At 68.8% G+C, this 56,603-nt stretch carries 53 protein-coding genes and 2 pseudogenes (1 of these 55 only partly in view); 28 read left to right on the plus strand and 27 right to left on the minus strand.

All coding sequences use genetic code 11. From position 1 onward, the window contains the following. Positions 1 to 134: 134 nt before the first annotated feature. The 6 genes from LR393_RS13100 to LR393_RS13125 all read left to right on the plus strand — a co-directional run bounded on the left by LR393_RS13100 (position 135) and on the right by LR393_RS13125 (position 6,039). Positions 135 to 1,082 (plus strand): ABC transporter substrate-binding protein, encoded by a 948-nt coding sequence (locus tag LR393_RS13100; RefSeq protein WP_231484145.1) that lies wholly within the window; start codon positions 135 to 137, stop codon positions 1,080 to 1,082. A gap of 82 nt (positions 1,083 to 1,164) precedes the next feature. Further along, positions 1,165 to 2,025 (plus strand): amino acid ABC transporter permease, encoded by an 861-nt coding sequence (locus tag LR393_RS13105; RefSeq protein WP_231484146.1) that lies wholly within the window; start codon positions 1,165 to 1,167, stop codon positions 2,023 to 2,025. A gap of 20 nt (positions 2,026 to 2,045) precedes the next feature. After that, positions 2,046 to 2,798, plus strand: coding sequence for an amino acid ABC transporter ATP-binding protein (locus LR393_RS13110; protein WP_231484354.1), 753 nt, complete (start codon positions 2,046 to 2,048; stop codon positions 2,796 to 2,798). 24 nt (positions 2,799 to 2,822) lie between these two features. Next, a complete protein-coding gene (solA, locus tag LR393_RS13115) occupies positions 2,823 to 3,959 on the plus strand; it encodes an N-methyl-L-tryptophan oxidase (protein ID WP_231484147.1) in 1,137 nt (378 codons plus the stop codon). Further along, a complete protein-coding gene (locus LR393_RS13120; protein ID WP_231484148.1) occupies positions 3,956 to 5,425 on the plus strand; it encodes an amidohydrolase in 1,470 nt (489 codons plus the stop codon). Before solA ends, LR393_RS13120 begins: the two co-directional genes overlap by 4 nt. Then, on the plus strand, positions 5,425 to 6,039 hold the full coding sequence (locus LR393_RS13125) for an FMN-binding negative transcriptional regulator (RefSeq protein WP_231484149.1): 615 nt from the start codon (positions 5,425 to 5,427) through the stop codon (positions 6,037 to 6,039). The genes LR393_RS13120 and LR393_RS13125 overlap by 1 nt, the downstream gene beginning before the upstream one ends. Here LR393_RS13125 and LR393_RS13130 read toward each other — a convergent pair whose 3' ends face one another. The 6 genes and pseudogenes from LR393_RS13130 to LR393_RS13145 all read right to left on the minus strand — a co-directional run bounded on the left by LR393_RS13130 (position 6,040) and on the right by LR393_RS13145 (position 9,730). Then, positions 6,040 to 7,299: a polysaccharide deacetylase family protein gene (locus tag LR393_RS13130; protein WP_231484150.1), complete on the minus strand. Its 1,260-nt coding sequence runs from the start codon at positions 7,297 to 7,299 to the stop codon at positions 6,040 to 6,042. Positions 7,300 to 7,420: 121 nt separating this feature from the next. Then, positions 7,421 to 7,951: a Rossmann-fold NAD(P)-binding domain-containing protein gene (locus LR393_RS13135; protein WP_231484151.1), complete on the minus strand. Its 531-nt coding sequence runs from the start codon at positions 7,949 to 7,951 to the stop codon at positions 7,421 to 7,423. 382 nt (positions 7,952 to 8,333) lie between these two features. Further along, positions 8,334 to 8,642: pseudogene (locus LR393_RS37005) on the minus strand (HipA domain-containing protein); the annotation flags it as partial. Beyond that, positions 8,603 to 8,857, minus strand: coding sequence for a hypothetical protein (locus tag LR393_RS37010; RefSeq protein WP_407937314.1), 255 nt, complete (start codon positions 8,855 to 8,857; stop codon positions 8,603 to 8,605). The gene LR393_RS37010 and the pseudogene LR393_RS37005, both read right to left, overlap by 40 nt. Continuing rightward, a complete protein-coding gene (locus LR393_RS13140) occupies positions 8,764 to 9,414 on the minus strand; it encodes a HipA N-terminal domain-containing protein (RefSeq protein WP_231484152.1) in 651 nt (216 codons plus the stop codon). The genes LR393_RS37010 and LR393_RS13140 overlap by 94 nt, the downstream gene beginning before the upstream one ends. Beyond that, a complete protein-coding gene (locus LR393_RS13145) occupies positions 9,407 to 9,730 on the minus strand; it encodes a helix-turn-helix transcriptional regulator (RefSeq protein ID WP_231484153.1) in 324 nt (107 codons plus the stop codon). Before LR393_RS13145 ends, LR393_RS13140 begins: the two co-directional genes overlap by 8 nt. A 148-nt stretch (positions 9,731 to 9,878) precedes the next feature. Here LR393_RS13145 and LR393_RS13150 point away from each other — a divergent pair, with 148 nt between their 5' ends. The 3 genes from LR393_RS13150 (at position 9,879) to LR393_RS13160 (ending at position 13,001) form a co-directional block, all read left to right on the plus strand. Continuing rightward, positions 9,879 to 10,346 (plus strand): AAA family ATPase, encoded by a 468-nt coding sequence (locus LR393_RS13150; protein ID WP_231484154.1) that lies wholly within the window; start codon positions 9,879 to 9,881, stop codon positions 10,344 to 10,346. A gap of 94 nt (positions 10,347 to 10,440) precedes the next feature. Further along, complete coding sequence (locus tag LR393_RS36375) at positions 10,441 to 12,402, plus strand: alpha/beta hydrolase (protein ID WP_231484155.1); 1,962 nt, start codon at positions 10,441 to 10,443, stop codon at positions 12,400 to 12,402. A gap of 116 nt (positions 12,403 to 12,518) precedes the next feature. Next, on the plus strand, positions 12,519 to 13,001 hold the full coding sequence (locus LR393_RS13160; RefSeq protein ID WP_231484156.1) for an LppA family lipoprotein: 483 nt from the start codon (positions 12,519 to 12,521) through the stop codon (positions 12,999 to 13,001). A 130-nt stretch (positions 13,002 to 13,131) separates the two neighbouring features. Here LR393_RS13160 and LR393_RS13165 read toward each other — a convergent pair whose 3' ends face one another. After that, positions 13,132 to 14,064, minus strand: a complete 933-nt coding sequence (locus LR393_RS13165; RefSeq protein WP_231484157.1) for an NAD-dependent epimerase/dehydratase family protein — start codon at positions 14,062 to 14,064, stop codon at positions 13,132 to 13,134. 90 nt (positions 14,065 to 14,154) lie between these two features. Between LR393_RS13165 and LR393_RS13170 the strand changes: the two genes are divergently transcribed. Beyond that, positions 14,155 to 14,784 carry a TetR/AcrR family transcriptional regulator gene (locus LR393_RS13170; RefSeq protein WP_231484158.1) on the plus strand — a complete coding sequence of 210 codons (630 nt, stop codon included), beginning with the start codon at positions 14,155 to 14,157 and terminating at the stop codon, positions 14,782 to 14,784. Here the strand turns inward: LR393_RS13170 and LR393_RS13175 are convergent. Beyond that, positions 14,760 to 15,746, minus strand: a complete 987-nt coding sequence (locus LR393_RS13175; protein ID WP_231484159.1) for an SDR family NAD(P)-dependent oxidoreductase — start codon at positions 15,744 to 15,746, stop codon at positions 14,760 to 14,762. The two genes, LR393_RS13170 and LR393_RS13175, sit on opposite strands and share 25 nt — an antisense overlap. 64 nt (positions 15,747 to 15,810) lie before the next feature. On the opposite strand from LR393_RS13175, the gene LR393_RS13180 reads away from it, so the two are divergent. Further along, the gene (locus tag LR393_RS13180) at positions 15,811 to 16,383 is read left to right on the plus strand and encodes a TetR/AcrR family transcriptional regulator (RefSeq protein WP_231484160.1); all 573 of its coding nucleotides are present in this window, start codon (positions 15,811 to 15,813) and stop codon (positions 16,381 to 16,383) included. Here LR393_RS13180 and LR393_RS13185 read toward each other — a convergent pair. Beyond that, positions 16,367 to 17,227: an enoyl-CoA hydratase/isomerase family protein gene (locus LR393_RS13185; RefSeq protein ID WP_231484161.1), complete on the minus strand. Its 861-nt coding sequence runs from the start codon at positions 17,225 to 17,227 to the stop codon at positions 16,367 to 16,369. The genes LR393_RS13180 and LR393_RS13185 overlap by 17 nt on opposite strands. Before the next feature lie 132 nt (positions 17,228 to 17,359). Here LR393_RS13185 and LR393_RS13190 point away from each other — a divergent pair, with 132 nt between their 5' ends. Both LR393_RS13190 and LR393_RS13195 read left to right on the plus strand, forming a co-directional pair. Next, positions 17,360 to 18,364, plus strand: a complete 1,005-nt coding sequence (locus LR393_RS13190) for an AraC family transcriptional regulator (RefSeq protein ID WP_231484162.1) — start codon at positions 17,360 to 17,362, stop codon at positions 18,362 to 18,364. An 878-nt stretch (positions 18,365 to 19,242) separates the two neighbouring features. Beyond that, positions 19,243 to 20,730 (plus strand): sodium:solute symporter family transporter, encoded by a 1,488-nt coding sequence (locus tag LR393_RS13195; RefSeq protein WP_231484163.1) that lies wholly within the window; start codon positions 19,243 to 19,245, stop codon positions 20,728 to 20,730. A 16-nt stretch (positions 20,731 to 20,746) separates the two neighbouring features. Here the strand turns inward: LR393_RS13195 and LR393_RS13200 are convergent, their stop codons facing one another. Both LR393_RS13200 and LR393_RS13205 read right to left on the minus strand, forming a co-directional pair. Continuing rightward, positions 20,747 to 22,006: an ATP-binding protein gene (locus LR393_RS13200; RefSeq protein ID WP_231484164.1), complete on the minus strand. Its 1,260-nt coding sequence runs from the start codon at positions 22,004 to 22,006 to the stop codon at positions 20,747 to 20,749. Between the two features lie 138 nt (positions 22,007 to 22,144). Then, positions 22,145 to 23,314, minus strand: a complete 1,170-nt coding sequence (locus LR393_RS13205; RefSeq protein WP_231484165.1) for an FAD-dependent monooxygenase — start codon at positions 23,312 to 23,314, stop codon at positions 22,145 to 22,147. A gap of 330 nt (positions 23,315 to 23,644) precedes the next feature. Here LR393_RS13205 and LR393_RS13210 point away from each other — a divergent pair, with 330 nt between their 5' ends. Continuing rightward, a complete protein-coding gene (locus LR393_RS13210; protein ID WP_231484166.1) occupies positions 23,645 to 24,196 on the plus strand; it encodes a QsdR family transcriptional regulator in 552 nt (183 codons plus the stop codon). Here LR393_RS13210 and LR393_RS13215 read toward each other — a convergent pair. From LR393_RS13215 to LR393_RS13225, 3 genes are all read right to left on the minus strand, one after another. After that, positions 24,186 to 25,031 carry an alpha/beta hydrolase family protein gene (locus tag LR393_RS13215; protein ID WP_231484167.1) on the minus strand — a complete coding sequence of 282 codons (846 nt, stop codon included), beginning with the start codon at positions 25,029 to 25,031 and terminating at the stop codon, positions 24,186 to 24,188. The genes LR393_RS13210 and LR393_RS13215 overlap by 11 nt on opposite strands. 67 nt (positions 25,032 to 25,098) lie before the next feature. Beyond that, complete coding sequence (locus LR393_RS13220) at positions 25,099 to 25,857, minus strand: hypothetical protein (protein ID WP_231484168.1); 759 nt, start codon at positions 25,855 to 25,857, stop codon at positions 25,099 to 25,101. A 121-nt stretch (positions 25,858 to 25,978) separates the two neighbouring features. Continuing rightward, complete coding sequence (locus LR393_RS13225) at positions 25,979 to 26,566, minus strand: hypothetical protein (protein ID WP_231484169.1); 588 nt, start codon at positions 26,564 to 26,566, stop codon at positions 25,979 to 25,981. A gap of 229 nt (positions 26,567 to 26,795) precedes the next feature. Here LR393_RS13225 and LR393_RS13230 point away from each other — a divergent pair, with 229 nt between their 5' ends. Next, complete coding sequence (locus tag LR393_RS13230; RefSeq protein WP_407937315.1) at positions 26,796 to 27,554, plus strand: SAM-dependent methyltransferase; 759 nt, start codon at positions 26,796 to 26,798, stop codon at positions 27,552 to 27,554. Positions 27,555 to 27,629: 75 nt separating this feature from the next. Here the strand turns inward: LR393_RS13230 and LR393_RS13235 are convergent, their stop codons facing one another. The 4 genes from LR393_RS13235 to LR393_RS13250 form a co-directional block, all read right to left on the minus strand. Continuing rightward, positions 27,630 to 29,729, minus strand: a complete 2,100-nt coding sequence (locus LR393_RS13235) for an acyltransferase family protein (protein WP_331282941.1) — start codon at positions 29,727 to 29,729, stop codon at positions 27,630 to 27,632. Between the two features lie 301 nt (positions 29,730 to 30,030). Then, complete coding sequence (locus tag LR393_RS13240; RefSeq protein ID WP_231484172.1) at positions 30,031 to 30,942, minus strand: ricin-type beta-trefoil lectin domain protein; 912 nt, start codon at positions 30,940 to 30,942, stop codon at positions 30,031 to 30,033. A 66-nt stretch (positions 30,943 to 31,008) separates the two neighbouring features. Further along, the gene (locus LR393_RS13245) at positions 31,009 to 31,461 is read right to left on the minus strand and encodes a hypothetical protein (RefSeq protein WP_231484173.1); all 453 of its coding nucleotides are present in this window, start codon (positions 31,459 to 31,461) and stop codon (positions 31,009 to 31,011) included. 170 nt (positions 31,462 to 31,631) lie between these two features. Beyond that, positions 31,632 to 32,609 (minus strand): alpha/beta hydrolase, encoded by a 978-nt coding sequence (locus tag LR393_RS13250; protein ID WP_231484174.1) that lies wholly within the window; start codon positions 32,607 to 32,609, stop codon positions 31,632 to 31,634. A 34-nt stretch (positions 32,610 to 32,643) separates the two neighbouring features. Here LR393_RS13250 and LR393_RS13255 point away from each other — a divergent pair, with 34 nt between their 5' ends. From LR393_RS13255 to LR393_RS13265, 3 genes are all read left to right on the plus strand, one after another. Beyond that, entirely contained in the window at positions 32,644 to 34,275 is a 1,632-nt protein-coding gene (locus tag LR393_RS13255) for a sensor histidine kinase (protein WP_231484175.1), read from the plus strand. 218 nt (positions 34,276 to 34,493) lie between these two features. Further along, entirely contained in the window at positions 34,494 to 35,570 is a 1,077-nt protein-coding gene (locus LR393_RS13260) for a Fic family protein (protein WP_331282942.1), read from the plus strand. Next, positions 35,567 to 35,920, plus strand: coding sequence for a DNA alkylation repair protein (locus LR393_RS13265; protein ID WP_231484176.1), 354 nt, complete (start codon positions 35,567 to 35,569; stop codon positions 35,918 to 35,920). Before LR393_RS13260 ends, LR393_RS13265 begins: the two co-directional genes overlap by 4 nt. 4 nt (positions 35,921 to 35,924) lie before the next feature. Here the strand turns inward: LR393_RS13265 and LR393_RS13270 are convergent, their stop codons facing one another. Next, complete coding sequence (locus LR393_RS13270) at positions 35,925 to 36,881, minus strand: AraC family transcriptional regulator (RefSeq protein ID WP_231484177.1); 957 nt, start codon at positions 36,879 to 36,881, stop codon at positions 35,925 to 35,927. Positions 36,882 to 36,996: 115 nt separating this feature from the next. Here LR393_RS13270 and LR393_RS13275 point away from each other — a divergent pair, with 115 nt between their 5' ends. Next, positions 36,997 to 37,812, plus strand: coding sequence for an alpha/beta fold hydrolase (locus tag LR393_RS13275; protein WP_231484178.1), 816 nt, complete (start codon positions 36,997 to 36,999; stop codon positions 37,810 to 37,812). A 414-nt stretch (positions 37,813 to 38,226) separates the two neighbouring features. Here LR393_RS13275 and LR393_RS37015 read toward each other — a convergent pair. Next, positions 38,227 to 38,514, minus strand: a pseudogene (locus LR393_RS37015) (SbtR family transcriptional regulator); the annotation flags it as partial. Here LR393_RS37015 and LR393_RS13280 point away from each other — a divergent pair. Continuing rightward, positions 38,399 to 38,674 carry a hypothetical protein gene (locus LR393_RS13280; RefSeq protein WP_231484179.1) on the plus strand — a complete coding sequence of 92 codons (276 nt, stop codon included), beginning with the start codon at positions 38,399 to 38,401 and terminating at the stop codon, positions 38,672 to 38,674. The pseudogene LR393_RS37015 and the gene LR393_RS13280 overlap by 116 nt on opposite strands. 52 nt (positions 38,675 to 38,726) lie before the next feature. Here LR393_RS13280 and LR393_RS13285 read toward each other — a convergent pair whose 3' ends face one another. Further along, positions 38,727 to 41,585 (minus strand): methyl-accepting chemotaxis protein, encoded by a 2,859-nt coding sequence (locus tag LR393_RS13285; RefSeq protein ID WP_231484180.1) that lies wholly within the window; start codon positions 41,583 to 41,585, stop codon positions 38,727 to 38,729. Positions 41,586 to 41,715: 130 nt separating this feature from the next. Between LR393_RS13285 and LR393_RS13290 the strand changes: the two genes are divergently transcribed. After that, entirely contained in the window at positions 41,716 to 42,264 is a 549-nt protein-coding gene (locus LR393_RS13290) for a flavin reductase family protein (RefSeq protein WP_231484181.1), read from the plus strand. Between the two features lie 30 nt (positions 42,265 to 42,294). Here LR393_RS13290 and LR393_RS13295 read toward each other — a convergent pair whose 3' ends face one another. Continuing rightward, positions 42,295 to 43,287 carry a Clp protease N-terminal domain-containing protein gene (locus LR393_RS13295; protein WP_231484182.1) on the minus strand — a complete coding sequence of 331 codons (993 nt, stop codon included), beginning with the start codon at positions 43,285 to 43,287 and terminating at the stop codon, positions 42,295 to 42,297. Between the two features lie 219 nt (positions 43,288 to 43,506). Continuing rightward, entirely contained in the window at positions 43,507 to 45,333 is a 1,827-nt protein-coding gene (locus LR393_RS13300; protein ID WP_231484183.1) for a glycosyl hydrolase family 28-related protein, read from the minus strand. A 223-nt stretch (positions 45,334 to 45,556) separates the two neighbouring features. Between LR393_RS13300 and LR393_RS13305 the strand changes: the two genes are divergently transcribed. Then, positions 45,557 to 46,207 (plus strand): Atu4866 domain-containing protein, encoded by a 651-nt coding sequence (locus LR393_RS13305; protein ID WP_231484184.1) that lies wholly within the window; start codon positions 45,557 to 45,559, stop codon positions 46,205 to 46,207. Between the two features lie 86 nt (positions 46,208 to 46,293). Further along, positions 46,294 to 47,430, plus strand: coding sequence for a thioredoxin domain-containing protein (locus LR393_RS13310; RefSeq protein WP_231484185.1), 1,137 nt, complete (start codon positions 46,294 to 46,296; stop codon positions 47,428 to 47,430). 14 nt (positions 47,431 to 47,444) lie between these two features. On the opposite strand, the gene LR393_RS13315 is transcribed toward LR393_RS13310, so the two are convergent. Continuing rightward, positions 47,445 to 48,410, minus strand: a complete 966-nt coding sequence (locus tag LR393_RS13315; protein ID WP_231484186.1) for a TerC family protein — start codon at positions 48,408 to 48,410, stop codon at positions 47,445 to 47,447. A gap of 124 nt (positions 48,411 to 48,534) precedes the next feature. Here LR393_RS13315 and LR393_RS13320 point away from each other — a divergent pair, with 124 nt between their 5' ends. Then, entirely contained in the window at positions 48,535 to 49,521 is a 987-nt protein-coding gene (locus LR393_RS13320; RefSeq protein ID WP_231484187.1) for a Clp protease N-terminal domain-containing protein, read from the plus strand. Here the strand turns inward: LR393_RS13320 and LR393_RS13325 are convergent. The 3 genes from LR393_RS13325 to LR393_RS13335 all read right to left on the minus strand — a co-directional run bounded on the left by LR393_RS13325 (position 49,486) and on the right by LR393_RS13335 (position 52,935). Beyond that, a complete protein-coding gene (locus LR393_RS13325) occupies positions 49,486 to 50,187 on the minus strand; it encodes a response regulator (protein ID WP_231484188.1) in 702 nt (233 codons plus the stop codon). The genes LR393_RS13320 and LR393_RS13325 overlap by 36 nt on opposite strands. After that, positions 50,187 to 51,797 carry a sensor histidine kinase gene (locus LR393_RS13330; RefSeq protein ID WP_231484189.1) on the minus strand — a complete coding sequence of 537 codons (1,611 nt, stop codon included), beginning with the start codon at positions 51,795 to 51,797 and terminating at the stop codon, positions 50,187 to 50,189. The genes LR393_RS13325 and LR393_RS13330 overlap by 1 nt, the downstream gene beginning before the upstream one ends. A gap of 337 nt (positions 51,798 to 52,134) precedes the next feature. Continuing rightward, positions 52,135 to 52,935 (minus strand): YhjD/YihY/BrkB family envelope integrity protein, encoded by an 801-nt coding sequence (locus tag LR393_RS13335; RefSeq protein ID WP_231484190.1) that lies wholly within the window; start codon positions 52,933 to 52,935, stop codon positions 52,135 to 52,137. Positions 52,936 to 53,281: 346 nt separating this feature from the next. Here LR393_RS13335 and LR393_RS13340 point away from each other — a divergent pair, with 346 nt between their 5' ends. From LR393_RS13340 to LR393_RS13355, 4 genes are all read left to right on the plus strand, one after another. Further along, on the plus strand, positions 53,282 to 53,977 hold the full coding sequence (locus LR393_RS13340) for a hypothetical protein (RefSeq protein ID WP_231484191.1): 696 nt from the start codon (positions 53,282 to 53,284) through the stop codon (positions 53,975 to 53,977). A gap of 544 nt (positions 53,978 to 54,521) precedes the next feature. Beyond that, positions 54,522 to 55,424 (plus strand): pectate lyase, encoded by a 903-nt coding sequence (locus LR393_RS13345; RefSeq protein WP_269327160.1) that lies wholly within the window; start codon positions 54,522 to 54,524, stop codon positions 55,422 to 55,424. A gap of 183 nt (positions 55,425 to 55,607) precedes the next feature. Continuing rightward, complete coding sequence (locus LR393_RS13350; RefSeq protein WP_231484192.1) at positions 55,608 to 56,177, plus strand: DinB family protein; 570 nt, start codon at positions 55,608 to 55,610, stop codon at positions 56,175 to 56,177. A gap of 128 nt (positions 56,178 to 56,305) precedes the next feature. Beyond that, a protein-coding gene (locus LR393_RS13355) for a hypothetical protein (protein ID WP_231484193.1) crosses the window boundary here: on the plus strand, positions 56,306 to 56,603 show its beginning. 968 nt of this gene lie beyond the right edge of the window; only the first 298 of its 1,266 coding nucleotides appear in the window; its start codon is at positions 56,306 to 56,308; its stop codon lies off the right edge, out of view.

Consider the following 56,603-nt stretch of genomic DNA (forward strand, 5'->3'; position numbering starts at 1 on the left):
CCGTGACCACAAGGGTTTCGGCTGCTCCTATAGCGTCCCCAGACATCCGCAGGGCCCACCGAAGGGCTCGCGCGGAAGGTCCCCGCAGCACACCACATCTCCACGCCCGCTTCCCCGGCCCGCCAGGAGTTGCCATGAGCACGAACGTCTTTCACCATCGCCGCAGAGTTTTCGCCACGGCCGCAGCAGCCCTCGGAGCGATGGCTCTCCTGAGTGCCTGCGCCGACGACTCCGCCGGTTCCTCCGCGACCTCGGGATCGGCCCCCGACGCCATCACGGCCGAGTCGATTCCCGGCACGTTCGACGAGTCCATCGCCGCGCTGGTGCCTTCCGACGTCGCCGACGCCGGGAAGATCACCGTCGCGGCCGGCCCCGGCTACCCGCCCTTCTATCTGCTCGCCGACGACCAGAAGACCCTTGTCGGGGCGGACATCGAGGAGGTCCGGGCCATCGGTGACGTGCTCGGCCTGGAGATCAGTTTCCAGGACATCAAGTTCGACGCCATGATCCCGGCCCTGCAGACGAACCGTGTGGACATGGCGGCGGGCGGTTTCAGCATCACGCAGGAGCGGCTCAAGGCCGTCGACTTCGTCAGCAACTTCTCCGGCGGCACCTCGCTGATCGTGCCCGCCGGCAACCCGAAGAACATCGGCCTGGACTCGATGTGCGGGAACAAGATCGCCGTCCAGAAGGGCACGGTCTACGCGGACAACTACATGCCGGTCTTTACCAAGGCCTGTACCGACGCCGGTCAGAAGGCCATCGACGTGGCTGTTTTCCCGACCCAGGCCGACGCCGCGCTCGCCCTCACCTCCGGTCGCGCGGACGCCAACATGTCCGACTACGGGCCCCTGGCCTACCAGGCCCAGCGCTCCGCCGGGCAGTTCGAGGTGCTCAAGGAGAACTATGACCCGAGCACCTGGGGTTTCGCGTTCCCGCAGGGTTCGGACCTGGAGAAGGCCGTGACCGCGGCGATGAACCAGATCATCACCGACGGCACCTACGGCAAGATTCTCGACAAGTGGGGGGTCAGCGACGGCGCCATCACCGAGTCGGAAGTCCACACCGATGAAGCGAAGTGATCCGGGCGTCCTCGGGACGCACACCGCCGCAGATGTCCCGGAACCCCCGAAAGTCGTTCCCGTCCGCCGGTACGGCCAATGGGTGACGACAGTCGTCCTGCTCGTGATCACGGTCCTGGTGATCCGCTCCCTACTGACGAATCCCCGCTTCCAGTGGGACATCGTCTTCAGTTACTTCCTCAACGGCCAGGTGCTCGACGGACTGGTGACCACCATCGTCCTCACGGTGGTCGCCATGGCCGTCGGGGTCGTGATGGGCGTGCTGATGGCGCTCGGTCGCGAGTCGAGGAACCCGGTCGTCTCCGGGGCGGCTGCCCTGTACATCGGGTTCTTCCGCGGCACACCGCTTCTCGTGCAGCTGATCTTCTGGTTCAATCTGGCCGCGCTGTACCCGGTGCTCTCGGTCGGCATCCCGTTCGGCCCGACCCTGGCCTCGGGCAGCGCGAACACGCTGATCACGCCGATGGTCGCGGCGATCCTGGGGCTCGGGCTCAACGAGGGCGCCTACATGTCCGAGATCGTGCGGGCCGGCTTGCAATCGGTCGATCCCGGGCAGACCCAGGCCGCGCACGCGCTGGGAATGCGCAAGGGTCAGGTCTTCCGCCGGATCGTGCTCCCGCAGGCGATGCGGGTGATCATCCCGCCGACCGGCAACGAGACCATCGCGATGCTGAAGACCACCTCGCTGGTGAGCGTCATCGCGATCCCGGAGCTGCTCTTCCAGGTGCAGGCGATCTACTCGCGCACATACCAGGTGATCCCGCTCCTGATCACCGTGAGCCTCTGGTACCTGCTCCTGACCGCGGTCCTGAGCACCGGGCAGTTCTACCTGGAGCGGCATTTCCGGCGGGGCGATCTCCGGCCGGCCGAGAAGCCCTTCCTGGCGCGCCTGCTGGCCCGTCGTGACCCTCTGGCCCAACCAGCAGAACGGAAGCAGGTATGACGGCCACCGCGACGCCTCCCATGGTCGAGGCCATCGGAGTGCACAAGTACTACGGCAGCAACCTGGTCGTGAAGGGCATCGACCTGAGCGTCACCCAGGGCGAGGTGATGTGCCTGCTCGGTCCGTCCGGATCGGGCAAGAGCACCTTCCTGCGCTGCATCAACCACCTCGAGAAGATCAACGCCGGAACGATCCGCGTGGCCGGTGAACTGGTCGGCTACCGTCAGCACAACGATCGTCTGCACGAGCTGCGTGACGCCGAGATCGCCACCCGGCGCAGCGAGATCGGGATGGTGTTCCAGCAGTTCAACCTCTTCCCGCACATGACCGTTCTGCAGAACCTGATCGAGGCCCCGGTGCTGGTGCGGCGGGAGAAAGCCGCAGAAGCCCGGGCCCGGGCCCGCACGCTGCTCGAACGGGTCGGGCTCGCCGACAAGGCCGATGCCTACCCGCGGTCCCTGTCCGGCGGCCAGCAGCAGCGGGTCGCCATCGCCCGAGCGCTCAACATGCGGCCGAAACTCATGCTGTTCGACGAGCCGACGTCCGCGCTCGACCCCGAGCTGGTCGGTGAGGTTCTCGACGTGATGCGGGATCTGGCCGCCGACGGCATGACGATGATCGTGGTCACGCACGAGATCGCCTTCGCCCGTGAGGTCGCCGACACGGTCACCTTCATGGACGACGGTGTCGTCGTCGAGAGCGGCACGCCGGCGGAGGTTCTCGGTAACCCCCGACATCCCCGCACGCAGTCCTTCCTCGCCAAAGTGCTCTGAACCCCGACAACCGGAAGGTGAACCATGGAGACGTTCGACGTAGCCGTCGTCGGCATGGGTGCTCTCGGGAGCGCCGCCACGTACCACGCTGCCCGAAAGGGCGCGAGCATCGTGGCCTTCGAGCAGTTCGAGCTCGGTCACGTGCGGGGAGCCTCGCACGACACCTCACGCATCATCCGCACGTCGTACGGGGCGGAGGCCTACGTGCGGCTCGCCGAATCGGCCTACCGCGACTGGGCCGACTTCGAGGAGACGTCCGGTGAGCGGCTGGTCACGGTCACCGGCGGGCTGGTGTTCATCCCGAAGGACGGTCCCTACTCCGCGGCCGACTTCGTGTCGAGCCTCACCGCGGTCGGGATCCCGTTCGAGTTGCTCTCCCCGGACGAGGTGAAGGAGCGCTGGCCCCAGTTCAGCCTGGCCGAAGGCGTCGAGACGGTCTACACGGCCGACTCGGGCATCGTCCATGCTTCCCGTTCGGTCGCCGCCTTCCAGATGCATGCGCGGATGAAGGGGGCCGTCATCCGTGACCGCACCCCGGTCGAGCGCCTGACTCCGGTCGAGGGTGGCGTCATTGTGCACACCGCCGACGGAGATGTGCTCGCCCGCAAGGTGATCCTGGCCGCGGACGCCTGGACGAACACCTTGCTGGAGCCGCTCGGCGCGCAGCTGCCGCTGATCACGATGCAGGAGCAGGTCACGTACTTCGGCCCGGCCGAGCCGGAATCCTTCGACCGGGACAGGTTCCCGGTCTGGATCTGGGAGGACACCGAGTGCTTCTACGGATTCCCGACCTACGGGGAGCCGACCATCAAGGCGGCGCGCGACCTGTCGAACAACGTGATGACGCCGGGGGAGCGCACGTTCGTGCCCTCGCCGGAGCTCCTGGAAGAGCTGACGGGCTTCATGCGGAAGACGATTCCCGGCAGCGGGCAGGTGCTCCGGACCGTCACCTGTCAGTACGCGATCACCCCGGACCGGAACTTCGTGCTCAGCCCGCTCGAGGAGCACCCGGACATCATCGTGGCGCTGGGTGCGGGCCACGCGTTCAAGTTCGCGCCGGCGATCGGCCGGATTCTCGCGGAACTGGCGATCGACGGCGAGACCACGGACGACATCTCGACGTTCGTGGCCCCGTCCCGGCTCGAGGGCTCGGTCTCGTGAGCACACTCGAATTCCGGAACACCCGGTTCCTCGGCGATGACGGCCTGTTCGATGTGATGGTGGACGCGGGTCACGTCGCACGGATCAGCCCGGCGGGAACGTCGGTGGGCACCTCGGCGAGCATCGATCTGGACGGCCGGATTCTGGTACCCGGCCTCTGGGACGAGCATGTGCACTTCACCCAGTGGACCATCCAGCAGTCGCGGCTGGACCTGGGTGGGACGACCGGCCCGGACGACGTCCTGGAGCGGGTCCGGCAGGAACTGGGCCGGGCCATCCTCCCGGAGGGCTCCGTCCTGACCGGTTTCGGGTTCCGCGACGGCACCTGGGCCGACCCTCCTGGCCTCCGGGCTCTGGACGAGGTGACCGGAACCGCGCCGGTCGTCCTGATCAGCGCCGATCTGCACTGCGCGTGGATGAACTCGGCAGCGGCCTCCCGGCTCGGGGTCCAGCCGGACGCATTCGGCCTGGTGCGCGAGACGGCCTGGTTCGGGGCGAGCCAGAGGCTGCTGGAGATCTCGCCGCCGACCACGGCCCAGTTCCGGGCGGCCGCGCAGGCCGCGGCCCGGCGGGGCATCGTCGGGGTGGTCGACTTCGAGAACAGCGACAACCTGAGCCAATGGACGCAGCGGGTCGCCGACGGGGTCGACAGCCTGCGGGTCGAGGCGGCGGTCTGGCCCCAGAGGCTGGAGGCCGCGATCGCCGACGGCCGCCGTACGGGAGATCTTCTGGACGCCGGTGGTCTCCTCACGATGGGTCGCCTCAAGGTGGTGGTCGACGGGTCGCTCAACACCCGCACCGCCCTGTGCTGGGATCCCTACCCGGGACTCGAGGGTGTCCACGGGTGTGGGGTCTCGACGGTCTCGCCGGACGAACTGCGGGACCTGCTGGTGCGGGCGCAGGCCCACGGGATCCGCGCTGCCGTGCACGCGATCGGCGACCGGGCGAACGCCGAGGTCATCGACATCTTCGAGGAACTCGGCACCGGCGGGACCATCGAGCACGCGCAGCTCGTGGGCACGGACGACTTCGCCCGGTTCGCGCGTCTGGGGCTGGTGGCGAGTGTGCAGCCCGAACACGCGATGGACGACCGGGACGTCGCCGATCGGCACTGGGCGGGGCGCACCGACCGGGCCTTCGCGTTCGGGTCCCTGCACGAGGCCGGGGTCACGCTCCGGTTCGGTTCGGACGCCCCGGTCTCGCCCCTCGACCCGTGGTTCGCCATCTCGGCGGCCACGGCGCGCAGTCGTGACGACCGCGCCCCGTGGCATCCGGAGCAACGGGTTCCGCTTGAGGTCGCCCTGGCGTCGAGCATGCGCGGCCGGCTCCGGCCCGCGACCGGTGACGTCGCGGATCTCGCTGTGCTGGAGGCCGATCCGCGCAGCGCGACGCCGGCCGCGCTGCGCTCGCTCCCCGTCGCGGCGACCCTGATCGCGGGCCGCTTCACCCACACCACACTCGGCTGATGAGATTCACCGCCGACTACGCCATGACCGGCGAGAAGGACGTGAAGGACCTCATCCGCGCCTACCCCTGGGCCACGATGATCAGCCCGGGCCTGACCGTCTCCCACTACCCGTTGCTGCTGGACGAGGACGCCGACGGCATCGTGCTCCTGGGCCATGTGGGCCGCCCCGACGAACAGCTGCACGAACTGGGCCGGCACGAGCTGGTCGTGGTGTTCTACGGTCCCAGCGGTTACGTCTCGCCCGGCTGGTACGAGCTGCCCACGGGCGTGCCGACCTGGAACTTCGAGGTTGTCCACGCCTACGGGGTGCCGGAGATCCTCGACGACGCCGAGAACCTGCGCGTACTGGAGAAACTCGTCGACCATTTCGAAGATCCGCTACCACATCCGTTCCGGATGCGCGCCACCCTGGCCAATGCCGCCTACGCCGACCGGATCGTCCGTGGGACCGTCGGTTTCCGCTTGCGGGTGAACCGGTTCGAGGCCAAGAACAAGATGAGCCAGGACAAGCCCCCACAGGTCGTGGACCGCATCACCGAAGCGCTCCGGAAGGAGGGACCGTACTTCAATCCGGAGCTCGCCCATCGGATCGAGTCCTCCCGGCAACGGTGATCACGCTCCGCGGAGGAAGGTTTTCCAGCCCTGGGCCGGGCGGGTGCCGGGCGGCAGCTCCCGGAGCCGGGCCAGGACGTGCGGGTCCTGCACGTCGAGCCAGTCCACGAACTGGCGGAACGACACCAGCTTCACACCGGGCTTCTTGGCCATCTCGACCAGGGCGTCCTCCGCGGCGTCCATGTAGATGCCGCCGTTCCACTGCTCGAAGTGGTTGCCGATGAACAAGGGTGCCCGGTTGCCCTGGTGCGCCCGCTCGAAACCGGCGAGATACGCGTCCCGGGCCTGGGCCCGCCACCGCGGCCGCAGGGCCGGGTCCCCGTGCATGTCCGCGCCGGACTGCTTGTACATCAGGTTGTAGTCCATCGAGAGCACATGCTTGCTCTTGCCCGGGGTGGCGTCGGGGAAGGGCAGCGCCTGGAGCGGAAGGTTCCACAGGCCGTGCTTCTTCGAGGGCCAGACCTGGGCCGCACCGGGCGATGAGGCGTCGTAGCGCCAGCCCAGGCGCTCGGCCGTGGGCAGGAGGTGGGTCTGGCCCTCCAGGCACGGGGTGCGGCCGCCGATCAGTTCCTTCTCGTAGTCGAACGGCAGCGGCGGCAGGTCGCGATCGCCGGTCGTGCCGGTGGTGGTCTTCCAGGTCTTGACGAAGTGCTTGGCCTGCTTGATCTCGCTGTCCCAGTCGGCGGCCGACCATCGGGAGACTCCGTCGGCCCCGCAGAAGTGACCGTTGAAGTGCGTCCCGATCTCGTGCCCCTCCGTCCATGCCCGGCCGATCTGCCGCATGGTGGAGATGACGTGCTTCGTGGTCAGGAACGAGATGTCCGAGGCCCCGACCGGGTGCCGGGGCGGGTGGTACAGCCGGCGGTGCCGCTCGGGCAGTGCGTAGATGCCCGACAGGAAGAAGGTCATGCTCGCGCCGTTCTCCTGGGCGAGCCGGCGGAAGCGCGGGAACAGTCCGCTGTCCAGGTTCGCCGAGCCGTCCCAGGAGAACACCACGAACTGCGGCGGTACCTCACCCGGCTTCAGCCGTTTCCAGCGCGGCTGATGCGGCTGGGGGCCGGTGTCGGCCGTCGACCCGTCCCCGATGGGGCCCCCGGACGTCTTCGTCACCGTGGGCGTTCTGCGCGCCGACGTGGGCGGCGCACTGGTCCGCGGGGGATTCTCCTGGGCGGCCGGGGTACAGCCGGCGGTGACGGCAGCGGCGGAGGCGCCGATCAGGAAGGTGCGTCGCGACGGCGCACGACGGGGTGCGGGACTCACAGGGACTCCAGGCGGGTTGCGGGCAGATCACGTTCCGGGGTTCAGGGCCCGGGTTCTTGGATGCCGCAGTTGCGCCGGAAGTTCAGTTGATGCACAGAAAATTCATAGAGTTCCAGTCTCGTCACTTTCCGATTCCGGCTACGGTTCGCCGGCACACCTCGTCCCACGGGGTCGGCTCGATGCCGAACCGGGCCCGGGCGGCGGAGTCGTCGAGAACATACGGCCTGGTCCACTGGTAGCTCACCTCGGCGATCTCCCGCATGATCGGCGAGGCCAGGCCGAGGGTGCGCAGCAGCCGGGGTGACAGCCCGCGCGCCTTCACCGGAGGCCGGCCGGCGGTGGCGAGCATGTCGGTCAGGGCCTGGATCTGCGTCTTCGGCGGGTTCGAGGGCACGTGCCAGGCCCGGCCCTGGGCCTCCGGATCGGCCGCGGCCGCGATCAGCGTGCGGGCGACGTCGAGAACGTCGGTGAAGGTGTGCGGCAGATCGGTCCGGCCGATCATCGAGACGTTCTTGCCCTTGAGGGCATCGGGCAGCACCCGCGCGCTGACCCGGATCGGCACCGGCACCCCGGAGTCGGTGGTGTTCGTCGACGACGACCCCGGAAACGTCGCCGCCGCCACCTCGGCCGGCTGGACGGCCCATCTCTTCACCGGACTCGACGACCTGCGCCGCATTCTCGTCGCGACAGGTTGAGGTGCCGGCTCCCCACCTACTTCGGCGGCCGTGGACCGAAGCGCCCGTCGGGCTTGCGCCGACCGGTCGTCCGGGGCGCAGAACGGTCGGTGACTGTCGTAGCGGATGTGGTCGGTAGGACACGGACCTCGGTAGCCTGGACCACACGGTCCCGGACCCTGGCCCACGCTTCATCAGTCACGCCTGGATAGAGCGCAGGGTTGATGCGGTCCAGGGCGATGGACAGGTCGTGCACCGTCTGTTCGACTGTCTTCTGGGCCCGTGGAGTCGGGAGTCCCCAACTCGTCCCTTCGGCGATCAGATCGTTGAGGGCGACGTCTTCGACGAGATGCTTACCATTCACATCCAGCGCGAAGCGCCGTGCCTCGCGTTCGTGGTGAAGGTGCATGGCCGTGTCGTACGCGGGGGCGAGGCTGACGCGGCTGCTGGGCGGCGAAGGAACGAGATGTTCTTGGCGTGCATGTCTGTGTTGCCGACCAGGTGGGAGAAAGTGGCCAGGCGCAACAGCTGGTCGCGGTCGCCCCCGTCGAGGCGGAGGACGTCGGCAGCGTGGCGGAGCGAGGGCATCCGCGAACCCCACTGGGATTTGCGATTCGGGTCGGCGGTGTTCAGGCCGATGGCCTGAGCCAGGTCTTCCTGGTGCAGACGCGGATCGGTGGTACCGGGCGCCTCGAACCGGCCGTCAGGCCGGGCATGCGGTCGTACCGGGAAACGGCTATGGCTCTGAGGTCTCCTTCCCCGAAGCAGATCACCTCTGCTTCCACGGTTGTCAATCCGAGATCGCGTGCGAGCGCCAGGCAGGCGACTTCGGTGTCGATGATGTCGCCGGCATCGGTGTCTTCAGGGGCGCTTCTCTTGACGATCCAGGTGGAGGCCGCGCCGTCCTTGCACGCGTACCAGGTGTCGCCGTTCTCAGTCGTTCCCCGGTGCAGTGCGACTTGGGAACCATGCCGGGCAAGGTGCTCGACTCGATGACATCGTCGAACCGGGCCGGCGAGAACTTGTCCGCAGAGCGGAGACGTTCGGCTACTTCGGCAAGGCTGAGTGGCTCGTAATGCCCCGCAGAAGTGGGATCACCGTGACCTCGTTCGACGAAGATCGCGGCGCCCGGCGTGTCGCGGCCATAGGCGGAGATGAGACCGAGGGTGTCGTCGGGGGCGATACCCGCGGCCATCGCGTGGTTCGTTCTCGCATTGCCTTCGGGAAGGAGACCGTCCAGATAAGTTCTGACGAGCGCCGGCACGACTTTCGACCCGATCGGCAACTTCGCGGAGAGCACGCGGCTGCCAGGACCCCATCGCCGGATGCTCTCGACCGTCCAGGCCAAGGTCGGATGAACCAGTCCGGAACGGGTCTCGCCGGTAAGGGTTGCGATGTGGGCGCCGTACAGCCATACGTCGAGTTGCGCGGGGCTAGTCATGGTCTGTCTCGTTGATCTGCCGGTGGACCGAGGAGGGCGTCGGCCAGGAACCGTGGTTCGGGTCATGGGCCACGGTCATGGTTGCGTTCGGGAGGTTGAGGATCTCGAACAGGCGCAGTGCATAGAGATTTGGCTTTCCCGACTCGATCTCGTACACGTAGCGGCGGGAGATGCCCAGACGTTGCGCCAGCTCGTCCTGGGTCAGATTGTTGGCGTACCGCAAGCGGGCGACGAACGCTCCCAGGTCTTCGGGCGACCGGACCACGCCCCACGCGGCAGCTTGAAGGGCTTCGGGGGCGTCATCTCCGGTGGGCATCCAGCGTCCTTAGTGTGCGGATATTCTCCCATTGATGCAATGTGATGATTTCAGCCCATGGGTTGAGTGGGAGCATATTCGCGCATTGCCGGTCGGGAGCGGTGCGCCGTCGTTGCTGGTTTCCTGGTGGTGGACTGGAGTGAGAGGTATGGCACGCGTCGTCTTCATGTGTGGGCCGGCCGGATCGGGGAAGTCGACGTTCGCCCGGCAGCTGGAGGGGCAGGGGATGGTGCGGCTCTCGTTCGATGTCGAACTGTGGCAGCGGGGGTTTCCGGGGGCGCTGCCGCCCGGGCCGGTCCGGGCCGAGGTCGAAAGCGATCTGAAAGACCGCCTGGTGAAGCTGGTCTCGGAGGGACGCGACGTCGTCCTGGATTTCTCGTTCTGGTCGCGGGCGATGCGTGACGACTACCGCAGCCTGCTCGAGCCGTTCGTCGTGGTACCCGAAACCATCTACCTGGCAACCGATCGCGAAACCGTTCTCCGGCGGGTGCGGGATCGGCGCGGGGTGCACGCGGACGATGCGGTGCTGAGCGAAGAGCTGGCGGCGCGGTACTTCGACGGGTTCGAGGTGCCGACCGAGACCGAGGGGCCCTTGCGTGTGATCCACCCTGTGTGACCTGCTGATGGCCGGACGTGCCAATGGGGCGTTTGGTACTCTCTGAGCTGCGATTATGGGAGGGGCTCATGATGAAATCGCAGGGTGGGAAGTGGTGAGCGCGGCCTGGGCGCAGGTGCGCGACTGGCGGTCGAGCGATCTGGAGGGCGCGGCTCAGAACCTGCGTGACGTCGAGGATCGGCTGATCGACACGGGTGACGGCCTGAACAAGGTCGCGCCGCCGAGCTGGAGCGGTACGGCCTCCGACGGGGCCCGTGCGCAACTGGATCAGCTCAAGGAGCTGCTCGAGGACCGGATCGCCGAGGTGGCCGCGGTGCGGCGGGGGCTGCTGGACGCGTCGGACGGGGTGGTGGACGTCGAGCGGGCGGTGAAGCGGGCCGAGCAGTTCGCCGCGGACAACGGCCTGGAGATCACCGCGACGAACGTGCAGGACGTGCGCGGTCTGACCATGTGTTACGCCACCGAGCACGACGAGGAACTGGCCCGCGACGCGCGCTCACTCCTGGTGGACGAGTGCGCCGCGTACGTCGCGGAGGCGGTGCGCCGCGCCGGGGATGTCGATCAGGACCTGTCCCAGGTGCTGAACGGCCAGGTGATGAGCGGTGCGCTGGCCCAGTACGACTACCGGAGCCCGGACGACGCGGCGCTGCGCGGTGAGAACGCCGGCGTCGCCGACCTCTACGGCCAGCCGGCGAAAGACGCTACGCCGGCGCAGAACAAAGCCTGGTGGGACAGCCTCACGGAGGCCGAGAAGACGGAGATCCTCAAGGATCACCCGGACTGGATCAACAACCGCAACGGGCTGCCCGCCGACGTTCTCGATGCGGCCAGCACCGCCCTGCTGCCGGTCTACCAGGAACAGGTGAAGGATCAGCTCTGGTCGCTCAGGAACGAGCTCGCCGGGCTCGGTCCCGACGACAAGGACCGCAAGAAGGCCCTGGAGAAGGCCATCGGCGAACTCGAGGACAAGCGCGACTCGCTGGACACCGTGGACCGTCTGGGCCGGCAGGACAGCACGATGATCCTCGGCCTGGACATCAGCAACCAGCGCGCTCAGGCCATCATCTCCAACGGGAACCCCGACACCGCAGATCAGGTCGGCGTCTTCACGCCCGGCCTGACCTCGACCGTGCAGGACATGGACGGGTACGCCGAAGACATGCGCAAGATGCGGCTGGGCGCGGAACGTTCCCTGAACCGCGACCCGGCGACCGCCGGCGAGGACGTCGCCATGGTGACCTGGCTGGGGTATCAGGCCCCGCAGATCTCGGCCGAGAGCCTGACCGACTTCGACGGTGACTCGGTGGCCATGGCCAACAGCGCCCGTACCGGCGGCGACCGCCTGGCCGAGTTCTACCAGGGCATCAACGTCAAGAACGACCACGCGGACATCACCGCGCTCGGGCACTCCTACGGTTCCACCACCACCGGATACGCCCTGCAGCACGCGAACACCGGCGTGGACCGGGTGGCCTTCTTCGGCTCGCCGGGCCTCGGCGTCAACGACGTGAACGACCTGAAAGTGCCCTCGGGCAAGGTCTTCTACGAGGAAGCCAACTGGGACGGGGTCGGCGACCTGCAGCGCTTCGGCAAGGACCCGAGCGAGATGGACGGGGTCGTGCAGCTGGACACCAACGAGGTCCAGGACGCCCAGGAGGGCAAGCTCTCGGGCATCACGCTGCACACCTCGTACCTCAACGAGGGCACGACCAGCCAGCACAACCTCCAGTCGCTCGTCGCGGGCCAGGAAGACCGGGTCGTGGAGGGTGACCACAACGTTCCGCTCGGGGAGATCCTCCGGGACAGCGCGACCAACCCCCTGGGGCCCGGCGGCGAGATCGGCGAGCGTCTGGGCGAGAAGATCGGCGAGGAACTGGTAGAGGTACGGGACTCGGCCGTTGACCTGGCCGAGACCGGGGCGGAGAAGGTGGCCGAGGGGTTCGCCGACGTCGCCGCCGGGGCGACGGAGAAGGGTTACGAGGTGCGCCAGGGCGTCGGCAGCATCTACGAGCAGCTCAAGCGGGCTGCGATGGGCGATCCGGGCGGGCTGCGGTGACAGTGATCAGGCGTGAACAACTGGCTCGACGAACCGGCAGCGTCATCGCTGCCCTGATAACCACCCTGACGGTCGCCCTGGCCGCGGCCGGGTGCGGTGGTGGAGGAGGAGAGACCGTGAGCGCGTCGATGTCGCAGGCGGACGCCGAGAAGGAACTGCAGTCGCGGCCCTCGTACGAACAGGGCTCGAAGGACTACCTGGCCATGCTCGCCGAGATGCGCGGGGTCTTCGACGAGCTGGCCCCCGACCTGAAATGGACGCAGAAAGAGCCGGCCGAGGTCAGTTCCGGCATCTGCGCCCCGCCCTTCCAGAAGATCGAGGCCGCCGAGTCGGGCACCTTCGAGGCCGGTTACGCGCAGGGGAGCACCCCGGACGCGGCCTGGCCCGAGGCGAAGCAGAAACTCATCGACATCGCCGCCCAGTACGGCTTCACCGTGGTCAACGAACTGAGGGACGCCCCCCAGGACCGGGCCATCACGATCAGCAACGGGCAGGACGGAACCGTGGAGTTCGGCGACTACGGCAACACCACGCTCGCCGTGAACGGCTCGTGCCTGCTCCACGAGAACGCAACGTCAGGAAACCCGAGTGGCGGCTGACGGCCCGATCCCGGATCCGCTGTACCCGTACGGCTCCCCACCACTGCCTCCACCCGCGTCCTGTGCGGGCGGGCGTCCATCATGGGAAGTGATCAGTCCTGGATCAGGCTTTTCCCTTGCCGCAGTATCGTTATCGCTGGGTGCGGTACCAGTCGACGGTGTGCTTCAGGGCCTGAGTGTGAGGTGTCACCCGGAACGAGGCGAAGGTGCGCTCGAAGGCCGAGTGATCGACGATCCACGGCCGGGTGCGCTGGTGGTCTAGCTCGGCGTACCCGCGCAGCCTCCGGTCGAACAGTGAGATCAGGCGCGGGGTCACACCCGGCAGGCGCAGGAGCCGGCGCGAGGTGCCGGCGACTTCTCCGGCCAGTGCGGCGAATTCGGAGACCGGCAGGGTCGGGGCGGCGGGGGTGTGCCAGATGCGCCCGTCGGCTCGATCGTCGTCGCCCAGCACGATCAGGGCCCTCGCGGTGTCGGCCGAGTAGGCGAACGTGTGGGGGACGTCTCGCGGTGCGAACCAGAACGGGTTCCGTCCTCTGGCCAGGGGCCCGATGATCAGTTCGTCGGGCAGGGACGTGCGGGAGCCGGGGCCGTAGTAGTCACTGCTGCGCCCGAGCGTCACCCGCGCCCGGCCCTGGGCGTGGGCGTCGAGCAGCATGTGCCCGAGGCGGGACCGCAGTTTCTCCTTGGGGCCCACCGGCCGCTCCGGGGTCTGCTCGTCGAACGGCCCGTCGACGGGGCCGTAGCAGTACAGGTTGTCGGCGAACACCAGCTTGGCCCCGCTCTCCTGCGCGGCCGCGATCGCGTTGTCGACCATGACCGGGAACAGGCCGACCCAGTCGGGATAGGGCACGTTGGTGGCCAGATGAATGACGGACGCACCCCGGCACGCGGCGATCGCGGCCGAACGGTCCAGAAGATCGGCCCGGTGGTTCTCCGCACCGTCCGGAATGCCGGCGCCGCTGCGAGTGACGCCTCGCACGTGTCGTTCCTGGTCGACGAGCTGACGGGCGATCTCGCCGCCCAGTCCGCTGCCCGCCCCCAGCACCACCGTCGTGTCGGACATGACTTCTCCTCGGTCGTGACGACATCTAACACAAGTTAGACCCTGTTACGAAAGTACACTGTCATCACGAGCAACGGGAAGGGTCGATCGATGACGGGATCACCGGGCAACCGGCGCGAGCGCTACCGCCGTGAGGGAACGGACGAGATCAAGCGGCTGGCCATGCTGCAGCTCGCCGAGTCCGGGTCGGCGGGCATCTCGCTGAGCGCCATCGCCCGGCAGATGGGGATGACGGGGCCGGCGCTGTACCGCTACTTCGCCAACCGCGACGCTTTGCTCACCGCCCTGATCCGGGACGGGTACGCCGACCTGGCGCAGACCATCGAACAGGCGGCGACCAGCGGCGCCGCTCTGCCCCCGGACCGGCGACTACGGCAGATGGCCGAGGCCTTCCGGGGCTGGGCGCTCGCCGATCCGCATCGCTACCTGCTGCTGTTCGGCACGCCGGTGCCCGGTTACCAGGCACCGATAGACACGTTCGACACGGCGTTCGGTGCCCTGACCGTGCTCGCCGCGGTCGCGGCCGAACTGCTGGGGTCGGCCGAGGGTGGGGCCCCGCTCCGCCTGGCGACCGTGTTCTGGACGCGGATGCACGGTGTCGTCAGCCTGGAGGTCGCCGGTCAGTTCGCGCACCTCGACCTGGATCCGGGGGTGTTCTTCTCGCAGGAGGTGGAAAGCGCTGTCGCGCAGGCCGGTCAGCGGTCGGCCGGACCGGCCTGACGATCGAGGAGCTCGGCCGATACCGCCCAGAGCCGTTCGGCAGCAGCCGGATCGAGCGCCCATTCCTTGACGCCGTGGGGATGCTGCGCGAGGTCGGCATCATTCGGCACGGTGTAGGCCTCCTGTGCGTCGTCGAGGTAATGGCCGCCGGTGCGCGCGAACTGCGGGGCGACGGCCGCGACGATGCTGGTGGCGGCTCCCTGCTCGACGCTCTTGTAGGTGAAGACGCCGGCCGCTTCCGCCGCGTCGAGTGATTTCCGTTGCTGCGGCGTGAAATGGCGCTGCAGCCCGGTCGCCACACCGCCGGGGTTCACCGCGTTGGCGTAGATGCCGTCGCCGGCCCAGCGGCGGGTGGCCTCGACGGCGAACAGCGAATCCGCCGTCTTGGACTGCGCGTAGGCGATCTGCGGGTCGTAGGCGCGCCGCTCGAAGTGAAGATCACCGAAATCGATGCCGGAGCGCATGTGGGCCGTCGAGCTGAGCGCGACGATGCGCGCACCGTCCCGTTCGGCCGCGCCCCGGGCCAGGGCACCGTGAAGGCCCACGGCCAGGGCGACATGGCCGAGATGGTTGGTGGCGAACTGGAGTTCCCAGCCCTCGCGGGTGCGTTCGAGGCCCCCCGTGACCAGGCCGGCATTGTTGACGAGCAGATGCAGCGGGCCTTCCCAGGTCTCGGTGAACCGGGTGATGCCGGCCCGGTCGGTGAGGTCCAGGAGGGCGACGCGGGGACGGATCGCGCCGGTCGCCTTCTCGATCCGGTCGGCGACGGTGTCACCGGCGGTCGGGTTGCGAACGGCCAGCGTGACCTCGGCCCCGGCAGCGGCGAGCGCGCGGGCGGTTTCGGCGCCGAGGCCCGAGGAACCCCCGGTGACGACCGCTCGCAGACCGGCCAGATCGACGCCCGCGAGCACCTCGTCCGTCGTGCTGGAGGCGGTGAAGGGCGTGGTGATGAGAGGGGGCATGACGGCGACTATACGGAATGGTCCGAAGTTGTAAAGTGTGTTCATCTGGTCCTACGGTGGTGTCATGAGCAGGCAGCAGGACGAGCGCCCGGCGCCCGGCAGCGCACGGCGCGACGCGGTGCTCGAGTCGGCCCTGGGCACCTTCGCCCGCTTCGGTTACCGCAAGACCTCCATGGAAGAGGTCGCGCGGGCGGCCCGGATCTCGCGGCCCGGCCTGTACTTCCTGTTCGACTCCAAGGAAGCGCTGTTCCGGGCCGCGGCCACCCAGATGCTGGAGCGTGACATCGCCGCGGTCGAGCGGGTGCTGGCCGACCCGGACCGGCCTCTGGGTGAACGCCTGCTGGAGGCATTCGACCAGTGGGCCGGGCGTTACGTCGGCCCCCTGGCCCGGGACATCACCGAGGTCATCGAGGCCAACCCCGACCTGCTCGGCCCGATCGCGCAGACCCTGTCGCAGCGGTTCGGGCAGTTGCTCACCGACGCGATCGCGGCTGTGTGCGGCCCGGATTCCGCCGCCCGGGCCGCTCCGACGCTCATCAGCACGTCGATCGGGCTGAAGCGCCAGGTCGCGTCGCAGGAGCTCTACCGCGAGCGCCTGGCGACCGCCATCGACCTCTACCTCACAGGCTGTCGATGAGTCCCTCCAGATCCCGCTCGCCCTCGCGGGTCTGAACGCCGGCGGCGAGCTGGCGGTGGGCCAGGTCGACGAGGTCGGGCGTGAACAGTGAGTACAGCGAGGTGTTCTCGACGGCGAAGGCCTCGTGCGGGATGCCCGGGGCCACAGCGTCGACGGTGGCCTTGATCGCGGCGACGACCTCGGGCCGTACCCGGGCCATCCGGCGCGCCAGGGTGTCGACGAAGGCGTCGATCTCGTCGGCGGGCAGGGCCCGGTTCACCAGGCCGTAGCGCTCGGCCACCTCGGCCCCGACCAACTGGCCGCCGACGAGCAGTTCGAGGGCCCGGGCCCGGCCGAGCAGACGGGTCATGTTCACCGTGCCGCCGCCCCCGGGAAGAATTTTCAGCAGCGACTCGGGCTGGGCCTGGCCCGACCGGCCGATCGCCGCGAACCGCAGGTCGAGGGCCATCAGGAACTCGTTACCGGCGCCCCGGGCGTAACCGGCGATCTTGCCGATGGTCACCTGGGGCAGGGCGCGCACCTCCTCGGCCACGGCCTGGAGGATGTTCAGGCCCTCCGGGATCACGGCGCCCGGGGCGGCGGCGACCGCGGCCCGGGTGGCGGCGGGCAGGGCGTCCGGGTCGATGACGTAGGCCATGTCGCCGTGCGCGCTGAAGAACTCCGGGTCGGCGCTCTGGAACACGATGACGCGCACGTCGGCGTCGTCGCGCACCTGGTGGACGAATCCGCGCAGGGACGGCAGCAGGACACCGTCCATGAGATTGAGAGGCGGGTGGTCGAGCGTCACGGTCGCGACGCCGTCGGCCACGGTGACCCTCAGGCCGGTCCAGGTGTGGTGGTCCACGGTGGTTCCCCTTTCGGACTATCTCTTGACTCCAGGAACCGTATGTTTCGCCGGGTGAGCCAATCAATCTCCGTCGGGCTCAGTTCATTGATCGTCTGCCTCATCGGTGACGTGGCTTGCTACTATCGCCCGATGGACCCCCTTGCCGACGCCCTGGCCATCTCCGGCGTCCGGGGTGCCCTGAGCACGCGCGTCGAGGCGGGCGGCCACTGGGCGATCGTCCTCGACGACTACCCGGGCACCGCTCTGCACGCCGTGACCGCCGGCCGGGCCTGGCTCACGGTGCCCGACCGCGACCCGGTGGAGCTGGCGGCCGGAGACGTCGTGCTCCTGCCCGCGGGCACCCTGCACGGGCTGGGCGACGAGCCGCGAGACGTCGCCGCCCGGGCGCGGTGCGAGCATGCGACCGCTCGGGGGCGGGGTACGGGAGAGGTGATCCGGCTCGGGTCGCAGCCCGCCACCACGCGCATCGTGACCATCCACTACGACCGCGACCCCGCCACCCTGACCCAGGTACTGACGACCCTGCCCGAGCTGGTGCACGTGCGGGGCGAGGCGGGGGCGGCGGGCCTGAACGACACCGTGCGCATGCTCGGCCGGGAACTGGCCGACCCGCAGGTCGGGACGTCGGCGGTGCTCAAGAACCTGGTCGACATCGTGCTCATCCAGATGCTGCGGGCGTGGCTCGCGGACAGTCCGCCCGAGTGCTTCGGCACCTGGCTGGGCGCGCTCTACGACCCGGTCGTCGGGAAGGCCCTGCAGTGCCTGCACGAAGACCCGGCCACCCCGTGGACGACGTCGTCGCTGGCCGAGGCCATCTCGGTCTCCCGCGCCACCCTGGCCCGACGATTCCCGGCCGCGACCGGGCACACCCCGGCGGCCTACCTGGCGACCTGGCGGATGGACCTGGCGGCCGTGCGGCTGCGCGACACCCACGACTCGCTCGAATCCATCGCCGCCCGCGTCGGTTACGGGTCGGTGCCGGCCTTCTCCCGGGCCTTCACCCGGGCTCACGAGAAGACACCCGGGCGCTACCGGAGCGAGACCCGCAGCAGCAACGGGCCGGGTTTCCGGCTGGAGACCCCCTCGCCCCCGCACCTGACCGTCGACGCCGACCTGGAGCGGAGTGCCCGATGACCGGTGACGACGAGGCCTTTCTCGTACCGGGGTCGATCGGGTCGCGGCTGCAGGCCGTTCGGACACGGTCGCGCAGGACTGGGGCGTGCTGGCTGTTCTCGGTGACGACGGGCTGATCTCCCCGGACCGGGGACATCACGCCCCGGCTGGAGAAGGGCGACATCGCGCTGTGCCGCGACGAGGCCATGGATGCGATGGGGGACGAGCTCGGGTGACACGTGCGTGACGGCGCAGGACCTTTCGCGCTGTTCTTCCAGCCGCTCGCGGTGAATCCCCTGGTGATCAGAACGGCTGAGGATTCCTACGCCCACAACGGGCCGGGGAAGTTCGAACCCCACGACATCACCCTGGTGACGGGCGATGCGGAGACCACGTTCGCCGCCCGCCTCAGATCGCTCGTCGGCTCAGTCTTCGCCGGTGGCCGGCCGGTGGCCAGCCGGTGGCCAGCCGGTCCGTCGGGTGCCAGGCTCAATCGGCCCTTCTGAGACCGACGGGAGCCACAAGCGCGGGAGGACAACGACGTCCACCATTTTGATTTTCAGCGCGGTGACCCCCCTCCTGTTCGCATGATCACGAACAGAGGAGTGGTGGGGGGCCTAATCCGGTCGGGGCGTCAGGACGGTGCGAGGCAGGCGGTCCTGCGCAGCAATCGGGTGGTGTCGGATCGATCCCAGAGAGTGGAATTCCGGATACGTTGTCCTGGTTCGGTCGCCATCGGATGACACAGGCGTGACGACAGGGCTCCGGACGGGGCGCTGTCCCGCGGCGGGCCCTCGGTTAACGAGATTGTGCGCGGTCGGGCGTGCGCGTGTAACCGGGCCCCGGTTATCTGTCGGGTGATCGAAACTCGTCAGATCTGCCTGACCGAGGAGCTGCCTGTGATCACCGCCGGTGTCGGACTGTCCGTGCTCGTCGTGCTGGTCGTCGGCATAGCCGTGGCCCGCAAGGTCGACGGCGACAGCACCAATTATCTCGTGGCCGGGCGCCAGCTCGGGGTGCCCCTGGTCGCGGTCGCGCTGACCACCGCCGCCGTCGACAGCAACGCGACCGTCGGGAACACGGATCTCAGCGCGACGTACGGGTTCTGGGCCGGGGCCTCGCTCGCGCTGGGTCTGGCGGTCTGCCTGCTGCTGGCCGGGTTGTTCCTGGCCCGGCCGATGAACCAGATGGGGCTCTTCACCCTCGGCGACTTCTTCGCGCGGCGCTACAACCGGCCCGTCGAGGTGGTCTCGTCGGTGCTCATGATCTTCGCCTTCACCATCCTGCTCGCGGGCAACCTGGTGGCGATGGGGTTCCTGATGGAGACCTTCACCAGCATGTCGTACGACGCCGGGGTGGTGCTGGCCGTGTGCCTGGTGCTGGCCTACACGATCGGCGGCGGGCTGTTCTCCGACGCCTACACGGCCGTGATCCAGGCCGTCATCACCGGCGTCGCCACCGTCGTGCTCTTCGTCTGGGTGGCGAGTGAATACGGCATCGCGATTCCCGACGGCCTCGGGCCCTTCGACCTCGGCCAGCTCACCGACACCGGCCAGGGCGCGGCCGTGAACTGGGCCACCCTGATCTCCCTGGGCATCGGCGACCTCGTTGCCATCGACTTCATGCAGCGCATCTTCGCCGCGAAAAGCCCGGCCGCGGCCCAGAAGGCGTGCTTCATCGGTGCCGGGGCGACCGCCGTCGTCGGCGTGCTCTGGTCGCTCATCGCCCTGACCTCGGTCTCGGCACTCGGCCTGAGCAGCGAGAACGGCCCGATCATCTACCAGCTCCTCGACGACCACGCCCCCGTCATGCTGGCGATCCTGTCGCTGTCGGGCATCGTCGCGGCGTCGTTCTCCACCGCCTCGGGCGCCATCCTGGCCACGTCCGCCGTCGCCGTTCGGAACATTGCCGGGGTCCGCCGCCAGGTCGCTCCCGGCCACCGCGACCCGCTGCTGCGCTGGACCCGCGTCGCCATGCTCCCCGTGGTCGTCGTGGCCGTCGTGCTCGCGATCCGGGTGAGCCAGACCGGCATCCTGCTCACCCTGGCCTTCGACCTGATGCTCGCCTGTCTGGCCGGGCCCTTCCTGCTCGGCCTGTTCTGGAAGCGCTCCACCTCGACCGCGGCGCTGGTCGCGGCCGGTGTGGGCCTGGTCGTGCGGCTGGTACTGCTGGCTCTGGTGCCAACTCTCTACGGCGTCCCCAATGACCTCTTCTACATCGAGAACAGCATGGTGGACGCCGGTCTCGACGGCTGGGCGACCATGGTCGCCGCGGCGGTGAGCCTGCTGGCGTTCGTGGTGACCTCGCTGCTCACGCGCTCGCAGGCCGACGAGGAGATCGACCTGCGCACCCGGCCCGAAGGAGAGCTGTCCGTCACGGGCGGCTGACCGCCGACCGCCGCTCTCAGGCCTCGGCCTCGCCGGCCTGCCAGAGGGCACTGACCGGAATGGCTCGCATCTTCTCCCCGAAGGGCAGTGTCGCGGTGCCGGTGTAGAGCACGACACCGGCGACGAAGTCGTCGCCGAGTCGCTCGGCCAGCCGGCGCAGACCGCGGAAGTCGTCGGTCCGTACGGTCGAGGCGGCTTTCACCTCGATGCCCACGACCTGACCGGAACGACTCTCCAGCACCGCATCGACCTCGTACTTGCTGTGATCGCGGTAGTGGAAAAGATTGACCGCCCGGGTGGACCAGGTGAGTTGTCGCGAGAGTTCCGACAGTACGAAGGATTCCAGGAGGGATCCGAACGGGGAGTCCGGGCGCAGCAATGATCTCGCATCGGCGGCGATCTCGTTGGCGGCGATCCCGGAGTCGACGAAAAACAGCTTGGGCGTGCTCGTCGCGCGGGTGCCGAGGTCACGTGACCAGCCCGGGACCCGCTTGATCAGGAAGATCTCTTCGAGTGCCTGGAGGTAGCGGGAAATGGTCGGCCTGGTGATGCCCAGCTCTGACGCCAGGGAGCCGGGCACGATGAGGGTCGCCGATCGGGCAGCCAGGAGACGGACCATCTGCCGGAGAGCACCCTTGTGCTGGATCTCGGAGAGCTGACGGATGTCGCGGTCGATGAGTGACTGGACGTAGGCATCGAGGAAGCGTTCCCGTCGTCGGTCGTTCTCCCGGGTGATGGCCTCCGGGAGGCCACCGCGCACGATCCTCGCGGCGTAGTCGGCCCGGGTGATGCTCGACTCGTGGTGCAGATCCGGGCCCAGCTCGAAAATTGCGTCGACGAAGCCGTCCGGCTCACCGTCCAGTTCCCCCTGGGCGAGCGGCCACAGCTCGACCGTCTCCATCCGGCCCGGAAGGGCGTCCGGGGCGTCGAGCATGCCGAACAGCTGCGAGGAGCCTGTGAGGAGGTACCGGCCAGGTCGAGGATCCTCGTCCACGGAGGCTTTGATGGCCAGCAACAGACTCGGAACGCGCTGGATCTCGTCGATGACCAGGAGCTCGGAGAAGTCGACGAACCCGACCGGATCGGCGATGGCTGCCGCTCGTTCCTGCTCCCGGTCCAGGTCGCGACGCACCGCATCATGGTCAGCGGCGACAACTCGTACCAGCGTGCTCTTGCCGGCCTGGCGGGCTCCACCGACCAGCACGACGCGCGTGTCGGCCAGAGCCGCAGCGACCCGCGCAGCGGCGTGACGGGGGATCCAATCGGGGTTGGGCACGTGCGGATGCTACCGCCAGATGTTCATTGTGCGACGCCGGCGCGTTCGTTCTGCGACGAGCGCTCGTTCGTCTGGCGACGCTCCGGTGTTCGTTTCGCGTCGTTCCCACCGATCGCCGGGGGCGAGTATTGATCCAGGTCAGCGGCCTGTCAGTCGCTCCTCGCGGGGGTAGTCGACGAGGTCGATGTCGGTGGCGAAGTGATCCATCAGCTTCATCAGTGGGGCGAACAGGAACGACGCCGAGAACATCGTGTTGCGGGCCCGCAGGCCCAGGCGGGTGCGGGGGGCCAGCAGGCGGCCGGCGCTGACCTGCTGGGAGACCTTGGCGTAGCCGCGGAAGCGGGTTTCGTACTGCGCGTAGGCGACCCGGTGATCGCCCTGGGCCCGGAGCAGCTCACCGGCCAGCACGTACGCGCCGACGATCGCCAGACCGGTCCCGAACCCACCCAGCGTGTTCCCGTAGGCCGAGTCACCCACCAGAGCGACTCGTCCACTGCTGTAGCGGTCGGTGGTGACCCGGCTGAGGGAGTCGAGGTAGAAGTTCCGGGCGGCCGGGACGCGGTCGATCAGCTCGGGGATACGCCAGTTCCCGCCCCGGAAGGCGTGGATCAGGGCCTGCTTCTGCTGGTCCACGTCGTCCTGGCCGAAATCGAGCCGGCCGGACGCGAAGACGAAGAAGGCCGGGGCCTTCGGCCCGTTGAGCATGACCCCGCGGCCCGGCTCGTTGTACATCACGTCGTCGTCACCGTCGAGGTCCAGGTCGGCCAGGGCGTAGTAGTAGCCGAGATGGCTCACGTAGTCGGACTCCGGGCCGAAGGCCAGCCTGCGGGTGTTCGAATGGATCCCGTCGGTGCCCATCACCAGGTCGAACGTGCGGGCGGGGCCGTGGACGAACGTCACCTCGACGCCGTCGTCGGTCTCGGTGAGTGAGGCGATCGAGTCACCGAAGACGTACTCGCAGGTGGACGACGTGCGGTCGTACAGCAGCCGGGCCAGGTCGCCGCGCACGATCTCGAGCTCACCGGCGCTGAACTCACCCGGGATGGTGCCGATCTTGCGGCCGTTCGCGTCGATCACGGTGCCGTCGCCGGTGCCGCCGGTCTGGGCCCGGCGGATGTCATCGAGGATGCCCATCCGGCTCAGCACGGTGAGGTGGGTGTCGCCCTTGAAGTCGACCGGCTGCCCGCCCGGCCGCAGCGTGGGGGCCTTCTCCACCACCGTGACCTCGAAGCCGTAGCGGTTCAGCCAGTAGGCCAGTGCCGGACCGGCGATGCTGGCGCCGGAGATCAGGACTTTGGTGTTCTTCACAGCCGGAACGCTACGAACCGGCACTGACGGGCCGCGCACAGATCTCTGTCATCGGCTGACAGGGATCGCTGCGCAGAACCTGACTCCCGGCGAACGGGAGGGTCAAGCGCCGGTCAAACTTCGAGGTGTCCGCCGAGCGCTATTCGGGTGCGTGGTCACCCGGTGGTCGGTGGCGATGGAGGACGAGGTCATCGGGGCCTCAAGATCATCGAAAGTTTGCTGTCAGAAAATTCGCCCGTTGACCGAAAACCAATCCGGCGTCAATTTATTCGACCTGTGAATGTGGTGGGATACGGGCCTGCTCGGATGCTGGCCGGCGCTAGGAGGAACATGCCCACGAGCCGCAGCGTGATGGCGCCCGAGGTCATACTGCGCGGCGCCGCAGTGCACTTCCAGCGCCATTCCACCCTGGACATGGATCTGCTGGCCCGCGAGCTGGCGATCAGCCGGGCCACGCTCTACCGCGCCGTGGGCAGCCGGGACCGGCTGCTGGGACTGGTGTTCGGGACGATCAGCCGGTGGATCTTCCAGCTGGCCCGCGACGAGGTCCGGCCGGTGTGCGGGCCGGACGGCGTGCTGGCCGTCACCCGGGCCTACGTGAAACTGCTCGACCAGGCGGTCCAGCTGCACACGTTCATGCAGGAAGATCCGCAGATCGCCGCGAGGGTGCTGTTCACCCCGGCGGGGGGCGTGATGCACCGATCGGTGCAGGAACAGGCGGCGACCTTCCGCGAGGCCGGTATCGGTGGTGATCACCTGGAGGACCGGGCTTTTCTCTACGTGCGTCTCGTGGAATCGGTGCTGTTCTCGGAACTGCTCGGCACCGGCCGGGTTTCCCTGACCGGTGCCGAGGGTGCCCTGCGGGCGCTGCTCAGGGAGTGAAGCTGGCGCAGGTGCTCGAGTACCCGGACACGGCCGGGTCGGACGTCGGCCCCGGGCAGAGGAACTGGCGGTACCGTTCGTCGTTGTCGAGGAACAGTTTCAGCCACGAGAGGCTGTACTTGGCGATCGTGGTGTTGGACGAGTTCGGCGCGAAGTGCGAGGCGCTCCGCAGCTCCAGGTAGGCCTTACCCGGTGAGCTCGGCAGGCTGCGGTAGAACGGCTGCGCGTGGGAGGCCGCCGGAGCCACCGTGTCGGCCTGGGCACCGACCACCAGTGTCGGAACCTGGTTGCCGGAGAACGACTTCGTCGTGTCCCAGGGCGTCAGCGGGATGGCCGCCTGCAGGCCCGGCCGGCTCTTGGACGCCTCCAGGGTGCCACCGCCGCCCATCGAGTGCCCGATGACCGCCTGGCGCGAGGCGTCGATGCGGGAGGTCACCCGGCTGTCCCTGGTGACCTGGTCGAGCGCGGCCAGCAGTTGCCGGCCCCGGCTGTCGGGCTGGTCGGACGTGGTCAGCGTGTCGATGTTGAACACGACGAAACCCTGGGTGGCCAGGCGCTGGGCCAGCCACGCCATGCTCGACCGGTACGCGGTGAAGCCGGGCGCGATGGCCACGACACCGAACGTGCCCTGACTGGTGTCGGTCGGGTAGTAGATGTCACCACCGCCGAAACCCGTTGCGGCGAGTCGGGAGACCGAGACCTGGCTGGTGGCGAACGGCCCGCGGGCGGCCTCGATGCTCGAGTTCGTGGGCGCCGGGCCCCGCTGGTACGACTCCTGCGCGCTGGCGTTCTGGGCGAACAGCAGGCCGGCGGCCACGAGTGCGGCAGAAACCATCGCTACCAAAGGCTTACGACGCCTGGACCCACGCGTTCCGATTGCTGGGAGGGACACTTCGAACTCCTTACCGAGACGGTCGGGGTGCGAATCGATCCTGACCGTCTTCCGGCGGTGCACACAATGATTCCGGCCCAACGTGAGACGGCGGTCCGGACATATCGATGGGCCGGGCCCGCTCTCCGGCCGGGCTCAGGCCGTCCAGGTCGAGTACGGTGAGAGTGCTTCGTGGCGGCGGGGTTCCGTCGACGCGCGGGAAGCCGAACCGGCCCGCGATGCCGTCGCCGTAGGTGGCCGCGAACTCGTGCGGCAACACCACCCCCGCCAGGACTGTGGGCCGCAAATAGTTGCGCCGGTCGTCCGCAATCTGGTCGAGAACCCGCTCGGCATCGCCGCGCGGGGGCAGGCGCAGCAGCGTGAGATCGGCGCGTTCCAGGGGCTGGGCGTACTCGTCGAGGTACTGCCGGCGGGTGTCGAGCGACGTCCAGCCCTCGCGGCGCGGATTGGCCCGGGCGGCGGTGGTGGCCGCCGGGTCGGGGTCTTCGGGCAGACAGAGCTCGTCGAGCACCCCGACCGCGAACAGGTGAGGGCTGTGACCCCGCTCGTCGGCGATGGCCTCCGCTGCCCGCTGGGCCGTTGCGAGCGCCACCCCGTAGGCCTGGCGCAGGGACGCCGATCGCACGTAGAGCGTGTGGGCCGGTTCCTGCGCCCAGGCCAGCGCCCGGCCGACCAGCTCTTCGGGGCCGGTCGCGCTGAAGGCCGCCCAGGTGTGGGAGCGCCACTCGGGGCCGACGGCGCCGCGCCACCAGGAATCCGGTTCGGTCATGGGGAACTTTCTATCCGGTTCGATTCCCGGGGTCGAACCGGTTCCGGGAGGTGAGAATCTCCCGGGCGGGCATCATGAGGAGATGTTCCTCTTCTTCTCGAACCGCCTCGGATGTTTCGGCTCACTCATGGTCAGCCTGGTGGTGTCGGTGATTCTCATCGCCATACTCACGCGGGGCTTCTGAAAGCTCTTCGGCCGGGCCCAGATCGATCACCCGCCGGGCCAGCCGGTCGGACTGGCGCAGGGTGCGCACGAACATGACGGCGAAGACGGCGGCGGCCAGGAGCCACCAGAACGAGTGCAGAAAAGCCACCACCAGGTAGACCGGTGTGCCGATACCGAAGCAGGCCAGGGAACTCTTTCGCTGGCTCTCGGACATCACCAGGAATTGCATCGCCATCTTGTGGGCGGCCTGGCGGATGTGGGGATCGGCCGGCACCGGGCCCCGCCGGCTCGCACGGGCTGCCTGCTGGATCTCGTCGCGGTCGGTGAGGCCGGAGGCGGCGATGATCTGCTGGTTGTTCCGCGCGGAGATCCGGCCCATGATCACCCCGAAGACGATGCCGGCGATCACCCACAGAGTGATCGAGATGGCGATCGGGGTCTCACGGTCGTAGAGGCGCCAGCACACAGCCATGGAGACACCGAAGAAAGTGCCCTGGATCAGGGCGAGTTTCCACCACGGGGCAGTGAGCATCCATGACCTCATGCCCATGATCCTCACCGGTGATGCTCCTGGTCGCATGTCCAGGTTCGGGAGGTTTCACCGTGCTGCCCGGCCCGGCCGGGCGATAGCCTGAACCGGCACAGAAACGACAAAGGCGCCGGGCAGTGCCGCCTGGGCGTGAATCGGGAGGGGAACCGTGGCCGAGTCGGAGTCAACCGTGGAGTCGCAGGGCGAGAGCGAGAGTCTGACCACGCCTCATCCAGATCATCTGGTGCCGAACTCGGCCCGGATGTACGACTACTGGCTCGGCGGCAAGGACAACTACGCCGCTGATCGTCAGCTGGCCGAGCTGTTCCTCCAGAAGATTCCCTCGATGCGCGAGATGGCCCGGGCCAACCGCGACTTCGTCACCCGGGCCACGCATTACCTGGCCGGCCACGGGGTGCGGCAGTTCATCGACATCGGCACCGGCATCCCGACCAGCCCCAACCTGCACGAGACCGCGCAGGGCGTGGCGCCCGACGCGCACGTGGTCTACGCCGACAACGACCCGGTGGTGCTCGCCCACGCCCGGGCCCTGATGATCAGCAACGAGGTCGGGCAGGTCGCCTACATCGACGCCGATGTGCGGAAGCCGGAGCAGATCCTGGGCAGCACCGAGCTGCGCGAGCAGCTCGACCTCGACCGCCCGGTCGCGCTCATGCTGGTCGCGGTGCTCATGCTCATCGACGACGCCGAAGACATCCACGCCACCGTGGCCCAGCTGCGCGACGCCCTGCCCTCGGGCAGCTACCTCGCGATCACCCACCCCACGGCCGACTTCGATCCGCCGGTGGTGGAAGAGGTGGCCGGCTCCGCCCGCGCCACCGGCATGACTTTCGTGCCGCGCTCGCGCGACGAGGTGGCCAGCTTCTTCGGTGACTGGGACGTGGTCGAGCCGGGCATCGTGCCGGTGCGGGCCTGGCCCGACGAGAACGTGGACGACCCGAAATCGGCCTGGTACTGGGCGGCCATCGCCCGCAAGCCCTGACGACCCGGTGTTCGTGATCATGCGCATCTTCCCCGGGGAAGATGCGCATGATCACGAACGGTGGATGAGGTCAGGTCAGCCCTGGGTGGCACTCGGCGGCGCGACGGTGGCGGGTGCCGTACCCAGCAGGGTCTGACGCAGTTTGTACCTCACCAGGGCCGGGCCCAGCTGCTCCTCGAAGTACGGGGTGAGGGTGCGGGCGTAGGTGGCGGTGAGGTGGTGGTCGTCGCGGTACATGAGCATGTCGCCCATCACCGCAGGGCATCGTTCGGCCGCGCAGATCTTGTCGTTGAGGTCGATCACCGGGGTGTCGGTCGCGGTGGACGCGGCCTTCACCATGCCGGAGTTGCGCAGGGCGAACGGTCTCGACCGGGAACAGGCCATCAGGTCTTTCAGGTGCGTGCTGACGCACTCCGGCATGTCGCGCAGCATGCGGGGGGTCTCGGCGATCGTGACCGTCGGGATGCCGGCGTCCTGCATCTCGTGCAGGCGCACGTTCAGCCCCCGGATCATCTCCTGCCGGTTCTCCTCACCCTGGAGCCCGACGCCGTTCCGGACGGTGGCGTAGTACTCGAGCTGGGTGGTGATCAGGAGGTCGGGGTGCTCTTTCAGCGCCTCCTGCTTCACCGAGTCGTTCCAGGTGACGCAGTTGGAGTACTCCACGTTCGGCGCCTGGTAGCGACGGGTGTCGGAGAATGCGCAGCCGGCCTTCGTGATCGAGGTGAGCTGCCAGTGGTGCCGGCGCGCGAGCTGGATCAGCGTCGGCATCCACTGGCCCATCTTCGAGTCGCCCACCGCGAGCACCCGGGGGCCCACGCCGGCGGTGCGGTAGTCGAAGACGCACGGTTGCATGGCCGCGTTGGCGTAGTTCGAGGGGCAGTCGCGCTGATAGATCTCGCCGTTGTCCTTCGCCGCCTCTTCCGGGCGGGGAGCCAGGGCCGTCGCGCTCTGCTGCAGTTGCGTCGGGGCCGCGGCACCCAGCGCATTGACCGGATCATCCACGGACTTGGCCTGGGTCAGGGCCTGCCCGGTGCCGGCCCCGATCACCACGAGCGCCAGCCCGGTGGCGATGCCGACACGGGTGCGCGAGAGCAGTTTCGCCTTTCGGGTGGGCTGCTCGACGAGGTAGTAGGTGGCGGTGGCCAGGACCACGCTGATGCCGACGATCGACCAGCCCTCCTGCGGGGTCAGCGTCCCGTCGCGCTCGGCGAACACGACCAGCGGCCAGTGCCAGAGGTAGAGCGAGTAGGAGATGTCGCCGATCCAGGTCAGCGGCCTCAGCGCCAGCACGGTCTTCACACTGTTCGGGGCGTCGCCGAAACCCAGCACGAGAACGGTGCCGGCGATGACCATCGCGGTGAGCGGGCCCGGCCACATGGTGGTCGGCTTCACCACGAACAGGCAGACGAAGATCAGGACGAGCCCGGCCCAGCTGAGCAGACCGGTCCACCGCGGGCGCTCCGGCCCGTTCTGCCACGCCGGCCGGCTCGCCATGGCCACCGCACACAGGGCGCCGGCCGCGAGTTCCCAGACCCGGGTCTGCGTGGTGAAGTACGTCTGGGCGCTGTAGGTGGCCAGTGCCAGGGCGAACGAGCCGGCGGTGATCAGGCCGATCACCGCGATCGCGACCTTGCGGGTGCGAGCCAGCAGCACGAGGCTCATGAGCAGTGGCCAGACGACGTAGAACTGCTCCTCGATGGACAGCGACCAGTAGTGCTGCAACGGGCTCGCCGCCGCGCCCTCGGCCAGGTAGTCCACCGAACTGGCGGCCAGCCGCCAGTTCACGATGTAGGTGCTGGCCGCGACGGCGTCCGAGCCGATGCTCTCCCAGCGGGCGGGCGGTAGGTACCAGCGGGACACCACACAGGTGACGATCAGTACCAGGGCGCTGGCCGGCAGCAGGCGGCGCAGGCGCCGGGCCCAGAACGTCGGCAGCGAGATCCGGCCTGTGCGGTCGTGTTCACGCACGAGGAGGCCGGTGATGAGGAAACCGGAGAGGACGAAGAACACGTCCACGCCGATGAAACCACCGCTCGGCCCGAGACCCGTGTGGTAAAGCAGCACGGTGAGGACAGCCACGGCCCGGAGACCCTGGATGTCGTTGCGGTGGGACGACGTAGGAGCCGTCCGGACACGACCTGCGGCAGGCGGCGCGTCGACGGGAGCTTGCTTCACAACCTCATGAAAGCTCAAGAGACGAAAACAGTTGTCCGGTTTTGGAATTTTTGCACCAGGTTTTTAGATCACACAGGTTCATGCTGGTTCTGCTCCGGTTCTAGGAATGGCCCCGTGCATACTCGCACGCGCCCGGACACTCCCGGCGTATTTTCGGTCGTGCGAGCACGGGCGGTCCAACGAGAAAACTACCCGTGCATCGGGTTGCCGCGCAGCGTTAACCGGTTGTTCATGGGCATGTAGGACCCGAACCGGGCAGGACCCACAGGGGCCCCACCCGGTTCACCGGTGTGCACAGGAATCACTGGTTGATCGTGGTGATCCCGAAATCATTACTGGCCGTGCGGAAGTCCTGGTAAAGCACCCGGGTCTGCGGGTCCCAGCCCTGCTGCCCCGTGTTGTTGCAGTCCCACAGCTGTACCTTCGCGCCATTCGTGGTGATGGCGCCCAGATTCGCATCCAGGCAACGGTTGTTGTACATCGACCGGATCGGTCCGGCTACCGAGCCGTTGCACTGCCACAGCTGGACGGTGGTGCCGTTGGCGTTGATCGTGCCCAGGTCGGCGTCCAGGCAGTACGCCTCATTCGTAGCGCTGCGGATGGAGCCGTCATTGGTGAACACGAAATTCTGCTGCATGGTGTTATTGCAGTCCCAGAGCTGAATCCTGGTGCCATTGCGGTTCAGGTTGTTCGCGTCGGCATCCAGGCACTTGCCGTTGTAAGAGATCTTGATCGGATAGTAGGAGCCGCTGCCCGAGATCGTTCCCTTGGCCGTCACCTTGTCATCGTTCAGGGTGAACACCGGTCCACCGCTGTCACCCGGGCGGGCACCGATTCCGCCGTTCGAATTGGCCAGCACCAGATCGGTGTAGGTCTCGCCGGCGAAGGAATAGCTGTAAGAGAAGTTGGACGAGTTCCGGATGTTGCACTGCGCGCCGCTCGTCATACCCGACTGACAGACCCATTCGCTGGGAAAGGTGTCGCCCCAGCCGCTGACGGCCTTCGTGAACTGGGCGCGGTCCTCATAGCGTTTGGTGCCGCCACCGTCCCAGATCCGCCCCGAGGCACCGGCGGTGATCAGCATGACATCGTGAGCCAGGTTCTTGCGCTCGCCGGTGCCGACCGTGCGGGTGGCGTCGCCGTTCTTGAAGACACCGCCGGTCCACCCGCAGTGCCCGGCCGTCAGGATGTACTGGGTGCTGCCCTGCTGCACCGCGAAACCACTCGAGCAGCAGCCGCCCCCGGGCGTGGTGATCCGGCCGCCGCCGTAGTAGGGGGCTTAGTCGTCCTGGCGCCAGCTGGGTTTCGGGGCGGGAGCCACCTCCATGCGGATCTTGACGGACGAGGTGTCGAGTGCCCGGGTCCGGAACCGGTTCACCGTGGCGGTGGAGATCGGGGAGGACGTCTGCGCGATGAGTCCGCTGCCGTCGGCGGGCACCCGGACGCCGTAGACCGGGCCGTCCGCCGCGGAGATGTAGGCCATGGCCTCCTTCTCGGCCTTCCTCAGCTCGGTGCGGGAATACCGGGCGCTGTGCAGGGAGGCTGTCTTCTCGCCGCGGACAAGGGCTTTGATGCCGGACGGGGCGGAGCCCTTCCAATACACGCTGACGCCCTTCGATGTCAGCGAGATGCCGGTGTAGCCGGCGTGCGGTCCGGCCTCGATCCGGTCGCGCAGGCGCTGGGCCGCGGCCATGAGCGCGGGAACGCCCAGAATCTGCCGGCGACGGAACATTTCGGCCCCCAGAACGGCTTCGGTGGCTCACCGGGAGGGTGAGATGCCCAGGAGACAAACCCCTTTGTTCGTGATCATGCAAAACCTCCCCGGAGTTCTAGAACTCTCCGCCGAACAGTTCTAGAACTCCGGGGAGGTTTTGCATGATCACGGAGGTATTTTTTGGGGGGTCATGCGGGGGCGGGGTGGGCCTTCAGCCAGGCCTCGATGACCTCGTAAGCCCTTTCCCGCACCGGTGGCAGGGACAGGAGAACGTCGTGACGCGCGTCCTCAATTGGCACCACGGTCGTCTCGCCACCGAGGCAGCCGGCCCAGCGGGCGATCTGGCGCACGTCGAGCACCCCGTCGCCGCGGTCGCTGGCCGGGGTGTACTCGGGCTCGAAGTGGGACTTGTCGGAGCGCAGCACCAGTGAGGGCACGCCGATGTCGAGACCGCGGTGCAGCTGGGCGTGGCCGCGCCGGACCGCGTTGAGCCAGCCCGCGGTGACCGGGAAGCCCTCCAGTGGTTTGAGGGCGATGTCGAAGTCCCATTCGCCGGTGACGCTGGTGTGCAACGTGCTGCCGTAGATGCTGGGTGGCAGGCTGAAAACCCGGAAAGGGCTGGTGTGAGCCAGGACCCGGAGCATCCAGGTGCCCGGTCCGCGCAGGAGGGCCCGGCCCTGCAGGTCGAACCACGGGCTGTTCAGGATCACGCCGACCACGGGGGTGGTCACGCCGGTGCGGCGCTTGCGGTCGAGGTACAAGGGGACGATGAGCCCTCCCGTCGAGTGGGCGAGGAGGGTGACGGGGGTGCCCGGGTGGTCCTCCTCGATCAGGGCCAGGGTCCGGTCGAGCTCCGCGTCGTACTGCTGGAGGTCCGCGGCGTAGTGCGCGGTCTGGCCGGGTGTGCGGGCCCGTCCGCACTTGCGCAGGTCCAGCGCGTAGAAGGCGAGGCCGCGAGCCGCGAACCAGTCGGCCATCGAGGTCTGGAAGAAGTAGTCCGAGAACCCGTGCACGTAGAGCACCGCCCCGCGCACCTCCTCGTCCGCCCGCGGGGTGCGGCGCACCACGACGGCCCGGACCTGACCCTCACCGTCCGGATCGGTGCCCAGCGGCAGCGTGTGCTGCTCGTAGCCGTCGCCGAGGAGATCTCCGGTCCAGGAACTCATCTGCTGATCATCTCTATCCGTACGCTGGGCCCTGATGGAACTGCTGAGGGGAAAAGTAGACACTGCGCTCCGGGTCGCACGCCGGGCGGGCTGGCCGCGGGTGGCCTACGAGGCCGCTCTCGCCCTGTTCTGCGGCTTCACCGAGCTGGTGCTGGGCGCCGCGTACGCGCCGGGCCAGGAGAGCCTGCTCGTGATCGGCCTCTTCGGCCTGGCCGGGACGGTCGCGGCGCTGGTGATCGTGCCGCTGCGTCGGCTGTGCCCGATGACCGCGCTGGCTCTCGGTGCGGCCCTCTCACTGGTGCACTTCGGCACCGGTTTCACGCTGATCGTGCTGGCGGCGGGGGCCGGGTACCGCGCGAGGCGCCCGCCGGCGATCCTGCTGGGATTCGGGTTCGTCCTGGTCATGGGCATGGTCGGGGCGGTCGCCCAGACCGACAGCGGGCTGGTGTTCGGTCTGCTGACCGGGCTCATGCTCTTCTGCCTGACCGCCGTCGCGCCCGCCGCCGTCGCCGCGATGATCGCCCAGCGCCGCCTGCTCGTCATGACCATGCATCAGCGCAACCTCGAGCTGCACCAGGAACGGCTGCTGGTCGCCGGCCAGGCCCAGGCCCGTGAGCGCAACCGGATCGCGGCCGAGCTGCACGACTCCCTGGGCCATCGCCTGACGCTGATGTCGCTGTACACGGGTGGGCTGTCACAGTCCCTCGGGCCCGCCGGGGCGAGTTCAGCCACTGGGGGCACCTCCCGGCCCCCTGGGGGCCGGGGGACCACCATGACCGCTACCCCACAGGTGACCGAGGCACTGACCCTGTTGCGCGACACCTCCGCGCAGGCGATGGGGGAGCTGCGGCAGATTCTGCGGATCCTGCACCAGGACGGTTCGGTCGAGGCGGGGCGCTCGCTGGACGAGGTGGAGGCCACGGTCGCCTCGGCGCGGGCGACCGGTACCCCGATCGAGCTGGTGCGCAGCGGTGAACCCCGGCCCCTGAACCTGCTGGCCGAGCACGCCGCGTTCAGGGTGGTGCAGGAGGGGCTGACCAATGCGCTGAAGTACGCCGGGGGAGCCCCGGTGCGGGTCGAGGTGCGGTTCGAGGACGACGCGTTGTTCGTCGAGGTGCGCAACCGCCCCGGGCGCTTCTCGGACGGTCCGAGTACCGGCCAGGGGCTGTTGGGGCTCGCCGAACGCGTGCGGCTGGCGGGTGGTGTGTTGTCCCACGGGCTGGTGGACGTCGGTGGCTTCCGTCTGGGGGCGATGCTTCCCTACGAGTCGGAGGTCCCGGAGCCGGTTCCCGGCCCGGGTGACTTCCCGCAGGAGATCCGGCGCAGCGGCCGCCGTCAGCGCAACGGGCTGATCGCGGTGGTGGGCGCGCTGGGGGTGGCCCTCGTCGCCGCGGTCGGCGCCTTCTTCGCCGCCGGTTCGCCGGAACCCTTGCCGGAGAACGTGTTCACCTCGTTCCGGGTGGGTGATGACGAGGCCCGCACCCGCGAACTGCTCCCCACCACCCCGCTCAGCTCGCGCACCACCGACCAGGGCGCGGCCTGCGGTACCTACCTGGCCGACCTCTACGTGCAGCCGGAGAACGGCGGCGAGGTGCGCTACGAGGTCTGCTTCCGGGACGGGATGGTGGACAGCAAGCGTGTGCTCCAGCCGCGAGGGAGCGGGTGAGCAACCTTTAATAAGAGCGGCGCTTATTAAAGGTTATGGCGATATCCCTTAATAAGGAGAGATGCTGGCCAAGGATCTGGGGGGTTGTTCGGATGGTGCAGGGGTTCGAGATCCACTACGAAGAGTATCGCTGGGAGTCCGATCCGGACGCTCCACCGACGTCGCGTCGCGCACGGATGGCGGCTCGCGGGCCTTACCGGGCAGCGATACCGGCGACGGTGGCCGAGCGGGCTTTTTCCGTGTCCGGGCCGGTCGAGGCGGGGGCGTCCGATGCCCTGTCCGAAATCGTACGCTTCGACGGCGAGCTCTCCGCAGGCATCCTGGGCCAGGACGACGAGTTCACGCCTCTGGCGGCGGTGCTGTTACGCACCGAGTCGGCGTCGTCGTCGCAGATCGAGAACGTGACGGCGGGGGCGAAGGCGCTGGCCATGGCCACGTTGCAGGAGAAGAGCGACCCGAATGCCCAGCTGGTGGCGGCCAATGTCGAGGCCATGCAGCGGTCGGTGGCGATGGCCGACGAGCTGACCGAGCAGACGGTCCTGGACGCGCACGAGGCTCTGCTGCGAGGGCAAGACCATGCGCACCCCGGAAGGTTCCGCCCGGCGCAGGTCTGGATCGGTGGCTCGTCGTCCAGCCCGCACACAGCCACTTTCGTTCCGCCGCATCATGAACGGGTTCGGGCAGCGATGGCCGACCTGATGGATTTCTGCCGTCGTACCGACGTGCCGGTACTGACCCAGGCGGCGATCGCCCACGCCCAGTTCGAGACCATCCACCCGTTCGCCGACGGCAACGGCCGAACCGGCCGGGTGCTGGTGCACGTCCTGCTGAAGCGCGCCGGGGCCACGCGCCGGCTGACCGTGCCGGTGTCGGCCGGTCTGCTGGTCGACACCGAGTCCTACTTCGCAGCCCTGACCGCTTACCGCGCAGGCGATCCAGAGCCGATCGTGGAACGGTTCAGCGAGGCGGCGTTCGCGGCCGTGGGCAACGGACGGGTTCTGCACCGGGCCTTGCTCGACCGGTTCGCCGAGTGGGAGGGGCGGCTCACGGCGCGGCGGGGCGCGGCGGTCTGGAGGGTGCTGGCCCTGCTGGTGCGGCAGCCGGCGATCACCGTGAAATTCGTGCAGGAGCAGGTTGGGGTGTCGGCGCCGGCCGCGCAGAACGCCGTGGACCAGCTGGTGGGGGCGGGGGTGATCTCGCCGGTGAGTGCGAACCGGCGTAACCGGGTGTGGCTGGCCGACGAGGTGATCACCGCACTCGACGAGTTCGCGGACCGGGCCGGGCGTCGCGGGTGAGCGTCGAGCTGGTGCCCGAGATGGTCGCGGCGGTGGAGGCGGCCGGGGATCCGGCGGATGCGGAGGTGCGGGACACCCTGGGGGCATGGCTGCTGGTGCATCCCTCCCGCCGCGGCATCCTGGACGAGCTGATCGGGTCGGATTCGGTCTGGGAGCGGCGCACGGCCCTGGACGGGTTCCTCGACACCTACGCCCCGGTGATGCCGCGCACCATGCTGCGGTACGCGATCGAGAGGCACGCGGCCCCGGAGCGCCGCGACCTGCTGAGCCGGGGTACGTACGGATCTGGCGACGGATCGGACTTGCGCGATCGTCCGGAATTCTTGTCTGACCGTTCCGGCGGCAGGTGATCTGTCACACAGCGTGCCCGGCCAGGTCGGGTGCCTCCAGGTTGCGGCGCCGGCCGCGGTACCGGCCGGGGGAGATGCCGTGGATGCGCTTGAACGCGTGGCTGAACGACGACTCGGTGGAGTAGCCCAGCGAGTGCGACAGGGCGGCGATGGTGACGTCGTCCTCCGTGAGCGCGCGTTCGGCCAGGCGCATGCGCCAGTGCGTGAGGTAGGTCAGCGGGGGCATGCCGGCGGCCTCGCGGAAGCGCTCGGCGAACGTGGTGCGGGACATCGCCACGGTGTGGGCGAGGTCTTCGAGGGTCCAGTTGCGCTGCGGGTCGGCCTGCATCCGGTGCACGGCCGGGGCCAGGCTGGGTGTGGCCAGCACGCGCAGCCAGCTGGGCGGGCAGGCGGCGGGGTCGGCCAGGTAGCCGCGCAGCACCTCGACGAACAGCAGGCTCGCGTACTGCCGGGCGGCGAACTCGGAACCGCCCTGATCTCGCTCCATCTCGTCGAGCAGGCGGTCGAGCAGCCAGCGCAGCACCGGGGCCTGGCCGTCGCTCGCCCGGATGTGGGTGACCGGTTCCAGCGCGGCCAGCAGCAGTTCCTCACCGCTGCGGTCGAGCGCGATGTGACCGCCGACCAGGGCCACGTCGGGGCTCTCGCCCAACTGCACGGTCTGGCTGTTGCGGTCGTGGAGCCGGAACAGCGCCTCACCGTCGGTGGGGTTCAGGCCGGGGTCGCTGGACATGATCTGCCGCAGGTCGCCGTGCACCACGGCGATGTCGCCCTCGGCCAGCCGGATCTGCCGGTCGGCGCCGGGGACGGTCAGCCAGAACTCTCCCCGGGCCGGGGCGACGAGCATCAGCGGGGCGTGCGCGCGCAGGGTCAGCGACCAGGGGCCCTGGGCCTTGATGGCCCGGGCGAGCACGCACCGGGCATCGATCATGGACAGGGCCGCTGACAGAGGGTCACTGGACACCTGCGTACTCTCGCGCAAGTTCCCCGAACTCTCAAGCACAGCCGGGAACGGTCCGCGTTGGCAGCATGGGAACGTCCCCCTGGCACGCTCGACACTGTGAGAAAGAACGAGGCACATGCCCACCATCACCACCACTGACGGCGTCGAGATCTACTACGCCGAGCACGGCACCGGGCAGCCCATCATCTTCAGCCACGGCTGGCCGCTGAACTCCGACGCCTGGGCGCAGGAGCTCAAGGTCTTCGCCGACGCCGGTTACCGCGCGATCGCCCACGACCGCCGGGGTCACGGCCGCTCCAGCGCGACCACCACCGGCAACGACATCGACACCTACGCGCGTGACCTGGCGGCCCTGGTCGAGGCCCTCGACCTGCGTGACGTGGTCGTCGTCGGCCACTCCACCGGGGGTGGCGAGGTCGTGCGGTACGCCGCGCAGTACGCCGCCGGCCGGGTCGCCAAGGTCGTCACCATCGGCGCCGTTCCGCCGCAGATGGTCGCGAACGACGCCAACCCCGACGGTGTGCCGATCGAGGTCTTCGACGGCATCCGCGAGAACGTGCTGAAGGACCGCTCGCAGTTCTGGAAGGACCTGTCGGAGTCGTTCTTCGGTGCCAACCACGGCCGCGATGTCTCCCAGGGCGCGAAGGACGACTTCTGGCGGATGGGCATGACGGCCGACCTGGTCTCTGCCTACGACTGCGTGAAGGCCTTCTCCGAGACCAACTTCGTCGAGGACCTGAAGGCCCTCGAGGTGCCGATCTTCATCGGGCACGGCGACGACGACCAGATCGTGCCGCTGGCCAACGCGGCCGAGAAGTCGATCAAGCTGGTCAAGGACGGCACGCTGAAGATCTACGCGGGCGCCCCGCACGGTGTGCACGGCGACTTCCAGCAGCAGTGGCAGAAGGACGTCCTGGCCTGGCTGGCCTGAGTTCCTTCCTGATGTGGCCGGTGCGGTTCGCACCGGCCACATCGTCATGAACGCAGGTGAAAGGGCATGGCGAGGAGCTGCCGGCCGGAGCGATCGTGAACGTGCGTCGGCCCGGTGCTCCCGCGGCTCCCGCCAGGACAGTGGATGCGTTGTGTACATCTGGTACATCCGGTACCGGATGTACCAGATGTACACAACGCAGACCGGCCGGCTCGCGCTCGGGTGCCGTCGACCGGACTCGGAGCTCCAGGAACGGTGACAGCCCGGCGCCCTGCCCCCCGCACACGATGTGCACCAAGGCCCTGGCCGCTTCCGTCGGATTGTCGGGTTCGGGCGTTCGGTTCCTTCGGGGGACCGCACGCCGTCCAGGGCCCTGGTCAGGACGCGCTCGCGTTGCCCGTCGTCGGTGAAAGTGGAGCCGCTGACGGCGTTGAACAGGCGCCGGACGTCTTCGAAACTGACGTCCGGGCAGGCTTTCCCGGCCTTCTGGGCGTGCTCGGGCAGGGGGCGGCCGGCGCCGTGCACGATGTCGCGGCACGAGGTGAACATGGCCGATTCGCGGTCGAGGGCCTCGTAGACGGCGCGCTTGATGGTCGCGTGGCCGACGAAACGGCGCAGCCAGATCGTCAGGGCCTCCCAGGGTTCCAGGCCGGACAGCTCTTCGGCGGTCGCGGCCCACACCGCCCCCGGCGGGGTGGCCACCGAGTCCGGCTTCACCACCGCGTTCGTCCTGATGGCCGCGCTCGCCGCGGTGTCGGTCGGCGCGGCGGTGCTGGTGCCGGCCGCGACCCGGATCGATCGGCGGACCCTGGTGCGCGCCCCGGCCGGACAGGCCGAGGAGGCGCCGGTGACGGCCAACTGAACCACAGCGGGACCGGAGCGGACGCGCGTCCCTCATCGGCCGCCGTGCGAGATCAGGCGTACGCGCCGAAGGACTCGTAACCCCCGGGCTCCTCGGCCGGCAGCTCGGGTTCGGGTTCGGGCTCTTCCGGCGCCGGCCCGGCGACCTCTTCCAGATCGTCGATCAGCCGGATGACGTCGGCCACCAGGACCTGCTGGCTGCGTACCAGTTCAGCTGCGATGTCGACGTTCTCGCGCACCTTGCCGACCGTTCCACCGACCTTCCCGAAGGTGGACTCGCCGCGCCGGGAGGCCTCGTAGCCGTGGGTGATCTCCAGCCGGACGTCGTCCACCAGGCGGGTGACCTCCATGGCGGCCTGGCTGGAACGATCGGCCAGGCGCCGGACCTCCTCCACGATCACCGCCAGGCTCTCCTTGGACACCTGGTCGCGGCCCAGCTCGATCGACATGGTGAAGGCGGCCGCGTTGGACTGCCGCGCGAGATCGGCGAGGAATGTCGAGACCTCGCTGACGTGGTTGGACGTGCGCTGGATCTGGGAGAGCGAGGTCAGGGTGGCGGGGGCCGAGCTGGCGCCGGACAGGGCCTCGTCGTGGGCCTGGCTGAGCATCACGTCGGAGCGCGTGCAGCGGGCCGCCACCAGGGTGGTGATCTCGGAGAGCTTCTGCGCGGTCTCGGACATCGCCCGGCTCTTCACCTGGAGGCGGTACTGGAGGCTGACGAAACTGCTGACGTCATAGGAATAATGGACGACGCGCACGGGTTTTCCGTCGAGGTCGAGGATCGGGTTGTAGCTGGCCTGGATCCAGACGTCGCGCCCGTAATTGCCCTTGCGATGGAAACGCCCGGAGATCAGCTCACCCTTGCGCAGGCGCATCCAGAAGTCGCGGTACTCCTCCGAGGTGACGTACTCGCGGGAGCAGAACATGCTGTGCGGCTGCCCCAGCACCTCCTCCGTCGAGTACCCCATGGTGCGCAGGTAGTTCTCGTTGGCGGCCAGAACCTTGCCGGCGAGGTCGAACTCGGCCACGGCCTGGGCCCGGTCGATCGCCTCGAGCTTCCCGCCCAGGTCGACGCTGCGGGTCTTCTCCTGGGTGACGTCGACGGCGAACTTGACGATCTTGGTGGGGATCCCGTCGGCGTCCAGCACCGGGCTGTAGGTGGCGCGGATCCACACCTCGGCCCCGGACTTGGTGACGCGGCGGTACTCGCCCCCGTCGTGCTGGCCCCGCCCGAGACGCTCCCAGAACTGCTGGTACTCGGGGCTGCGGGCTTCGTCCGCGCGCACCAGCAGGCTGTGGTGGCGGCCGACGATCTCCTGAGCCTGGTACCCGAGCAGGTCGAGGAAGTTCTGGTTCGCGCCGAGGACCTTCCCGGACGTGTCGAACTCGATCATCATCTGGGACCGGTTGATCGCCGCCATCTTCCCGGCGAAATCGGCGTTGCGGCTCTTCTCCTCGGTGACGTCGAGCGCGTACTTGATCACCTTCCAGGGCCGCCCGTCCGGGTCGAGCACCGGGTTGTAGGTGGCCCGCAGCCACACGTCCTCGCCGTAGCGCGAGCGGCGCCGGAACTCACCGGTGACGAACTCGCCCCGCCGCAGCCGGCGCCAGAACTCCTCGTACTGCACCGGATCCTCGTCCTGGGCCAGGAACATCCGGTGCTGCCGGCCGACCACGTCGTCCAGCTCGTAACCCATGATCATCAGGAAGTTGTCGTTGGCCGCGAGGACCGTGCCGTCCAGGCCGAACTCGATCACGGCCTGGGACAGGTCGATCGCCGCGACCTTGCCCTCGAACTCGGCCGTGCGGTTCTTCTCCGCGGTGATGTCGAGCGCGTACTTGATCACCTTCCAGGGCCGGCCGTCCGGGTCGAGCACCGGGTTGTAGGTGGCCTGGAGCCAGATGTCGCGCCCGTCGCGCCCGACCCGGTGGAACTCGCCGGAGACGAACTCACCGGCCCGCAGCCCGGCCCAGAACTCCTGGTAGGCGGCTGACTGGGCGTACTCGGGGTCGACGAAGATGTGGTGGTTGAACCCGACCACCTCGGCGCGGTCGTAGTCCATGATCGCCAGGAAATTGTCGTTCACGGCCGTGATCGTGCCGTCCAGGGCGAACTCGATCACCGCCTGAGAGCGGTTGATCGCGGCGACCCGGCCCTCCAGGTCGGTCTGCCGGCGCATCTCCCCGTCGATGACCCGGGCGATCAGCACGACCCGGACGATGCGGCCGTCGGCGCCCGGGATCGGCACGTAGTGCCCGCGCAGCCAGACCGGTTCACCCTGCCGGTCGCGGCGCCGGAACACCCCGCCCGCGGCCTGGCCGGCGCAGACCCGGTCCCACAGGTCGTGCAGGGCCCCGCTGTCCGCCTCCTCCGGCGAGCACAGCTGGGTGTGCGGCAGTCCGGTGAGCTCGCCCGCCGCGTACCCGAAGCGTTCCCGGGCCCAGCGGTCGGCGTCGATGATCTCGCCCGAGGTGGTGAACTCGATCTGCAGGGTGCCCTCGGTGAGCGCCTGGAGCTCGGCCTGCCACTCCGCCATCGCGGCGACCGTCTCGCTGAGGTCGCGCAGCAGGAGCAGGGTGCGCGGGCCGGTCTCGGCGCGGTGCGACAGCCGCACTGCGCGCACGTCGTCCTCGGTCAGGGTCAGCGCGAGCGGACGGTCCTCGGAGGCCCAGCCGGGACGGGGCTGGGCCGCGGGCAGGTTCTCCAGGGAGTGGCCCAGCAGTTCCTCGACGGTCGATCCGGTCAGCGTCTGCGGTTCGATGCCCAGGGCCTGTGCCGTCTGCCCCGTCATCGAGACGATGCGCTGGGTGTCGGTGTCCACCACGAGCACCAGGAAACCGGACAGCACGGTCTCGACACACGCAGCTGACAGCGCGGCCTCGTCCACCTCGAGAACCTCGGATTCGCCCACGGAGGGTTCTCTCGACCCCTGAGGTCGTCCGGTTGAGCCGAGGCGAGCGGTCAGATGATCGCCAGGGCCCTTGACCTCAAGCCGAGTTCAGGTCTTAGCGTGGGTCGGACGAGTACCTGGAGGCCCGTAAATGACGTTCGTACCCCCCGATCCGACCGTTCCGCCCGCCGAGTCGCTCAACGAGCGCTTCCGGGCCGGGTTCCGGCTGCACGCCGCCGGTGTGAGTCTCGTGACCTGCGCCACGCCGGAGGGTCCGGTCGGCCTCACCGCGTCGAGCCTGGCCTCGGTCAGCGCCGTACCGCCCATGCTGTCGTTCTCGGTGGCCCACAAGAGTTCCGCGGGGGCCGACCTGGTGGCCAGCGAGCGGATCGGGGTGACGATCCTGGGGGAGGACGATGCGCTGGTGGCCGCGGCCTTCGCCCGGCACGGGGCCGAGCGGTTCACCCCGGAGCAGGGCTGGGAGGACGGCGACGACGGCCTGCCGGTGCTGAAGACCGCCCCGGCGACCATGTGGGGCCACCCGGTGCACGTGCTGGCGGCGGGAGAGTCGTGGCTGGTCCTGGTCGAGGTGACGCGGGTGGAGTTCGGGCCGGCGAGCGGGCCGCTGATCTATCACGACCGGGCCTTCCGGTCGCTGCACGAGCTGCCGATCGTGCTCGAGCGCCCCACCTCTGCTTGACCTCAACCCGGGTTGAGGTCCTGTCGCCGCTCAAGACGCCGGGGACGCCCGGAGCCGGCCCGGGTCGACACCCAGCGCCTCCACCAGCCGCACGCTGCGGTTACCGGGCTCGCTGATCAGCCGTTCCAGCAGCTCGGCGGTATCGCCCGGCCAGTCCCGGCCCAGCAGCCTGCGCGGCGGCACCACGTCGTCGCCCAGGCTGCTGTTCGCCATGGCCGTCCGTACCCGGTCGTGGTCCAGGCCGGCGGCCACCAGGGCCCGGGCCCCCTCGAACGTCTCCGTCGAGTTCCGCATCAGCTGCGGGTAGGCCTGCGCCACGGTGTAGGTCGTCAGGAGCGCCAGCAGCACGTCGTCGGTGCGCGCCCTGCCGCCGTCGCGGCGCTCGGCGATGTCACCGGCCTCCAGCCGCACCCACAGCACCGCCTGCCCGGAGAAGTTCTGCGGCAGCACCTTCACCAGCTGTGACAGCCAGAACTTGCCCAGATCCCGCGGCACGTAACGACGGTGACCGGCCAGGGCGTCGCGGGTGGGACGCAGCGGCGGCGGCATCGGGTCGTCCCGCTCGGGCACCTCGCCCCGGCGCAGTCCGGCCTCCAGCTCCTCGACGTCGACGGCCAGCTCGGTGAGCACCTGGACCGCACGGCACTCGCGGTCGGCGAGCAGGGTCAGCAGCAGGTCGACCGGGGTGACCTTGCCGTTCACGGATGCCTGCTCGCGGCAGCGCTCCAGCGCGGCCCGCGCCGCGTCGCTGACGTACACCGCCCGCCCGGCCAGACTCTCCAGCTCGGGCATCCGGTGGCGGCCGGCCTCGGGTTCGGCGTCGTCCGACCAGGCGGCTCTGCGTACGTGCCACAGCGTGAGGTCGTACGCCGCCAGGAACTCCTTGATCCGTTTCCGCGAAGCCAGGCCGGCCAGCAGATGCTGGGTGCCGACCCCGTTCATGCCCCCACCCAGGGCGTAGCCCTGGGAGAGGGCCCGCCGCAGTTCCTGGTCGGCCGGGTAGTCCGTCGCCGGTGTCGTCATACGGACAATCCTGGACGAGGAGGGTGGCCCGGGACGTCGGCCACCAGTCGCATCCTGCCGCTTCCCACCGGGTACGACGAAAGTGTTACGGCCAGAGATTCACCCGGCGCACTGGCCCGGGGAAGGGCCGGCCTGTTCCGGGGAGTGCGTGCCCCGGACGGACGAGCGCACCCCCCGTTCGGGTCAGGGCCGACCGGGGGGTGCGCGTTCGGGGGAGAGCTAGGACATGCTCCCGCAGGAGGAGGACCGGGTCGACCAGCCCGAGTTGCCGCCCTCGTCGGTGACCGTGAAACCGCTTCCGCAGTCGTAGACCGGCTGGGTGGCGCCGATGTTCGTGGCGGTCACGTCCTGGAACGAGGCCGAGCCGGAGGCCTGGAGCTGGAGGACGAAGGAGCCGGTGCCGTCGACGGTCACGCCGGAGAAGTTCAGCCCGGTCACGCTGCTCCCGACCACCTGGATCGCGGCGTAGGAGCTGTCGAGGACCGTGGTGTCCCGGACGTTGATCCGCACGCCGCCGATGCCCTCGTTCAGGCCGTCGAACCAGAGCGCGCCGATCCCGAACTTCCAGTTGCTGTCCAGGTTCCCGGCCCGGATCAGGGTGTTGCCGCTGAGCTCGAACGTGCCCTGCACCGCGGTCGCGCCCTGCACGCCGGGGTACCGGTTGCCGACGTGGATACCGCCGCCGTTCACCACCGTGTCGGCCACCACGTTCTTCGTGACGGTGATGTCCTCACCGCCGTAGATCGCGATGTTGTTCGCCAGAATCGGTGCCACCACGGTGTTCTGGGTGAAGGTATTGCCGGTGTTGTCGTCGTCCTGGGCCCACATCGCCAGGCCGTCGTCACCGGTGTTGCGCACGAACGTGTTCTGCACCGTCGAGTTGGTCACGCCCTGGTGGAAGTTCACGCCGTCGGCCGTGGTGTCGAGAATGCGGCTGTTCCTCAGCGTGAAGTTGTCCATCGGGCCGTCCATCCAGGCGCCGACCTTGGTGTGCTGCATCCAGACGTTGTCCACGACGGAGTCGCTCATCGCGCCGCCGATCGCCTGCCGGGGCGCGCTGTCGTCGCGGTCGGTGGTCTCGCCGATGATCGCGAGATTCTTCACCGTGACGTTCCGGCTGGGGCCGCCGTCGGCCACGTACTTGCCGTAGAAGCCGACGTTGTCGCCCGTCAGCACGCTGCGCCAGGGGCCGGCCCCGGTCACGGTGACGTCGTCCACGATCAGGTGGTCGGTGACCTTGAACGTGCCCTCGGGGATCCACACCGACCTCCCCTGGGAAGCCCCGTCGTACAGCGCCTTCTGGATCGCGCCGGTGGCGTCGCTGCGACCGGTCGCGTCGGCGCCGTAGTCCTTGACCACGTCGAGGGCGCCCGCTGGGGACCCAGCCGCCTCGTCCACCATCTCGAAGTCGGCGAGATCGACCGTTAAGGTGGGTGATTCGCTGATCGAGGTGACGCTCACGCGCACCTTCGAGCCGGCTGGGAGGGTCTTGCCGAAGAGGGTGCGGGCCTCGTCGTAGAAGTGATGAGGGTTCTCGCCCGGGGTGTCGGTGAACGGGTAGGTGCCGTAGAACCAGCCGTACTTCGAGGTCAGGCCGAGATCGGTGAGTTTCCCGCCGTCGCTCTCCACCGCCACGCGCGCGTCGCGGCCGGTGCCGGTCGCGTTGTCGGGCAGGCTGTACCGCAGCACCATCGAGTTGGCGGCAGCGGGCAGCGTGAACTCGACGTACTCGCCCACCGCGTCGAGCGTCACCGCGCGGCGGCCGGAGGCCTCGGAGGGCAGCGTGCCGTAGGTGCGGTCGGGGCCGATGACCGTGCCGTCGGTGGTGGCGTCCTCCGCCTCGACCTCCTGGAACGGCACCTGCGCGCCGCGTCCGTCGACCCCTACGGGGGAGACGGCGGAAATGGTGGACGTCGTGGTCGCCGCGGTCTCGTCGGTGCTGTTCCCGGTCTCCTCGGCGGCGGTGGCACTCATCGCGGCGACGCCGGCCGTGAGCAGGCCCGCGGCCGCGACGGCTGTCGCGATCCGGCGATTGATGCTCTTCATGAAGGTAATTCCTTGCGTCAGGATGCTCGGAACTGTACAGATGAATGAAAGTTATTGGCAAGAAAGCATTTTTATGTGCACGAGATTCGCACTGTCTTGATTTTCGGTTAGCGCGGCGGTTTTTTCTTGAGGGTTATTTAGCTACTGGGTGAAAGTTGCTTTATGGCTGGGTGGGGGTGACGCACCCACTGTGCCCGGACCGCGATGTGTCTAGGGTCGCGGCATGACCGACCTGCTCCTCACCGAGGTGACCGTTCTGACCGTGAGCTCAACCTCGTCCTCCATTCCCGCAGACGTGAGGGTGACCGACGGGCGCATCGCCGCCGTGGGAGGCGTGCAGCGGCAGCCGACGGCCCGGCCGACCAGAACGACCAGAACGATCGACGGACGGGGTGCGACCGTGGTGCCCCTGGTGCAGGGGACGCTGGAGCAGTTGGTCCCGGCCGCAGAACGCTTCCGTGACAAGGAGATCGCCGTCGGCAACGAGGCGTGCTTCGTGGTCGTGGACCGCCCGGTGACGCAGCGGGAAGCTCTGGGTGCCCTCATCGTGCGCCCCGCCGATCTGCGGGCGGTGGTGCTGGACGGTGAGGTGGTGGTGACCCGTGGGGGAGCCGAGGTGTTCCTGGAGCCGCTGCCGGAGGGGGACGCGCGGCTGGGGATCTGGATCGACCGCACCGGATACCTGCATCAGGAACTCGACGGGCGGGGCCGGTACGACGAGACCCGGGCCGGGCGGCGGCACGCCTGGGAAGGGCAGTACTGGGTCCGGGGGAACCGGGTCGTCTATCTCGACGACACCGGATTCTGGGCCTTCGGGGAGTTCAGCGACGCGGAACTGCATCACGCCGGTTACGTCATGAGTCTTGGGGAGTAACGACCGGTGAAATAATCGCCCGGGTGTTCGGCGCACACCATGGTGTTTTCGTGAACCGGCACACCTGTGCTTATCGTGATCCGGACATGATGAATTCTCTGACGGCCGAGCGCCACGACCAGGTGCTGGGCACCGGTCTGAACGTCCTGGTATTCAGGATGGCCGAAAGTCCCGCCTGCCGGCAGTTCCAGCCCGAACTCGACGACCTCGTCCGGCGCCGGCCGGAGATCGCGGTGTGGACGGTCGAGGCGATGAAGGAACGCGAGCTCTCCACGCGTCACCATCTGAAGGCCCTGCCGAGCATCGTCATCTACCGCGACGGGCTGCCCTGCCGGCGGTTCGCCGGGGGGATGGGGGCCGACGCGCTGTCCGAGGCGGTGGACGAGGTCTCCGTCGCCGACATGGCCGAGGAGCACCAGGACTGGATGCTCTGGATGGCCGAGACCGGTGAGGCCGGTTCGCCGTACATCGAGGGCCCGCCCGCCGGGCCATCTGCCGAGCCGGATTTCGAGCCGTCTACCGAGCCGGATTTCGAGCCGAGCCGGCCCGCCGACATCGGTCGGCCTTTCGGGCGGATGATGCCCACGGTGCCCGGCCGGACGACCACGCCGATGACGCCGGGCGTCCCGACGAGTGCCGGCACCCCCCTGATCCAGCGCCGGAGCGCCGCGTTCAGCCCGATGCTCCCGTCCCTGTCCTCCCGTACGACACCGGCCGTACCCGGGCGAACGGATGACCCGGTTTCGGGTGGAAATCTGGAATCCCTCATGAATTCGGCCACGATCGCCTGGTACGCCGGGGATGCGGCTACCGCCATTCGTGACTTCACTACTCTTCTCGAGATGGATCCGACATCGGAGCACGTCCTGAGTTCGCGAGGGCAGGTGCTGGCCGACAACGGAGGAGGCGTCACTGCTGTGAAAGACCTCGACCGGGCGATTGCCGGATCGATCGATGAATTCTCCGCGGCCTACGCGCGATCGGCCCGGGCCCTGGCCCTGGCGCAGAGCGGGCGGCACGAGGAGGCCGACATCGACATGGCCGAGGCGCTCTCAGTCACCCCGAACAGCGCGTGGGCGCACTTCCGTAAGGCCCGCATCCTGTTACTGCGCGGTGATCTCGCCGGCATGGACTCCTCGCTGCGCCGGGCCATGGAGACGGCCGAGCCGCCCCTGACCGAGCACCAGCGGGCGATGGCGCAGGCGCTGTTGCAGCTGAGCTAGGGCTTGCGGCTGAGCTAGGGCTTGCGGGCGGACGCGGCCAGGCTGGCCACCGTGGTCACGACCAGCGTCCCGATGATGACCGTCAGGGACAGCCAGATCGGGATCTCGCCGCCGAAGGGTGCCCAGTCCGCCCAGTGGTACTCGTGCATGGCGTGCAGCACGAGCTTCACGCCGATGAAGGCCAGGATGAACGACAGGCCCAGCGACAGGTAGATGAGCTTCTGCAGCAGGCCTCCGATGAGGAAGTAGAGCTGGCGCAGACCCATCAGTGCGAAGACGTTGGCGGTGAAGACCAGGTACGGCTCCTGGGTGAGGCCGTAGATGGCGGGGATCGAGTCGAGGGCGAAGAGCAGGTCGGTGCTGCCCAGGGCGATGATGACGAAGAGCATGGGCGTGATCAGCCGTCGTCCGTCCCGCACCACGGTCAGGGCCCGGCCCTCGAAGTCGTCGGTGGAGGGGAAACGCCGGTTGACGAAGCGCATGAGCGCGTTCTCGGTGACCTCGTCCTCCTCGTCACCGTGGTCGCGGTAGTCGGCCACCAGCCGGGCCGCGGTGTAGACGAGGAACGCGCCGAAGATGAAGAAGACCCAGGAGAACCGGCTGATCGCGGCCGCGCCCACGGCGATGAAGACGGCCCGGAACACCAGGGCCAGGATGATGCCGATGGTCAGGGCGTACTGCTGGAGATGGCGGGGCACGCCCAGCTTCCCCATGATGATGAGGAAGATGAACAGGTTGTCGACCGACAGGCTGTACTCGGTCAGCCAGCCCGCGAAGAACTCGCCCGCGTAACCGCTTCCGCTGGTGGCCCAGACCCCCAGGCCGAAGACCACCGCCAGCGCCACGAACACCGTGACGGCGATACCGGCCTCGCGCATCGTCGGCTCGTGCACATTGCGCCCGATGACGAACACGTCGAGGCCCAGCACGGCGACCAGCACGACCGCCGTGATGACCCAGGTGTACAGGTGAACGTCCACGAACGGGTCAATCGGCAGCCGGGGAGGCGGTCTTCACCCCGACGCGCCGGTACGACTTCCGTCGTACGGCGGTGTAGACGGATGGGCGACGCGTCCGCGGGGCCTGCCGCAGCAGGATCAGGACATGACGACGACAGCCCGCGCACCCTTCCCCGGCAGCGACGAGTTCAACCAGATCTGGACCCGCGCCTTCATCCACGCCGACGAGACGGTCGGCACCCACCACCTGCTGCGCGGCATGATGCACACGCCGCCGGTGCGCGATGCGCTGGACGCCTACGACGTCACCGTTCCGATTCTGCGCGGCCGGGTGCAGCTGGAGTCGGACGAGACCGGTGACAGGGGGCGGATGCTGGCCGTCACGGTGAAACCGACGCAGTTCTCCAGCGCGGCGGCGGCCGCCCTCGACCGGGCCCAGGACAGCCCCTCGGTGACGGGCCGGGCCGATCGAGGCCCGGTGGACGTGCTGCTGGCGATCCTCGGGGACTCGCAGTGCCGGGCCACGGGCATCCTCGCCGAGTGCGGCGTCGATATCGCCGAACTGCGCGAGGTCCTGCGCGAAGGACGGGTGCCGGCCCGCCACGAGCGACTGCCCGCCTCGCTGCACCGGACCCGCGACGCCCTGATCGGCCGGGTCCGCTACCAGCCGCAGGGCCGGGGCGTGACGGGCTGGCTGCGGAAGGTCGCACTGCACCTGACCGACCGGAACCTGGCTGCCGAGCCGGTGTTCTGGGTCCGGCTGGAGGCCGACGAGCTGGCCCGCGAGAACGGTCGCCGGATGAGCTCCGACGACGTGCTGCTGGCCCTGCTCACCACTCACCAGGTGGCCCTGGCCTACCCGCACCTGGTGGGTGGTGAGCAGCACCGGTACGGCGGCGGTCAGGCGCTGCTCGCCGCCGGGCTCGACCACGAACGTGTGCGCGACACGATGGCCGTCACCGACCTGGGTCGCGACGCCGTGCCGCCGCCGTCCACCTTCGGCGACTGGCCGCAGGACACCCGTCAGGTGCTGGAGCGCCTGGTTCGGGTGGAGGGCAACCGCAGTGCCCGGCTGCTGAAGGTCCTCGGCAGCCCTCTAGTTCCGGACGACACCGAGCCGGTGTGCGATTAGGGCCGCCTGCACCCGGTTCTCACACCCCAGCTTGGTCAGCACCCGGCTCACATGGGTCTTCACCGTGGCCTCGCTGATCCACAGCTGTGTGCTGATCGCGGCGTTCGAGAGGCCCTGCGCCACGAGCACCAGCACTTCGCGCTCGCGGGCGCTGAGCTCCTTCAGGCCCTTCTCGGCGAACTCGGGCAGCTCGATGCCGGGAGCCGGTGAGGCTGCCGGGGATGCCGCCGGCGCCGGGGCGTTCAGGCCGTCGAGCAGCTGACGGGTGACCGCGGGGGAGAGGAACGCGTCCCCGTTCGCCGCCGCCCGCACGGCCCGGGCCAGGTCTTCCGCCGCCGCGTCCTTCAGCAGGAACCCGGCCGCCCCACCGGCCAGCGCCCGGGTCACGTAGTCGCTCTCGCCGAACGTGGTGAGGATGATGACCACCGCCTCCGGCCAGCTCTCCCGCAGCCGGATCAGGGCGGTCAGGCCGTCGGTGCCGGGCATCTGCACGTCCATGAGCACCACGTCGGGCCGGTGCTCGAGCGCCTTCTCGACCGCCTCGGCGCCGTCACCGGCCTCCCAGGCGACGTCGATGCCCTCCACCATCGACAGCACGAACCGGATCCCGCCGCGCACCAGGGCGTCGTCGTCCGCGATCAAGACCCGTACCGGTGCGTCCGTCATCAGGTTCCCTCCGTGCGTACCCGCTGCTTGCTCACGAGAATGTCATCCTTGAAACAGAATTCGTAGTTGATCTGATAGTTCTCGTAATCCGGCTGCTCGGAGAGGTCGCCCGCGTAGGTCTCGCAGCGCTCCCCGTTCTCGTTGACCCGCGCCGACACCTTCTGGTCGTCGGTCAGCAGATGCCGCAACCGATCCTGGTCGTCACCCACCCGGATCGACCGGTACACCCCGACGTCCACCGGCATCGCCGCCGGAATCGTCGCCACCGCCCCGATGCACGAGCCCAGCGACAGCACCAGGGCCGCGATCACCGCGACCAGGCCGATCCGCTGCCGCCGGCTGCTGCGCTTGATGTCCTGCGGGAAGTCACCGGCCTCGGCCGCCCTCACCGGCGTCGGCACATCGGCCCCGTAGGGGAGCATCGCGCCCAGCCGGAAGCCACCGGCGTCCATAGGCCCATGGGACAACACGCCACCCGCCAGCCGGACGCGTTCGGCGAGCCCCAGCAGCCCCTGCCCGCTGCTCGGCCCGAAGTGCGGCCGCCCGTCGAGATTGCGGACCTCGACGAACAGCGCGTCGTCCTCGTACCGCACCTCGACCCGAACTGCCGCCCCACCGGCGTGTTTCAGGGCATTCGTGAGCCCTTCCTGCACCACCCGGAACGCGGCGTGCTCGGCCAGCAGCGTCAGCGGGCGGGGCTCACCCACGCGCACCAGCTCGATCGGGGTACCGGTCTGCCGCGCGGCCGTGACCGTCTGCTCGACCTCACCCAGTGTGCGGGCGCCGCCGGTGACCGTCTCGTCCTGGTGCAGCACCTTGAGAATCTGCCGCAGTTCGCCCATCGCCTGGGCCGAGGTGTCGCGCAGGAGCCCAACGGCTTTCGTGCTTGAGGACGTCTGCCCGCTCGCTTGCGGGGGTGGCTCGCTCTGGGCCAGGCCCCCTGCGTACAGGGAGATCAGGGTGAGGCGGTGGCCGAGGGAGTCGTGCAGCTCGGCGGCGATCCGGTTGCGCTCGCGGGCCTGGGCCTGGCCGGCCACGAGAAGTCTTTCCTGGTGCAGTTCGAGGTTGCGCTGGTGCATGGTCATGACGAGCAGGCGGCGCTGGGCGATCATCGCGGCGATCGCCCCCGGCAGCACGGCGAACGAGGCGAAGGCGGTGACCGCGATGAGCACCGCGCCGACCCGGCCGAGCCCCTGACCCCCGGGCTGGACCAGGATCCCGGCCAGGCAGCAGGCCAGCGTGACCAGGTAGCCCCCGACGACGGCCAGGGGTTTCTTGGCCCGGTAGCCGGTGGAGGCGCTCAGCACGGTGATGAGCAACGTGGTGCCGCCGGCCGGGATGCTCGCGAGGGAGCCCAGGACCAGCGCGGTGACAGGACGGATGAGGCGCAGCGGAACCAGGACCAGGCAGGCCAGCCCGGCACCGATCGCGGCCAGCCACTGGGCCCCGGTCGGCGTCCCGCCGGGGCTCCAGATGATGACGGCGCTGAAGTTGGCGGCGCTGCAGAACAGCATCAGGACGCACTCGTACACGACCCGGCCGGCGCTCGCCCCGCGAACCGCCTTCCACCAGGTCGCCAGGGTCCGGGTCGCGGCTCTCAGGGCTGTCATCGCAGCACGAGCCTAGGGCATGGGGGCAGCTCGCCGGGTGCCCCAAAGTGCTTTCCCAGAATCACCTTCCGTGATGAAGGCGGTGGATTGCGTAACGGTCGACCGGGGGCACGGCGCCCTAACACCCCCTCCTTCGTGATCATGCAAAACCTCCCCGGAGTTCTAGAACTCTTGCGCTCACAGTTCTAGAACTCCGGGGAGGTTCTGCATGATCACGGCAGGGGTGTCGGGGTTGTTGCGGCCGGGTGGAGGAGGCGTGCCCGGTGGTTCACACCAGCCCGGCGGAACAGTCCTCGACCGGCGCCGGGTGCCGGTTCTCGGGGGCAGTGGGGCCGGCTCAGGAAGATTCGGTCAGCATCGCGTGAATCGACCAGGTCAGGGCGTAGCCCACGCAGACCACGGCGTGCAGCACCCAGAGCCAGAGCAGCAGCCCGGTCGTGACGCCGACGATGGTCAGGCCGCCGAAGGGCCGGCCGAGATCGACGGGCAGGGCCAGGAACAGGGTGAAGCCCTGGAGGAAGCCGGAGATGAAGGCCGCGGTCACCACGGCCGAGATCCAGGCGGCCCTCCAGCTCGGCCGTCCCGGGGCCACCACCCGGAACATCCAGGCCAGCGGTGCCCAGAGGATCACCCAGACCAGGTTCAGCCCGAGGTAGGAGGCCACGGCGACCCCGGCCAGGCCGTTCTCGGTCTCCAGGTTCTCCACGGTCGGGGTGACCACCAGCAGGGCCAGCAGCATGAGCGGGGCCAGGCCGAGCAGCGGCAGCGTGAGGATGCGGGCCCGGATCGAGGGTGGGGGAGCGGAGCGGTGCTCGGCCGGCATCAGCCGGGCCAGCGCCTTTCCCAGCCCCCGCCCGTACGCCGAGGCCATGAACACGGCGAGCAGCACGGACGGCACCGACAACGACAGCCCGGCGTCGAACAGCGCCACCACCCAGCGGTCGGCGCCCTGCTGGGCAGGGATCGCCGAGGCCAGGTCGGCAGCGTGCTCGGCGATCAGGTCGCGGCCGAACAGCAGCCCGGCCGAGGCGATGGCGACGAGCAGGGTGGGCACCGCGGCCAGCGCCCCGTACAGCGCGGCCCCCGACGACAGCAGGGCGGTGTCGGTGCCGGTCAGGAGCACGCGCGTCCCCGCCACCGCCCGGGTCACCGCGGATCGAACTCGTGACCACCGGGTAAGCACCGGCTCAGCATCACGTAAGCAGCAAACATCGGCACGCCAAGACCCCCACCCCTCGTCCGTGATCATGCAAACCTTCCCCGGCGCTCCAGGGGATGAGAGCTCCGGAACACCGGGGGAAGGCCCCCCTTTGTTCGTGATCATGCAAAACCTCCCCGGAGTTCTAGAACTGTGGCCGCGAGAGTTCTAGAACTCCGGGGAGGTTTTGCATGATCACGGAAGGTTTGTGGGGGTCTTTGGGGCCGGTGGGGGAGGTGGGGGCTGGACTTTCTGCTGGAGGGGTTTGGTCTGGCATCGTCAGTTCGTGGGGAAATCAACGGGGTACGACGGGGCTGTGTTGTTGCTCGACCTGGAGAGCTGTCTGGGGGTCCAGCCGAAACTGCAGACCGTGCGCACGAAGGTGCCGGCCCTGATGGCGGCCGCGCAGCCGGTGGAGAGAGTGGTGGCGGCCTGTGCGGGGTCGCGCATCGAGCTGGACCGGCGGGCCGAGCTGATCAGACTCGGCGTCGATCTGCATCTGGTGGGTGACGAGCGCGACGCCGCCGACATCGCGCTGCTCCAGGTCGCCGAGGCCTGGGCGGGGAAGGGGTGCAGACGGTTCGTGGTCGCGTCGTCCGACGGGCGCTTCGCCCGGCTCGCTCAGTTCGGGAGGCTGGAGGTGCTGGTCTGGGAGAGCAAGAGTCCTCCGCTGAGCACGGTGCTGAAGGCGGCCGGGCAGGTGCGCCGGGTGCCGGTGCCCGGCGCGCGGATCCCGGCGCAGTCCTCGCCCGGGACGTCGGCGCGCCAGCCTCTGCTCACGGTCGTGCCCGACCGCCCACATACTCCGCACGCCCCGCACACCGCGGCGGCCGAGGCGCGGTCGCGACCGGGCGTCACCCCGCGGGTACTGGCCGGCTGGAGCTCGAAGGCCGCCGTCACCTTTGCGGCCGGGGTGCTCTTCGGCGCCGGTTGGGCTTTCGGCTCGGCCGTCATGAACAGGGCTGTCAACAGGGGGATTTAGGCAGGATTTGAGGCGAGGTGGTGCGCGCCCGGTCCCCGAGGGGGCCACCCCCACGGGGGCCCGAACCGGGCGCGCACCTGCACCGCGACCGCGACAGAGGGATGTCTGCCGGCCCCGATGCCTTCCAGCCGCGGCGAACTCCATAGGTGGGGAGTCGCACCACGGCGATTCTGGCCGCACTCTCAGTGGACCGCGCCCCGGGCCCGTAGCCAATCGCCCCGAAGCGGACACCCCGTTTGTCTCCATGATCCACGTGCCGTGCCACCTCGTCCTCAATTCTCGTTGTTGCAGGTCAGGGGCGTGTTCGGGGCCGGGCCGAAAAAAATTCCGGGGGAGGGGCAACCTTTCGGCCCCGCCGACTGACTAAGGGGACGTCAGAAGCGCGGGGCGCCGGTGAGTACGGCGGTTCCCAGGACCTGTTCAGGGCAGGTTCTCAGGAACACGATTCAGGCCTGTTCAGGGCAGACCTGATGACTCACCGGCCCCGCGCGGACACTCCTTTGGTGCCTCGGATGCATCACCCCTCTGCCCAGGAAAGGGAGCTATGCAGTCGCATCGCACGAATCACGGGAAGACCGGTAACGGTCTCACCCGTGGCCGCATGTCGCGCATGTTCAGCGGCAAGCGCCGTCTCTGGACCGGTCTGGTTGCCGGTATCGCCCTGGCCGCGGCCGCGGGCACCGTCGCGTCGGCTGCCAACAGCAGCTCGTCCTCGACGAGTTCCGTTAGCGCCGCTGCGGTTTCGACGCCGACCGGCCCGAGCACGCTGAGCAAGACCTGGCCGACGCCGACGGGTACCACCAACCTCACCGCGACCAAGGCGATCTCCGGCACCTACGACGGTGGCATGAAGCGCTTCCAGGGCTGGGGCGGTACGCAGGACGAGGACCAGGACCCGCTGTTCACGGTGGCCAACGGTGGCACCATCAAGAACGTGATCATCGGCGCGAAGGCGGGCGACGGCATCCACTGCCTGGGCACCTGCACCATCCAGAACGTCTGGTGGGAGGACGTGGGCGAGGACGCCGCCACCCAGAAGGGCAAGATCGCCGGCCAGGTCATGACGATCGACGGTGGTGGCGCGAAGAAGGCCAGTGACAAGGTCTTCCAGCACAACGGCCCGGGCAAGATGATCATCCAGAACTTCGTGGCCCAGGACTTCGGCAAGCTGTACCGCTCGTGCGGTAACTGCTCGACGCAGTACCAGCGCTCGGTGGCGTTCTACAACGTCATGATCGTGGAGCCGGGCAAGTCGCTCGCCGGCATCAACACGAACTACAAGGACACGGCGACCTTCAAGTGGGTGCGTCTGTACGACGCCAACAAGAAGATCTCGATCTGTGACCGCTACACGGGTAACAGCAGTGGCAAGGAGCCGACCAAGACCGGTTCCGGCGCCGACGGCACCTACTGCAAGTACACCTCCTCGGACATCACCTACAAGTAGGCGGTCTTCGCTGCCTGTCGGCAGCTTTCGAGAGAATCCGGTCCGGTCCCGTCGCGGGGGCCGGGCCGGATTTCGTGTGTCGATGGTGGACGCGGGCCCCTCGCCCTTCGGGTTCGCCGACGTCATCCCGCTCTGCGGTGAAAGCGGAAGCAGGGCTTCCGGTATCGGTGCCACGCTGGCCGCATGGACACAGAGAACCCGGACTGGAACCACCTTCTGCGCGAGCAGTGGGAGTTTCACTGGAATCAGCAGCTACGGCCCCGGCTGGAGGGCCTGACCGACGACGAGTACTTCTGGTCGCCGGTGCCGGACGCCTGGAACATTCGGCCCCGCGGCACCTCGCCCGCCCCGATCCAGGGGGGCTCTGGTGACTTCACGATCGATTTCGCTTACCCCGAGCCGGATCCGGCTCCCTTCACCACCATTGCCTGGCGACTGTGTCACGTCATCGTCGGCGTGCTGGCGACCCGTAACGCCGCGCACTTCGGGGCGCCCGCCGCCGACTACTTCACCTGGGACTACGCCGGTGATGCGGTGACCGCCCGGACCCAGCTCCAGGAACAGCTCGACGTCTGGTCGGAAGGCCTGCGAGGACTCGGCACGAAGGGTCTGCTGATGCCGGTGGGGGAGGCCGAGCCGTACCCGGCTGACTCGATGGCCGAGCTGGTGCTGAACATCCAGCGGGAGCTGATCCATCACCTGTCCGAGGTCGCGTTGCTGCGTGACCTGTACCGGTACACCGTCAAGGGCTGAGGCGGGCCGTCCGGACGGGCGCGGAACCGGACCAGGTATGAGGATGGGCGCTGAACGGACGCGCGCCAGCTGTACGCGTCGAGCAGCCCGTGACCCGTCCGGACACCGACCCAGGGAGCCGTGCCGTCGTGACGACCACGTCCGCCGTCGAACTCTCGCCCCGCGACCGCACCCGCGTCCTGATCCGCTCGATCGGCCTGTGCGTGCTGCTGGCCGCCCCGGCCGTGGTGATGCGCCTGTCCGGACTCGAGGCCGAGCCGGTGGTCGCGATGATCGTCTACGGCGGAGCGGTCTTCGCGGCCTCGTTCGTGCTGGCCTGGGCGGCGGAGGCGGCCCAGGTCGACATCTCCGGCGGCCTGGCGATCGCGATCCTGGCGCTGATCGCGGTGCTGCCCGAGTACGCCGTCGACCTGTACTACGCGTACA

It is taken from the genome of Kineosporia mesophila (assembly GCF_021129235.1).
Lineage (GTDB): Bacteria > Actinomycetota > Actinomycetes > Actinomycetales > Kineosporiaceae > Kineosporia > Kineosporia mesophila.

Bases quoted from the DNA above. Each gene is read 5' to 3' on its own strand.
- LR393_RS13100 (WP_231484145.1), top strand. From the start codon at position 135: ATGAGCACGAACGTCTTTCACCATCGCCGCAGAGTTTTCGCCACGGCC.
- LR393_RS13110 (WP_231484354.1), top strand. From the start codon at position 2,046: ATGGTCGAGGCCATCGGAGTGCACAAGTACTACGGCAGCAACCTGGTC.
- solA (WP_231484147.1), top strand. From the start codon at position 2,823: ATGGAGACGTTCGACGTAGCCGTCGTCGGCATGGGTGCTCTCGGGAGC.
- LR393_RS13125 (WP_231484149.1), top strand. From the start codon at position 5,425: ATGAGATTCACCGCCGACTACGCCATGACCGGCGAGAAGGACGTGAAG.
- LR393_RS13140 (WP_231484152.1), bottom strand. From the start codon at position 9,414: ATGACTAGCCCCGCGCAACTCGACGTATGGCTGTACGGCGCCCACATC.
- LR393_RS13145 (WP_231484153.1), bottom strand. From the start codon at position 9,730: ATGCCCACCGGAGATGACGCCCCCGAAGCCCTTCAAGCTGCCGCGTGG.
- LR393_RS13150 (WP_231484154.1), top strand. From the start codon at position 9,879: ATGGCACGCGTCGTCTTCATGTGTGGGCCGGCCGGATCGGGGAAGTCG.
- LR393_RS13165 (WP_231484157.1), bottom strand. From the start codon at position 14,064: ATGTCCGACACGACGGTGGTGCTGGGGGCGGGCAGCGGACTGGGCGGC.
- LR393_RS13170 (WP_231484158.1), top strand. From the start codon at position 14,155: ATGACGGGATCACCGGGCAACCGGCGCGAGCGCTACCGCCGTGAGGGA.
- LR393_RS13175 (WP_231484159.1), bottom strand. From the start codon at position 15,746: ATGCCCCCTCTCATCACCACGCCCTTCACCGCCTCCAGCACGACGGAC.
- LR393_RS13180 (WP_231484160.1), top strand. From the start codon at position 15,811: ATGAGCAGGCAGCAGGACGAGCGCCCGGCGCCCGGCAGCGCACGGCGC.
- LR393_RS13190 (WP_231484162.1), top strand. From the start codon at position 17,360: ATGGACCCCCTTGCCGACGCCCTGGCCATCTCCGGCGTCCGGGGTGCC.
- LR393_RS13210 (WP_231484166.1), top strand. From the start codon at position 23,645: ATGCCCACGAGCCGCAGCGTGATGGCGCCCGAGGTCATACTGCGCGGC.
- LR393_RS13215 (WP_231484167.1), bottom strand. From the start codon at position 25,031: ATGGTTTCTGCCGCACTCGTGGCCGCCGGCCTGCTGTTCGCCCAGAAC.
- LR393_RS13220 (WP_231484168.1), bottom strand. From the start codon at position 25,857: ATGACCGAACCGGATTCCTGGTGGCGCGGCGCCGTCGGCCCCGAGTGG.
- LR393_RS13225 (WP_231484169.1), bottom strand. From the start codon at position 26,566: ATGAGGTCATGGATGCTCACTGCCCCGTGGTGGAAACTCGCCCTGATC.
- LR393_RS13245 (WP_231484173.1), bottom strand. From the start codon at position 31,461: ATGTTCCGTCGCCGGCAGATTCTGGGCGTTCCCGCGCTCATGGCCGCG.
- LR393_RS13250 (WP_231484174.1), bottom strand. From the start codon at position 32,609: ATGAGTTCCTGGACCGGAGATCTCCTCGGCGACGGCTACGAGCAGCAC.
- LR393_RS13255 (WP_231484175.1), top strand. From the start codon at position 32,644: ATGGAACTGCTGAGGGGAAAAGTAGACACTGCGCTCCGGGTCGCACGC.
- LR393_RS13275 (WP_231484178.1), top strand. From the start codon at position 36,997: ATGCCCACCATCACCACCACTGACGGCGTCGAGATCTACTACGCCGAG.
- LR393_RS13290 (WP_231484181.1), top strand. From the start codon at position 41,716: ATGACGTTCGTACCCCCCGATCCGACCGTTCCGCCCGCCGAGTCGCTC.
- LR393_RS13295 (WP_231484182.1), bottom strand. From the start codon at position 43,287: ATGACGACACCGGCGACGGACTACCCGGCCGACCAGGAACTGCGGCGG.
- LR393_RS13300 (WP_231484183.1), bottom strand. From the start codon at position 45,333: ATGAAGAGCATCAATCGCCGGATCGCGACAGCCGTCGCGGCCGCGGGC.
- LR393_RS13305 (WP_231484184.1), top strand. From the start codon at position 45,557: ATGACCGACCTGCTCCTCACCGAGGTGACCGTTCTGACCGTGAGCTCA.
- LR393_RS13310 (WP_231484185.1), top strand. From the start codon at position 46,294: ATGATGAATTCTCTGACGGCCGAGCGCCACGACCAGGTGCTGGGCACC.
- LR393_RS13320 (WP_231484187.1), top strand. From the start codon at position 48,535: ATGACGACGACAGCCCGCGCACCCTTCCCCGGCAGCGACGAGTTCAAC.
- LR393_RS13325 (WP_231484188.1), bottom strand. From the start codon at position 50,187: ATGACGGACGCACCGGTACGGGTCTTGATCGCGGACGACGACGCCCTG.
- LR393_RS13330 (WP_231484189.1), bottom strand. From the start codon at position 51,797: ATGACAGCCCTGAGAGCCGCGACCCGGACCCTGGCGACCTGGTGGAAG.
- LR393_RS13345 (WP_269327160.1), top strand. From the start codon at position 54,522: ATGCAGTCGCATCGCACGAATCACGGGAAGACCGGTAACGGTCTCACC.
- LR393_RS13350 (WP_231484192.1), top strand. From the start codon at position 55,608: ATGGACACAGAGAACCCGGACTGGAACCACCTTCTGCGCGAGCAGTGG.